Below are 57,671 nucleotides of genomic sequence, written 5' to 3'. Positions count from 1 at the left end.
CGGACGGCTCGTTCGTCTCGGTCACGAAGATCAGCGTCAGTGGAATGACGATCGACTCGAGCCTGACCGGACGGACCAAGAACGGGCTCCTCGCCGAATGCACGATCGAGGAATCGATAGGGAAGCAAAAGGGCAGGGCCGTCTGGAAAGACGGCAAGATCAACGGCTGGGTCGGGGACAAGCAAACGGCCAAGGACGTCCCTTATACGGAACAGCCGAAGGCCGTCTTCGCCAGCTACCATCCGCAGCTCTTCGGATCGATCCTCAAGGCCTATCAAGAGGCCAAGGACAAGAAGGCCCTCCAAGTCTTCAACATCGGATCGTTCACGTTCCTTAAGCCTGAGTTCTCCGACCGGTCACAGACGGTGTCCCTGAAGTCCGGTGCGGCGGTGGTGACGTTCCTCAAGGGGAGCTTCGCAGGCGTGGCGATCGAACTGGCCTTCGATGCATCCGGCAGGACACTCGGCATGAACATTCCGTCTCAGAACGCCCAGTTCGTCCTGTCCGGTTTTGAGGGCGTGTTCGTCGACCCTCTCAGCCTGTACCCCGAATTGAGCCGACCGGTCCATCTCACGGTGAGGGAGACGCGGGTCCGGCACAAGACCCGCGACGGCGTCCACCTGATGTCGGACATCGAACGCCCCGCCGGCGAAGGGAAGGTCCCGACCGTGCTGGTGCGGACGCCTTACGGGCGGGCGCAGTCCCTGGCGTCGTACGCGTGGTTGGCGACCCGGGGCTACGCGGTCGTCGTCGAAGACGTACGGGGCCGTGGGGGGAGCGATGGCGACTGGGACCCGTTCGTCCGCGAGAAGGAGGACGGATTCGATACGCTCGACTGGATCTCGAAGCAACCTTGGAGCGACGGGAAGGTCGGCATGATCGGGGGCTCGTACCTCGGCTCGGTCCAATGGGCCGCGGCCGCGAGCAAGCACCCGGCGCTCAAGTGCATCGTTCCTCAGGTCAGCCCTCCGGATCCGATGAGCAACATTCCGTGGGACAACGGGGCGTTCATGCTCCTCGGAAACGTGTGGTGGACGCGCGTCGTGATCGACCGCTCGGCCGGAGTCGCGGGCGCGTTCGAGCCCATGAAGAACGCCGACAGCCTGAAGGCCCTCCCGATCACGAAGGTCGACGACAAGTTCTTCGGACGAGACGTGCCGTTCTTCGATTCGTGGGTCCGGCGCGACGCACGGGACAAGTGGCCGGGGCCGTACACTCAGGAGGACGTTGCCGGCGTCAAGATCCCTGTGCTGCACGTCAGTGGGACGTGGGACGGGGACGGCGTCGGAACGATGGTCCATTGGCAGCTCCAAAGGGCCTCAGGAGGGGATCAGTGGATGGTCTTCGGGCCTTGGGAACACGGCTTCAACGCGAAGACCCAGTTCGGCGACGTGGACTACGGGCCGGGTTCGGTGCTGGAAATGGACTCGGTCTATCTGCGGTTTTTCGACACGTACCTGAAAGACCAGGCCGTGCACTTCGAACGGCAACCACGGGTCCGAATGTTCGTTTCCGGATCCAACACGTGGCTCACGACCAAGGACTGGCCCCCGGCCGGGGCCGTGAAGACGACGCTCGCCTTCGGCGGCGGCAAGGCCAACGGGACGAAGAGCGCGGGAACGCTCGTCCGCGTCCCGGAAAACCCGGGCAAGGACGCCTATGTCTACGATCCGAACAAGTCCGACGTCCCCGCGTCGGAACTGGCCGTCTCGTCGGACGGAGCTACGACCAGACTGCCGGTCGACAAATGGGGCGACGGCGTCCTGGTCTACAAGTCGTCGCCGTTCCCCTCTCCGACGAAGATCGGAGGTCCTGTGACGGTCGACGTGGAGTTCAAAACGACGGCGAAGGACGCGACGTTCCACGCTTGGGTCGTCGACTTTGCACCCAACGGCGAGTGCCGTTTCATCGAACTTCCGGGGACGATGCGGGCGACCTATCGGGACGGCAAGCTCGCTCCGATCAGACCCGGACAGACGTACCGGATCAGTGTCAAACCTTGGCTGTTCTGTCACGAGTTCGCTAAGGGGCACAGGCTCGGCGTACTCGTCTTCAGCGAGTTCTTCCCGAAGTTCGCGCGGAATCCGGGCACGGGCGAACCCGATTGGAAGGCGACCAAGCTCGTGAAGGCCGGTCATACCGTGTTCAAAGGTGCCGGACGGGCGAGCCGCGTGACGTTCTACGTGATCCCTTGAAACGGTGCCGGTTCGCGATCGCTCCCGCCGTGCTCGCGGCGGCTTTAGCCGGTTGCCGCGCCGATGGTCCCCGTACGACGTCGCGACTCCGGAATGCCGACGTCCGACGGCTGGTCGTCGTCCCGCTCGGCGACGTCCCCGACAATGCCGTGAAGGCGACCGTCAGTGCCCTGAGGGACAGCTTTAACCTTAAGGTGGAAACGGGTGCGGCGACCGGCCTCCCGAGGGCGGCTTACTATGAACCCCGCGAGAGGTTCCGGGCGGACAAACTGATCCCGTATCTTCAGACGCTGGGTTATCCGAAAGACGTCAAAGTGGTCGGGATCACGAACCAAGACATTTCGACGACCGCGCGAGGTCGTTACGACTGGGGCGTATTCGGTCTTGGCGCCTTAGACGGCGGGAGTTGCGTCGTGTCCACCTTCCGGTTGACTTCCCCAGGGCCGAAGTCTCCGGTCGACCGTCTTGCAGACGTCGTCGTCCATGAGGTCGGCCACACGTTCGGCCTGCCCCATTGCAAGACGCCACGGTGCCTGATGAGCGACGCGGGGGGATCGATCGAGACCGTGGACACGTCGACGGGCAAGTTCTGCCCTGAATGCCGCAAGAAACTGGGGCCGGTCGTCCGGTGAAGCGCATCGCCCGACGACCTTCCGCGTAGGAACGAGGAAGAGATGGCGCTACGGACCGATCAGAAAACGCTCCTTGCCGCAGGGGCCGCCTCGGTACTCCTTTGGGCCGTGCCCGCGTTCAGGTTCGTCGCCTTACCGCTGATCTACCTGAACACCCACGTCCACGAGTTGTGCCACGCGCTGATGGCTCTGGCGACGGGAGGACGGGTCGAGCACATTCTCGTGTTCTCGGGCGGGAACGGGGTCACGCCGGTATCAGGTGGTTCGATCCTGCTGACGGCTTCGGCCGGCTATGTCGGCGCGGCGGTCGTGGGCGGTGTGCTCGTGGGCGGGGCCCGGAGCGAAAAGGCGGCCAAGGGCGTCCTCTGGGCCGGGTGCGTGTTCATGGCCCTCAGCCTTCTCCTCTTCGTCCGAGGCGACATCGTCGGCCTTGTCAGCGGGGCGTTCTGGACGGCCGTCTTCGGCGTGGCCGCCGCGAAGTTGAAGCGGGAAGCCGCGATGTTCGCGGCAGGGTTCTTGGGCGTCCAAATGGCATTGACGAGCCTCGAAGCCCTTCTGGTCCTTCTGCGCCTGACGACCGTGCCGATGGTCGAGAACGACGCCCTGCTCCTTCAGAACGTGACAGGGGTCCCGAGCATCGTTTGGGCGGCGGGATGGTCCCTCTTCGGACTTGTTGCCGTTGTGTCGTCCCTGGCCGCCGCCTGGCGGCCCGCATCCCGAAAGGCACGTTCCACGTAATATGGGTGAAATGGCGAACGAAATCGTTCCCGGATTCACCGAGCAGCGGTCACTGACCGCCTATGTCAGGCCGAGTCCGCCGGCCAAAGGCTTCGCCAACGCCCTTCAACCGCTGATCTTCATCGGCGCGTCGTGTATCGGCTTTGGTGTCTTCGGTCCGCAGATCGCCACGGTCGGCGGCATCATCGGTTTTCTGAGTTCGGCCGTCGTGGGCGGACTTCTCGCCTACATGACCCGGATCGCTGCACAGTGGGAGAAGGCTCTCGTCTTCCGGCTGGGACGACTGGCCGCGGTGAAGGGTCCAGGGGTCTTCCTCGTCTTGCCGTTCGTCGACGCCGTCCGGACGGTCGACACCCGCATCCAGACGATCGACATTCCGCACCGCCAGGCGATCACCAAAGACAACGTTCCCGTGCGGATCGACGGCGTCATCTTCATGCGGGTCGACGACCCTTCCGCAGCGGTCGTCCGCGTCCAGAACTACACCCGCGCCGTCTTGGAGTACGCGCAGACCGCCCTGCGGGACGTGGTCGGCAGCATGACCTTGGACCAGATCCTTGCCGACCGCGAACTTCTCGGTCAGAAGGTCCAGACCATGGTCGAGACCGAAATCTCGGGCTGGGGGCTCGACGTGGCCGCGATCCGCATCCAGGACATCGAGTTACCGGAGGACCTCAAGCGCGTCATGGCCCGGCAAGCGTCGGCCGAACGTGAAAAGAGGGCGACGATCACGAAGGCAGAAGGAGACCGTGAGGCGGCCGAAAACTTGGCGGCCGCGGCACAGATGATGGCCCAGTCCCCCGGCGCTCTCCAATTGAGGACGCTCCAGTCGCTGGACAGCCTCGGCGTGTCTCCATCGAACACGATCGTCCTCGCCGTCCCGGTCGAGCTGACACAAGCGCTCGGAGCCATACCCCAGCTAGCGAAAGCTTTGAGCCCGAAGTCCGACCCTCCTGCCAAGGACGCTTGATTTGCGAAGGCTGTGGCAGGAGCGCCCCTGGCCGACACGCTCGGCGTTGACGGCGTTCGTCCTTTCGATGGTGGCGGTCGTGATCGCGACGTTTGTGGCCTGGAAAGACCCCGCAAGGGGCGGACGGCTGCCGGAACCCTATCGAAGCGATCTCCTCGCGAACGTCGTCGAAAACCTAGCCTTCTCTTGGTTCACTCTCGGTGCGCTTACGGCCGGGTTCGGCTGGATCGTAGGGCTGGCCATAGAGTCGTATCAGACCAATTGAGTCCGGGGAGGCCTGGTCCGCCCCGGTAAAATCAGGCCCGATGCTCGAAAAGCTCGCCGAAATCGAACGACGGTTCGAGGAGATCGAGGCGCAGCTTCAAGACCCTGGCGTCGTCTCGAACCCGAAAGAACTTCAACGCCTGGGCAAGGCCCGAGCCGAGATCCAAGACCTCGTCGGGGTCATCCGGGATTACCGCAAGACCCTGCAAGAACTTGAAGACGCCGAGACGCTTCTTTCCGACCCGGAAATGCGCGAACTCGCCCAAGCTGAGCTCGACCCGTTGAAAGCCAAGGTCGTCCGGCTGGAAGACGAGCTCAAGGTCATGCTCCTTCCGAAAGACCCGAACGACGAGAAGAGCGTCATCATCGAGATCCGACCGGCGGCAGGCGGCGATGAAGCCGGCCTCTTCGCGAACGAGCTCTTTAGGATGTACGCCCGTTACGCCGAGCGTCGCAAGTGGAAGTATGAGGTCATCGACCATGAAGAGAGCGGCATCGGCGGAGTGAGCAGGGTCGTCTTCGAGATCGACGCGGCGGGCGCTTACAGCCAACTGAAGCACGAGAGCGGCGTCCACCGGGTCCAGCGCGTCCCTGCGACGGAGAGCCAAGGCCGCACCCACACGTCCACCGTCACGGTCGCGGTCCTGCCTGAAGCCGAAGAGGCCGACATCGACGTGAACGAGAAAGACCTCGAGGTCAGCACGTTCCGCAGTTCGAGCGCGGGCGGGCAGCACATGCAGAAGAACGAGACAGCGATCAGGATCATCCACCGGCCGAGCGGGATCGTGGTGACCTGCCAGGACGAGCGGAGCCAGCAGCAGAACAAGTTGCGCGCGATGCAGGTCTTGCGTACGAAGCTCTACGAAGCCGAACAGGAACGGCTCGCGAAGGAGCGAGGCGAACTGCGCCGTGGCCAGATCGGTTCCGGCGACCGGAGCGAGAAGATCCGGACGTACCACTTCCCCCAGAGCCGCGTCACCGACCACCGGATCGGCAAAGACATGCACAACATCGCCGTGTTCATGGACGGCGACATCCAAGACATGATCGACGCTCTGAACCAGGAAGAGCGCGCTCGGAAGATTTCAGAGGAACTCGGTGCGGCGGCGGGCGCTTAACGACAAGAGGACGCCGAGTGGCTTATACTGAAGGGCATGTTGGCTTCCGTGGCCGCACTTTTCACGATCGCGAGCGCTCCGGTCTATAAGATCACCCCGCTTCCGTACATCGTTCTTCAAGCAAACGAAACAAGGTCGGTCCTTCTCCGACAAAGCCTCTCAGGACAAGACGCCTTTTGGGTTTACAGGAACGGAAAGACGTGGAAGCTCGCCATTCAGGACGGCGACGGTCCGAGCAAACTTCGTGAGAACGGCGAGGTGATCGGCACTTCGGACGAAACGGGAGAAATCCTCTCGTGGAGAGCGAGTCCATCGTCGGTCCACCACTATGCGCGGTATGTCGTCGGCAGGCCGAACGGACACGACGCAGGGTACGTCTATGGAAAGCTCCCCGATGGAAGCTACTATGGAATCGTAGAGGGCCTGTCCTTGATCTTTCCGGACTGGAGTTGGACGCGAATCGGCTACTACGATACTCAGGGTGGAGGCAGCGGAATTCGTCACGCGAACGATTTCGGCCAAGCCGCAGGACGGTCACAGTCGTACTTGAGCAGCTATCACGATTGGGCGGTGGTCTTTCTAGGGGGCACGGCCTTCGATCTCACGAAGGACATGAGGGTCGGAGGCGAGTCTCACTCCGGGATTTGGGTGAGTCCGGCAGGGAAGGTCGCCGTGCAAGTGGACTTCGGCGAGTTCAGTGACTCGCCTTGGAATTCCTATGTGTGGCGCAAACCAGGCGACTTCCAGAAATACCCGACTATCGCTGGAAACGACCAGATCTTCGTCGTATCGTTAAACGATTCAGAGCAAGCGGTGGGACGCATCAAGAAATACAACAATCCCGAGATACCTGCTGTGTGGGACGCATTCCAAGCGTACGACTTTCGTGACGTCAGCGATGCCGATGAACTCGGCCTGACTAGCATCAAGCTCCTTCAGATCATTAACGACAGCAGCATCTTCGGTTACGCTCAACAAGGCGGCGTGACCTACTCCTTCATGGCGACGCGCCAGTGATTGGCCGCTTTGACGCCTCCCGTAAGAAAACAGTATGAATTCGCCATAGGCATGACCTCGAAGGCTTCAGACGGCGAAGCTCGGGTTATCTTGATGGCACGACCGCACAGAGCTGGCGCGACCCCATGGTTCCGCCGATTGTCGGTGCGGTGCGACCGGTGAACTTCACGACACGGACACGCGGCTGGAACAGGACGATGGGCTCGGCACCGCCGTACAGCCACCTCGTCCTGTTTTGCGCTGCCTACGTCCTTGCGGGCGGCCTTGGTCAAGGCCTTGCGATCGTTCCCGGTGTCGCGATCACGTTTTGGCCGCCGGCCGGGATCTTCGTCGCGACGTTGCTCCGAAAGCCCCCGTCCGAGTGGGCGTGGTTCGTCGGTGCGGGATGCTTGGCCGAACTGACGTGCAACGCCGTTTGGTTCCACAACCCCGTCGGATTCGCGTTGGTGTACTTTGTCGCGAACACGCTCGAGGCCCTGACCGCAGCATGGCTCGTCCGAAAGGTCGTCCGACAGACTTTTCAACTCGCTTCGCTCGAAGAAGTCGCGGCGCTCGTCGTCCTGGGCGCGGGAGCGGCACCGATCGTCGGGGCGACGGTGATCGCGACGACGGACGCGCTGCGCGGCCGACACGCGTTCGGGACCGCTTGGCCGCTGGTCTGGCTCGGTGACGCGACAGGACTCTTGGTGTCCGCCCCCTTGACCGTCGTCCTGCTCCAGGTTTGGAGCCAACGGGGAAGGCTCAAAGCCTGGCGGGTTTTTGAAGCGGTCGCGACCTTTGCCCTGATCGTGTTCGCGACGGCCCTGGCCATCGGTGGCTCTTTACCGACCATGTACGCGGCGTTGCCGCCGGTCCTATGGGCTGCGGCCAGGTTCCGACTCAAAGGCGCGGCGATCGGCTTGTCGCTTGTGACGCTCGTGACGGCCGTGATGACGGCAAGCGGCCAAGGGCAGATCGTCGAAGGAGCCAACGTCCTCCAGAGCCACGTCGTGCTGCTGCAAGCGTTCCTCGGTATCTCCGCCGTGTCGGCGCTGATCGTCGCGTCGGTCTCGACCCAGCGTCAGCAGGCCCTGGACCGGGTCGCCGCTGCCAACCTCGACCTTGAAGCGCGTGTGGAGGAGCGTACGGCAGCGCTGCGCGAAAGCGAGAACCGATTGGCGTACTCGCTTCGGGCCGCAATGGCCGGAAGTTGGCATTGGGACGTCCCGACCGGCCGACTCTCTTGGTCGGAAGAGAACTACCGGCTCCTTGATATAGGCCCGGTCGGTCGAGACTTGGACTATTCGGACTGGACGTCGAGAGTCCATCCGGACGATCTCCCCAGGATGCAGGCAGCTGTCGACGATTTGGTCGAGGGGCGTTCGGACGAACTGCACGGCGAGTACCGCGTCGTCCGGAGTGACGGCACGTTCAGGTGGTTGCTAGGGTTGGGCAAGATCGAGCGAAGCGAAGACGGCGGTCCGCTTCAGGTCAGCGGATTGAACCTTGACATCACGGACCGGAAGCTCGCTGAAATGGCGCTCAAGGAAGCTGACCTCCGGAAGGACGAGTTCCTTGCGACGCTGGCCCACGAACTGCGTAACCCTCTCGCTCCGATCCGCAGCGGCCTCGACCTTCTCGAAATGACCCGCGATCCCGCGATCACGGACGAAGCGCGCCGCGTCATGGGCCGGCAACTCGGGCACCTGGTCCGGCTCGTCGACGACCTTCTCGACATCGCCCGCCTGCAGACCGGAAACATCACCCTCAGGGTGAAGCGGGTCGACCTCAGGACGGTCGTCCAGTCGGCTGTCGAAGCCGTGCGCCCTCTCGTGGAATCGCGCTCTCATACCGTCGTCGTCCACGTCCCCGGTGTGGCCGTCGACGTCGAAGGCGACGAGACCCGCCTCGTCCAAATCGTCGCCAACCTGCTCAACAATGCCGCCAAGTACACGGATCCAGGCGGCACACTCGAGGTCTCGGTCTTTGTGGCCGACGACCGTGCCGAGATCGTCGTGACCGATAACGGCATCGGAATCCGGCCGGACCAACTCGAGACGCTGTGGGACATGTACGCCCAGGTCCGGTCGAGCCGCGATCGGGCCGAGGGAGGATTGGGCATCGGACTGTCTCTCGTCCGCCGGCTCGTCGGGATGCACGGCGGATCGGTCTCGGCCCAAAGCGAAGGCCCCGGCAAAGGGAGCGCCTTCACCATCCGACTTCCATTGTCGGTATCCCTCCCCGTCCTGGAGCCCGATATCCTGACGGGGGTCGACGCTTCGCCGACCGGACCGGCCATGGAAAGGATCCTGATCATCGAGGACAACGCCGACGTCGCCCAGATGCTTTGCGCCTTGTTGCGGCACTCGGGACGGACGGCCGAGATCGCTCCGGACGGACGCACCGCGTTCGCGATCGGCCAGAAGTTCCGGCCGGATGCCGTTTTGTGCGACATCGGACTTCCTGACATGGACGGATTCGAAGTAGCGCGGCGGATAAGGGAACAGGACGGACTCCGGGACGTCCGCTTGATCGCCTTGACCGGCTGGGGTTCGGAAGACGATAAGCGTCGGGCCGTGGACGCGGGTTTCGACGGCCATCTCACGAAGCCCGTCGACTTGGACATGCTGGAACGGGTGCTTGGGCGCTCAACGTCCCAGACCGCTCAAGACGGACCAAGCGTCTTTTGACAGCGGTCGTCTCGACCCGGACGGACTTGCCTCGGCGGCCCGGGGATTCATCGGTGCAGGAGCGGCCAAGACTGGCACCTTCGTCCGTCATTCATCCCTCATCGCACCATTCTGGTCACGTCGACGGCCGCTCCACCGGCCTTGGCCGACCGCCATGCCGCTTCGGTGAGCCCGATGGTGTGAAGGCCGCACTCGAACGGTGCCAAGACCTCTGAACCACGGAGCACCGCGTCAACGAAGTTCGCCACAGGCGTGACGGGCGGGGGGAAACCGTCCACTTGCGTGACCTGTCCGGACGGGTCATGAAGCGTCACGCGGTCGGTCTCGATCACCACGGCAGCGTGTTCGAGCCAGACGTGGTGACGTTCGTGCCAGGCGCAAGAGTCGCCGATGACGGTCAAGGTCCCGAGCGCACCGCCCTCGAACTCGACGTTGACGACCGAGTCGATGTCGACTTCGGTGCCCCGGTGGTCCATGAAGGCAGAGACCCGTCGTGCCTGCAGGCCGGTGACCCAAAGCACCGCATCGATAAGGTGAGAGCCGCCGTCGTTGATTTGTCCTCCTCCGCTGACGTCGAGACGGTGGCGCCATGTGCCGGCACACAGCTGGTGCCACGGGCGGGCGAGGTGAGCGTTCACGCCGAGCACACGGCCGTATCGGCAAGACAGCACGGCTTCGCGCGCAAACTGGAAACGCCCCGTTCCGTGCCTCTGGTAGGCGACGGCGCCGACGACGCCGGCGCGGTCACGGGCGGCGATGGCGCTGCGGGCATCGGAGACGGAGAGGGCGAGCGGCTTTTCGACGAGGACGTGCTTGCCTGCCGCGATGGCGTCCAGCACTTGAGGCGCGTGGAAGCAGTGAGGGGAACAGACGATGACCGCGTCGACCGTCGGGTCGTCGAGGAGGGCGCCGTGGTCTTGGTAGACGGGAAGCCCTCCTAAGTGGGGGTATTCGGCGACCGTGTCGGCTATGGCCTGGTGGCGTGGGCTGCAAAGGGCGACGACTTCAGCGCCGGGAAGGTCGCGGACGAGCCCGATGTGGTGCCGCGAGTAGTCGCCGCAGCCGATGATCCCGATACGTAAGGCCATCGCCGGCTTAGAGCGACGCCACCGAAACGGGTGTCCCGCCTTGGGCCGCCGACTTCCAGGCTGCTTCAGTGAGTTCGATGGTCCGCAATCCGTACTCGAACGGAGCAAGAACCTCGACTCCACGAAGGACCGCATCGACGAAGTTCTGTTCGGGAGAGAGGTCGGCCGGCCAATGCGAAACACGCACGTGGCGGCCCTGCTCGTCGATGATCAGCAGATCCTGCTCTTCCAGGACAAAGGCCGATCTTTCGAGCCAAACATGATGGCGCTCGTGCCACAGGCAGGCGTCGCCGATCACCGTGAGCGTTCCGTACGCTCCGCCTTCGAACGCGATCGAGGTCACGGAATCGATGTCTACGGGGGTACCGCGGAAGTCCATCATCGACGACACCCGCGACGCTTTGAGCCCCGTGGCCCACAACAGGACGTCCACCATGTGCGAGCCGCTGTCCCCGATCATGCCGCCGCCCGAAAGCGCAGGGGCCTGGCGCCACGTACCGCCCGTGAACTGGAGCCATTGCTGGGTGAGGTGGGAGTTCAATCCGAGGATCCGACCGTGTCGTCCGGACGCGATCTCCTCTCGAAGGTAGCGGAACGTGGCCAGACCGTGCCGTTGATAGGAAACGGCGGCCACTTTGCCGTTCCGGTCCCGCGCTGCGATCAGGTCTCGGCAGTCGGCGGCCGTCGTCGCCAGAGGCTTGTCGACAAGGACATGGTATCCGGCATCCAGACAAGCCACAGCCTGGTCACGGTGAAGGGTGTGGGGGGTGCTGACGAGGACGGCGTCGAACCCGCCTGCCGCCAGCATTTGGCCCGTGTCGTCATAAGTGGGGACGCCACGCAGTTCTGGGAAGGCCTCCCGGGCCACATCGAACTGTGAACCGACGATGTCGCACAGGGCCGTGATTTCGGCCTCTTTGACGCTCTGGAACTGTCGAAAATGGTATCGGGCGAAGCTGCCGCAACCAATAACCCCGATTCTGACCTTATGGCTCACCGAAAGCGATTCTAGCCCAAGAAAATACGGGGGTCTGTTCGGCCGGTCGGCCTGTTAAGCGTGCTTGTGGAAAATTTGCCGTATAGTATTGCCTGTTCTTTTGCCGATCTCTTTTGATAGAGGGTGGTTGAATGACTGTCAAATCTCTTCCTTTGATTGCTGTCGTGATCTGCGTCGCCGGCTCCGCCACGGCCCGGGCCGACATCGGGCGGCTGTTGCCGTCGGTGAGCCGGCAGCTCGAACGTGCCGAAGCGTGCCTCGAGTCCGGGCGGCACGCCGAAGCCCAGGCTTACGCGGACTTAACGCTCCTGTCGCGCGACATCGGGGTGTCCGTGACGGGCGACGTCAACGGTATCGCCTGGTCGGCCCTTGAAGATTGGGAACAGGCGCTGGGCGGTCAAGTCCGGTTCGTCCCTGCGTCCCTGTCGCGGGCCGATCTGACGATCTCGTTCCGTCCGACCGTCGCGATGGCAGGTCGTGACGTCGTGGGAACGGCGACTTGCACCAGAGGCGTCCGCGAGTGGACGGGGGGCGTCTTCACCTATCGGGCGACCGGAAGCGTCGAAGTCGCGCTCTGCTCGCCGCTCGGGACGACGCTTTCTCCGGCGTCCCTCAAGCAAGCGACCATGCACGAGGTCGGACACTTCCTCGGCCTCGACGACACGTCCAAGGTCGGATCGCTGATGGGCCCGATCGACTTTGCGAAGACCGTTGCCGGGCCGACGTCGTCCGAGCTGACCGTGCTCGTGGACATGCGCGCCCAGGCCAATGTGATCCGGGATCGCGCCGTCATGGCCTTGACGCTGTCGTCCGGAGCCTTGCGCTAAGTCGCGTGTAGACTCGGGCCGCATGCGGCTCGACAGGATTCTTTGGTGCGCTGCCGCCATGGGGGCGGGAGCGCTCCTTTATGGAGCCCTCTTCGAAACGGACAAGCTCCGCGTCGAGCGGCGCAGGTTGATCGTCCCTCGCTGGCCTGCTCCGCTCGACGGCTATAAGGTCGCGGTCCTGGCCGACGCCCACGTCCGTGACCACCGTTCCGTCCTCTTGACCCAAAAGGCCGTCGAGTACGCGTTGATGGAGGAGCCGGACATGGTCGTGATCCCGGGAGACTCGATAGCTTACTGGAAGCGGGACGTGCTCGAACTCGTCGAGACCGCGTTCGCCGGGCTCAAAATGATGCACGGTCGGGCGGTGGCGGTGGCGGGCAACCATGATTACGCGGCCGGCGACGCCCGCTGGCTCGTGCCCGTCTTCGACCGATTGGGGGTCAAGATGCTGTTCAACGACGTGTTCCGGTTGGACGGGATCAACTGGGTCGGCGTCGACTCCGAGATCGCGGGGACGGCAGACCCCTACGACGCGATCCTTAAGAGCGACCCTGACGATCCGATCGTCGTCGTCTGGCACGAGCCCGACATGGTCGACGTCCTGCCCTTCGGTCCGGAACTCATGATCAGCGGGCACTCTCACGGAGGTCAGTTCACGACGCCTTGGGGTTGGGCCCCGGCCACGTCCCACCTGGGGCGAAAATACCTGCGCGGGTTCTATCCGCACGCGCCTGTTCCGCTTTACGTGTCGCGCGGGATAGGGACGACGGGCCCCCCCGCCCGGCTCTTCTGTACGCCGGAAGTATCGGTCCTGACCCTTCATGGCCGCCCCGTACGTCAGAATCCGTGAATGTCCACACGGGACAAACTGGTGCTGTTCGTGCTGTTCGGCGGCTTCGCGACCCTTGTCGTCGAAGTGCGGTACGAGCACCGTGAAGCCGTCCACGAAGCTTGGCAAGCGTGGATCCCGGTCTACTTTTCGGCCCTCGCCGCGTTGGCTTCGTTGGCGGCCATGGGAGCGAAGAGAGGTTTCCGCAAGTTCGTCAACGCCGTGTTCGCGTTAGGTTTGGCCGTCGGCGTGTTCGGACTCTACATGCACGTCCGCAAGGACGACGGCAACGTAGACGTCAGCAAGTTCGAGAAGTTCGTGTTCCCGGATAAGACCGTGTACTCGGATGAAAAGGACGTCCGCGGCAATCCGATCCCCACGTCGATCCGGCGGCCGCTCGCCGCTCCTATGGGGATCGCAGGCCTTTCCGCGATCGGTTTCTTGATGACTTCGGCGCTCTTTAAAGGTGGCCGTGGCGGCTCGAAGGACGCCTGAACCGCTCCCACCGGGCAACGGTACACTGCCTTCTTCCGCCCCGGTAGCTCAGTGGATAGAGCAGCGGCCTTCTAAGCCGTTTGTCGGAGGTTCGAGTCCTCTCCGGGGCGCCACTCCGGGCCTGGAACGATCAAAGCGTTCCAAGTGTGAAAACGCGACTGGTCGCGCCCGACCCACTAGGTAACCTCGATCGGATGAAACGGGCCGCACTGTCCGTCGCCGCTGGGGCGTGTGCCTTGGGACTGATCCTGGGAGGCTGTCAGTCAGGGCCGGCACCGGTCGCCGGGCGAAAGGTCGAGCCGGGCGCACCCTACGGGGTCTCGATCTGGAGTCGGACGTTCGAACCTTCATCGACGACCAGCGAACCGGGACACAGGTGGTGCACGGCCGGCGTCTCGATCGAAAACCAGTCGCGGGAAAGGTTGACGTCGATGACGGTCGTGATGAAGCTGACCGAGGGTCGGCAAGTGATCTTTCAACAGGACGTCGCCCTCGACTCGTTCGTCGATCAGGATACGGGCGAGATCTGGCACAGCAGCCAACCCCGCTCGTTCTTCAAGGCCACGGGCCGGGTCTCCGTTCCGGAAGAGGTTTTGCGCCGGAACACGGGTTATTGGTACGACGTCGCCTCGACAGAGCGGGCGGACACCCTTGATTTCTCTGATCCTGAGAACATCGTCGCGGCGCTGAGGGCCGAGCGGTACGAGGAGGCTTACCGAGCGGTCAAAGCCAAACCGGCACTTGCGACCTCGACGACCGAGTCGGGCCATCAAGCCGTGCATTATGCGGCGTTGTCGGGCGACGAGCGGTTTCTCGAATTCCTTTTGGCGAACGGTGCCGACGTCGACGCGAAGACGCAGTGGGGCTTGACGCCCGCCAGCGTCACCGCTGGGCGAAGCGAACTTGATCCGAACAAAGCTCTTAAGGCGGTCCAGATGCTGAAGGACCACGGCGCTGACCTCAAAATCCCGACTCGAGGCGGAAGAACGACGTTGGACTTCGCCGTGAAGTCGGGAGGGCTGCAACTTTGCCGCTACCTGCTGAGCGAAGGGTTGGACCCGAACAAGGTCACAACGAACTGGACGACCCTGTACCGGGCCGTTTCCGCGAACCGCCCCGACGTGGTCGGACTCCTCCTCGAGTCCGGTTCGAAGCCGAACTTGCCGAACAAGCAGGGGAACACGCCGATGCACATGGCCGCCGAGTTGGAGACTCCCGACTGCCTGGCCCTGATGTCCCGCTATGGCGGCGACGTGAACGTGACAGGAGCCGACAAGACGACTCCCTTGCATATGGCGGTGAACGCGGGAAAGCTCAAATGCGTGACGTGGCTCCTCAGCCATGGAGCGAAAAAGAACGCGCGGTGCCGATACGGAACGGCCCGCGACATCGCTGTCGGCCGGAACAACCGTGAGATCGTCCAGATGCTCGACCGGGCTAAGTAGCCGCCGGACGCCGGGTCGGGTCTGGGGGTAAACCCGCCAGATGCCTCCCGCCTACGATACGCCCCTTGGCTGGGCGGTCCTTGTCGTGGCGGGCTTTGTCGCATCGAGCGTCAACGCCTTCGCAGGGGGCGGCACGCTCGTGTCGTTTCCGGCGTTGATCGGACTGGGGGTCGCGGAGCAAGCCGCCAACGCGACGAACTCGATGGCCCTGTGGCCGGGGTCGCTGTCTAGCGCCGTCGGGTTCAAGGACAAGTTCGCCGCGACCAAGCACCACTATCCTGTCTTAGTCCCGGCGACCGTGATCGGTGCCACCGCGGGTGCTTGGCTGATGATCGTCACGCCGTCCTCGACCTTCCGCGTCCTGATCCCGGTCTTGATCCTGCTCGCCACACTGATCTTGGCGTTCCAACCGAAGGTCAAGGCGTGGTTGACCGGTCCGCACGGTCGGACGTCGCGCTGGACCGGGGCCGTCCTTCAGTTCCTGATCAGCGTCTACGGAGGCTACTTCGGGGCAGGGATGGGCATCATGATGCTCGCCGCCATGGCGCTGTTCGTCGAAGGAGACATCCATGACCTCAACGCCTTGAAAAACACCTTGGCGGTGGTCATCAATGTGGTCGCGATGGGTTGGTTCCTTGCTAAGGGGCTCGTCCTCCTTGGCCCGTGCCTCGCCCTTATGGCAGGTGCGGTCGCAGGCGGATATGTCGCCGCCCGTGTGTCCCAAAAGGTCGCATCGGACAAGCTCCGCACGGTCGTCGTCGTCTACGGGCTCGCCATGTCAGCCTACTTTTTCTACCGGCTCGTCGGTGCGCGCTGACGGCCCGCGCCTGCGTGCGGCAGTCAGCAAAAGCACAATCGGCACGAAAACCTGTCGTTTTTGCGGGGATTCGCGTTACAATACGGCGGTCCGTCCGAGTTGGGACGGCATCTTTCAGGAAAGCTCATGCGAAACATCTCTTTGGCCATGACGGCCTTAGCCTGTCTGACTTGTACCGTGGCGGCCCGCGCCGCAGACCCGTTCACCGTCGACCCCGGCGATCCGTCGGTCCTTTATCCGAACTTCACCGGTGTCGACGACACGTACAACATCCAACAGACCGTCAATTACGCGCTCACCCGGTCCGGCGTCTGGCAAGGGACGCGACAGAACAGTTGCACCATTCGGTTGACTTGGAAGGGGCGTCCGTGGGTCTTGACCGATACCGTCCAGATCAACGGGAGCGGTGCGGGCATGCCGAACTTCGACCAGGTCGACATCGCCCTCGTCGGTGACGCCAAGGCGAGCCTGATCGAATACCGACGGTCGCCGCTGGGGCCCTTCCGCGGGTCGCGGGCCGCTTTCCGGACCTGGGGCGTGAAACGGTGCCGGTTCGAGAACATCGGGATCCGCATCGCCGGTGACGCGATGTCCCAGGCGCAGGCTGCCAAGAACATGGTCGGCTTTATGGTCGACAGCCGTCCGAACGCGTTCTCTTCGTCCTGGAACTCGTTCGTGAAGTGCCGGGTCGAGTTCGCAGGGAACACGACGACCGGGACCGGCTTCCTGATCGGGGCCGAAGCGCCTGGAGCGGCGGGCGCGGACTTCTCCGTCAACAAGTTCGACCATTGCGAAGTCTCGAACAGCGCCGTCCAAGGGGCCGGGATGACCGCACGACAGAAGACGACCCTTGCCGTGTCCAGCGGGCACACGGGGTTCGCCCTTGTCGGGACGAACAACCTCGCCGAGACGTTTACAGACTGTAGCGTCAACGGCTTGGCCGTCGGTTTCAAGGCCTTTGGACACTCGACCACGGTGGACGGACGGGACGTCACGTTCCCGGCCGGCGGTTCGGGAAGCATGTTCCGAAGCTGCGGCGGCTCCTACGTCGGACTGGGTTACTGGTTCGACGGAGGTTTCAAGATGCACATCGACGGCGGTCGCTGGGAGCACGTCGGGAGCTTCCTGCTGGTGGGTACGCCGTTCCAGAACCAAGGCACAGGAGGGAGCCTCGTGCTTCGTAACGTGACCTGTCAGAACTCGCACCACTTGCGCGTCGACAACGGCTTGACCTACCGGGGCGAGCTGCTCGGCTTCCATAGCCCGAGCCGGATCATCGTCGAAGGCTGTCAGTTCAGCGACTACGGGCGAGACGGACGGCACGACGACGAATCCGGCGATCCGGTCACCTTCGCGACACAAGGCGGTTATGCCCCGCTCGTGCTCGACATGAACGTCGGTCAAGGGCAACCCAACGACTCGAGGCGGTGGCCGATCGTCCACTGGGACGGGAACGTCGTCTCGAACATCGGCGGACAAGAGCCGTTCGATCCTTACACGTCGGACGTCGGTTCGGTCTTCACATCGGTGCGTGGCCAGTGGCGACTGGTCAGCGACGGCATGACGAAGGTCGTCGCTCCTTAGGCGCCCGTGTGCGGCCCTCTTCCGGCCAGGTGGTAACGTCTGGCCGGAATGGGTTCCTGGAACGCACGCTGGATCAGCTGGTCGCAACATCCCGACGGCGACTTAGGGGCCTACCTGTTCCGGCGCGAATTCGAAGCGAAGCCGGGGCAGTCTCTGGCGGTCAAAGTGACCGCCGACCAGAGGTACCGCCTCCTCTTGAACGGCGAAGCCGTCGGAGAGGGGCCTCAGCGCGGCGACGGCATGCACTGGTTCTACGAGACGTACGATCTGGCCCCGCAGCTCAGGGCCGGCAAGAACGTGCTTGAGGCCGTCGTCTGGTCGTACGGCCGTTATGCCCCAATGGCGCAAATGGGGCACCGACTGGCGTTCCTGTTACAGGGCGACGGTGTTTCGACACCAGACGGATGGAAAGTCGCAAGGATCGCCGGACGCGCGTTCGAAATGCTCCATTCCGAAGTGGGCCCGTTCTACATCGACATCGGACCGGGCGAGACGATCGACCTTCGTGCGCTGGAAGCTCAAGACTGGAAGGATCCCAACGTCGTCGGACACGCCTTGGAGCGCGGGGAATGGGCCGGCGATTCGCCTTGGAACTTGATCCCGCGTTCGATCCCCGCGATGCGCTGCGAGCTCCGGACCAAGCCCCCGATGGTCGTCGACCGTTCGACCGACGACCGGAATCCCTTCGGCTCACTGATGCTCCATGGCGGCGAGAAAGTACTGTTGGACTTCGGCGAGTTGGTCTGCGGCTATCCCGAGCTCTCGTTCGAAGGACCAGAGGGGGCCAGCGTCCGTGTCACGTACGGAGAGGGGCTCTTCGACAAGGGCGGCAACAAAGGGGACCGCGACAAGGTCAAAGACAAACGGATCCTGGGTTATCAAGACAGGTTCGTCGTCGGACGTCCGCCCCGCGACGGTGGGCCGGCCGTCCAAGGCCTTCATGCGGCGGAAGCGGGAGCGGAGGCGAGCGTGTCCACCCTTTGGTGGAGAACTTGGCGGTACTTGCAGCTCGAATCCGACGCCCCGGTCCGGCTCGCCAAGTGTTCTGTCCGGGAGACGGGATATCCCTATCGCGTGGAATCCTCGTTCCGAGCGGACGACCCTTGGGTCGCGAAAATCTGGGACGTCGGTGTCCGGACCGCTATGAGGTGCGCCGGCGAGACGTATTTCGACTGTCCCTATTACGAACAGCTCCAGTACGCGGGCGACACGAGGATCCAGGCCCTGGTCCATTCTCTCTTGTCCCGTGACCGCGCGCTCCCAAGGAACGCCGTCGAACAGTTCGCTTGGTCGTTGCTGCCAGAGGGCCTGACACAAAGCCGGTATCCGAGCCGCGTGACGCAGGTGATCCCCCCGTTCACGCTCTTCTGGATCCAAATGGTCTGCGACCAACGCCTGTACGACACTGTCCAAGACCGCCGCTTGGCGGACGTCGCTTCTTCCGCATTGCTGGCCGTGGAGCGATGGATCAAGGACGGCCCTGAGTTCTGGCCGTTCTCCGATTGGGTCGACGACTGGCCGATGGGGATCGCTCCAGGCGGACGGCGCTCGAAACTGCTGGAAGCCCTCTTCCATTGGACGTCACTGACGGTGAAGAACATGCCGCCCGTCGACGGCCGACAAAACGTGACGAGTGGAGACTCCGGTTCGAAGTTGCGTCACATCGACGACGTGTTCGTGAAGGAGGGCGGTTTACGGAAGTCGACCAGCGGCGGCGAGTGGGGGCCGTCCGAGCATCTTGAAGCGATCGTCCGCCTCTGCCAGTCGGCCGAAGGGCGGAGACCTGACCCCTGGCCGACCGAAGCCCTGGCCCAGGCCAAGGCGTCTCAGACGACCCTGTACTTCTCCTATTACAAGCACCTCGCCATGGCGGCCGCCTCCGGACCGGACTTCGATTACATGTCTCGACTCGGGCCCTGGAAACGGATGATCGAAGACGGACTGACGACGTTCGCCGAAAAGGAAGACCCGGTCCGAAGCGATTGTCACGCGTGGTCGGCTCATCCCTTGCTCGGGTTCCTCCAGACGGTCGCCGGAGTCACAAGCTCGGCTGTGGGCTGGGTCGAGGCCCGGATCGAACCGAAACCGGGAAGGCTCAAATGGTTCGAGGCCGACATTGCTCACCCACAGGGTGATTTGCGCGTCGTCTACCGCGACGGCAGGCTCGATGTCGACTCGCCCGTCCCTTACACGCTCGTCTGGAAAGGGCGCACCGACCGACGGCCTGCAGGCAAGGGTCGTTTCTAGCCGCCGATCGTCTCGAACGTGTTCGGATAGAAGCGGAACTCGAGTCGGACGTCGCCCGTCGGGCGCCATCCGTCGCGCTTCCAGAACGCACCCTGGTCACCGATCTGCCAGCCGTCCTTGGGCGAAGTCGAGACGGTGTGGAAGACGAACCCCTTCGGATACTTGACCGAGAACTGGAACTGTTCGAGCGCCTCGTCCTGGTCGAACACGGTGAAGCGGACGAACCGCTCGACGAGGTCTTGCCCTCCTTTGGGCAACGGCCGGGTCAAAGTCGACTCGAACGCTTTCCATTCACCGGACTGGAACGAAACCGGAAAGTCCCACCACTGTGACCATCGCGACTCGACGTTCGGATCGGCGTAGAGGCCCCGTCGCGGGACCGAAATTCCACCCCACGTCGCGGTGATGCCTGTCTTGAAGAACTCGGTGTCTCCTCCGTCTCCGATCACCGGCACGATGATCCGCCCCTTGAGAGGTCGATCGCCCGTCGACTTGAACAAGGTTTTCACCCGGTACGTGACGTCCTTCCGGGACAGTGTGACGTCGACCTTGTGGAAGACCGTCCTGACACGGGCGGCGTGAACGTCGTCCGGAACCCACCTTGGAGTACCGGACCATGAAACAGGCGGGACGATCAGGCAGGAGACGGCAAGCAACGGTGTCATAGGAAGACCCTTCTAAAGGTATGACGGTTATCTGTGCCTGCCGCACGTGCCGGCTGAGGACTTCGGACAGCCAAACGGTAGGGTGATGGACGAGGAGCCGTTCTGTGCGACGAGTCCTCGGTCGAGGGCGAAGGGGACCGTTCCCGACCATAAGGTTGAGAACGGTCACTGCAGGGCGAATTCGTGCATCGCTTGTGGGACGGCGGTGTCGAACCCGACCACGTCCAACATGCCCGGATCGTGGGGGTCGGCGATCGTGAACCGGTTCGCGCACATTCCCACGACGATCAGTTTCGCGCCGATCCCGGTCTTCTGGCGGTAGTCCTCGAGCGCTTGAACCGGATGGACCTTGCCGAACCAGGTCTCGCTGTCCGTGTAAACGATGAAGACGTCGGCCTCGACCTTGTTCCTTTGAGCCCAGATCATGGGCAGCGCACAGTCGGTCCCACCGAAGTTCACGTTCCGCGTGTGCTTCAAGGCGTCGGCAAGACGCATCTTTGGCGACAGTGGCAACCTTTTGAAGCCGTTGGCGAACGCCATCGGATGGCACGACTGTTCGGCGGTCAAGGTCACCATGGCCATGGCCGTCGCCGCTTCACACGCGCTCAGGCTCGATCCCGCGACGGTCGCCGAAGACATCGAACCCGAAACGTCGATCCCGAGCACGTACCGCTTCTCCGTCGGCTCCACCGAACCGAAGGCGAGCACGAACGCCTCGTCGAGAGCGTCCACGATCCGAGGCACCGGCTCCCACTCGCCTGAACCGCGGAACCCCCGTCCCTGCGCATAGGTCGCATGGGCGACCAACAGGGCCAGAGGGTGCAAGCGCGCCCTTCGGATCAACGTCTCGTTGCCCAGTCGCTCGGTCACAGCCTTCGTCGCTCGGGATCCCGGCGACAGCAGACCGCAACGGGTCATGTTCGCCAAGTTCCGGACCATCGCTGTGACAGGCATGTCTTCGAGAAGAGCTTCCCAGACTTCCGGCTTTGTCAGGAGCGTCGTGGGCACGCACTCGCGAGTCAGTTTTGACTCCCGGACGATCGCTGCGGCCGCCTTGGGGTCGACCGTCGCCTTCAGTCGCTCGAACGCTTCGATCCGCCCGTTCTGACCGACGATTTCGTCGTCGACGATCCACTTGAACAAGACTCGGTGGGCTTCCGATGGCGGTTTCGGGTGCGAGAGACGGAGCAAGTCGCGGTGCGACCAACCGCCCCGCTGCTGGTACTTGAGGGCCTGGTAGGTCAGGTCCTCGGGATCGCTCTTGACGTACCAGTTTGCGATCGCTTTCCGCATCCCGCGCCCCCAACCCCGCAATTGCTCGGCCTCGGCGACGAACTGGAACAAATGCGTCCCCGTCCTGCAGACCGTCGGCAGGGCCGCGAAGGCCGCCTGCCGGGTTTCCGTCTCTCCGAACGCCGAGGCAAGGGCAAGGGCGAAGATCGCAGGATCGTTTTTGGGCGCCCGTCCGCTCTTGCTGACTTCGGCTGTGCGCTGGACGAGCCGGAGACCCTCGGTCTTCGCCAGGTCCAAGGCGTTCTGCGCTTGAGCCACGGTCAACGCCGGCTCGGAAGCGTAATACGTCCCTCCTTCCGTTCCCAAGATCAAGAAGCGGTCCAGCAGCTTCCAGGGATCGATCGCCCAGGAGTGCCCTCCTGCGCTGTTCGGGACCTGGCCGCTACCGGGGATCGGACGGATTTGCGCTGTCCGTCTCTTGCTGAAACGGGTCGTGAACTTCATGTTCGTTTCGTTCTCCTTGTGATCGTACCGATCCTCCGGACAAGTCACGGCTTGGGCGTGTGGTGCTCTACCCCTGAGCTACAGGCCCGAGGGACAGGACGCGCCCGCTGCACGGCGGTCGTGGACGCTCCATGTCCCAGGGGCCCGGCAGGATTCGAACCTGCGGCCTCCCCGGTCGTTAGCGGTAACCCAGGCACTTCGGCCCGGAGGATCGATGGCGTGTCCCAGATGTCCGGGAACAGTGACGACGGGCGGTCAGCCGCCCGAAAAATCGGTCGAAAAGGCCTTCAGGCCGATGGGCAAAAATCGAGACGGAGCCTAATAGGCGGGTGTCCGTACTCTGCGGCCCATCGACCGGTCCAGCGTCGGGCTCGTGCGGCCGGCCGGAACGATCGTTTCCGGAAAGCGCACGGCCAGGAATCGTGTCGTGTTCCCCTCGGTGGCGTGGCCGACGGCTACGTCGGCCGGCTCAGCGACGTGGACTCATCGTCGCTCGGCCCGCACGGATGCGCCGCGCGCACCAAGGGTGACTGGATTCGTCAAAGGGGAGGGTGGAACCCGCCCGCGCTCGTTCTTCGGTTTCTGAGCGCAGGCTTCGTCGGCGAAGGCCGGCTCAGAAGAGGACTGGTCTTGAGATGCTCGCCCAAAGGGCTGCGTCGCTGCTCTTCATGTCGTTGTTGGTCCGTGCCCGTAAAGACATCGGTCTTCGGGGAGACGAATCATAGCACCGGAAGGTCACTCGGTCTCGACAGTGGCAGGCCCATGGTCCCGAAAGCCGGCAGGTTCCGACGTCAAGGCTCGTTCCCCCAGAGCGGTCCTCCGCCCCGCTCTCGGCGCCACGCGTCGCGCCACTTATGGATCTCGACGACCCCGATCTCCGGACGCGGCAACCGTTCGCCGGCGGACGGCAAAGGCGGGAACGGACGGGAAGGCAACGTCTGGTACCAGTAGGCGACGGACGAGATTTCGAGCGCCAGCACGTTCGCGTGACCGTGCTCGATCGATGCGCGAAGCGACTTCTGGAACCTGACAGGGTCCTCGATGTGGAAGCGGTACAGGTGCGTCTTCCCGATCCATCCGAACCGGCCGGAGCCGTTGTCCCGTCCGGGAGCCCGGGCGCATCCGAAGTAAGGGTGAAGATAGACGGTGTCCGGGCACCAACTCATGTTGAAGTAGTCCTCGGTCCCCGTCCCGTGCGCCGAACCCGGCCACGGTTCGCCGTCCACCAAGAACATGTCGTCGCCTTCGCCGTACCAGACCGGCCCGGGCGAATGGACGTAGTAGTTCAGTCCGACGAAGTGCCCGCGGCCCTCGCATTCGCAGATCACGTAATTGCCCCGGTCGGAGGGGTTGACCGGCTCGGGCCCAAGGATGGACCACTCGTTCTCTGAGTCGCCTTCGGGCACTGTGAGCTCTTGGTTGTACCAAGAGTGGAACCTCGGGACGTCGAGCTCCACGGCGTCGTGCTCTTCATAGTCGACGTAGTAGTAGAAAGCGTCGATCGGCTCAGGGCCCTGGTTCTCGACCGTGATCCTGGCGCCCTGTCCAAAGGGCATCGGCCAATAGGAGACGAGGGCGTGGCCTTCTTTGGGGGCCGAAGCGAGAGGGAGCGACACGAAGTCGTATTTCATGCCCCACCCTTGGCCGAAGAAGTCGCCCAGAGGCGCTTCGACCGAAGGATGCTCCTGACCGTCCCAGTACATCCGCAGGACCAGGTTCTTCCTCGACATCAGGTCCTTACTGCTCAGCGTGATCCAGATGTGCCGCACGATTCCCGCGCCTGGGATGTCCGCCAGGACGAACGTTTCCCCGACGCCGAAGCTCCGTGAATCACGGTTGCCCCCGCTCGGGTCATAGCTGGACACACGCTTGGAGCGGGCCGTGGAAAGGGTCAAGAGGCCGTCGAGCGGGCTCGGCATCGGGCAAGAGTACTCAAAGCTGGGCGCGGTCTGGCGAACCAGGAGTCGTCCCGTCCCCAGTCGGCGGCGCCTGCGGCTGCCCGCCCTGGTCTGGTCGTCGGACCCCGTCCACGGGTGCGTCCGGGACGGTGCCGCCTTCCGTTGCTGACCGGTCTTTGTCCCCGGCCGGCTGATTGAGCTTGTTCGATGCCGGGATCTCGGAAGGCATCATCATCGTTTGGCCCCGCCCCATCCCGACGGGCGAGTACGACGGGTTGGAACAACCGGCCGCACCGGCGAGGACGGAGACGCCTATGACCCAGAGTCCCACGCGCATGCTGTCCTTTATTGTGGCCCAATACCCTCGGTTCTCGACCGAAGGTCTACTTTACGCTTCGTCCCCCCAACCAGGGGCGCCCGGCCTCCTCTGAAGCCATTCGTGCCTCCAACGGTGGACGGATTCGACGATCGTCGGCTTTCTCGGCGACCGGGCCGACGCGGGCGGAAGTTCGGGAAAAGGACGTGACGGGTGCGACTGGTACCAATACGCGACGCTCGCAAGATCAAGGACCAGGCCGTTCGCGTGTCCGTGCTCGATCGAGGCCCTGAGGCTCGACCTGAACCGGATCGGGTCTTCTAGGTGGAAGCGGTAGTAGTGCATCCGGCCGAGCCAACCGAACCGCGGATCGTCGTTGTTCCTCCCAGGGGCATAGGCGATGCCGAAATAAGGGTGCAGGTAGTGCTCGTCCGGCCCCCAAGCCGTGTTGAAATAGTCTTCGGTCCCGGTACCGTGGAGGCCTGGCCAGGGCTCGCCGTCGACGAAGAACATGTCGTCCCCTTCGCCCGGCCAAGGGGGGCTCGGGGAGTGGACGAAGAAGTTGACACCGACGAAATGGCCCGTGCCTTCGACGTCACAGAAGACGTAGTTGTCCCGGCCCGTCGTGTTCTTCGGATCGGTCGAACCGTCGATCCACGCGTTCTCACGTCCGTCACCGGACTCGTTAAGGGTCAACTCCTGGTTGTACCAAGCGTGGAACCGGCCCTCGTCCTCCCCGATGTCTCCGTGCTCGGTGTCGACGTAGTAGTAAAAATGGTCGCAGTCGTGGGGTCCTTGGTTCTCGACCGTGATGCGGGCATGGCTCCCGAACGGCATAGGCCAGTACGACACGAGCGACAAGCCGTCTCTCGGCGCAGCGGCTAAAGGAAGGGACGTAAAGTTGTAGTTGAGAGCCCAACCTTGACCGAAAAAGTCGCCGATCGGGGCTTCGACGCTCGGATGGTCTTGCCCGTCCCAATACGCCCGGATCACCATGTTCCTCCGGATTTCAGGATCGTCCTTCGCGAGCATCGTCACCCAGAGGTGTGTCACCCGGCCGGGGCCCGACGTGTCCAAAAGAGTGTGGGTGGCGCCTGCTGGGACGGCCACCCAATCATCGTTGCCGCCGGAACGGTCGTAGCTGCTCGAACGGTGGCACGTCGCAGATCGGATTCGGGAAACGGTCGAGAGCGGTCCAGACACGTATGGATTATGTTGCGTCCCTGGGCTCTGAGGTGTCCGTCGGTAGACTCAAGACATGGCTGTCAGAGTCGGCATCAACGGTTTCGGACGCATCGGACGCCTTTCGCTCCGCACGATCATCGAGCGGCATAAGGGGAACATCGAGGTGGTCGGTCTCAACGACCTGACGGACGTGGCCACGAACGCCCACCTCTTCCGGTGGGACACGGTCTACGGCCCTTACTCTGGCGACGTCAAGCACGATGACGATTCGATCCAAGTCGCGGGTTACGACATCAAGGTCTTCAAGGAAACCGACCCGGGCAACATCCCGTGGGACAGCGTCGGCGCCGACATCGTCGTGGAGTCGACGGGCCGGTTCACGGATGCGAACCTCGCCAAGGCGCACCTGGGCGGTAGCGTCAAAAAAGTCCTCATCAGCGCTCCGGCCAAGAACGAGGACGTGACGGTCGTTTTGGGCGTGAACGACGAGATGTACGATCCGGCGTCGCACCACATCGTCAGCAATGCGAGCTGCACGACCAATGGCCTTGCCCCCGTCGCGAAAGTCCTTCACGATAAATTCGGCATCGTCAAGGGCCTCTTGACGACGGTCCACGCCTACACGAACAGCCAGAGCACCGTCGACACCGCCAAAAAAGACCTTCGGGACAGCCGTGCTGCCGCCGAGAACGTCATCCCGTCGTCGACGGGCGCGGCCAAAGCGGTCGGGCTCGTCATCCCCGAACTGAAAGGCAAGTTCACGGGAATGGCGTTCCGCGTACCCGTCCCCGCCGTCAGCGTCGTCGACTTCACCGCTCAGCTCAAATCGGCGGTCAGCGCGGAGCAGATCAACGCCGCGATGAAGGAGTACGCCGCAGGCCCGATGAAAGGGATCCTGCAAGTCACCGACGAAGAACTCGTGAGCACCGACATGCGCGGGAACGAGCACAGTTCGATCTTCAGTGCCGTCGACACGATCGTCATCGAAGACATGTGCAAAGTCGTCGCGTGGTACGACAACGAGTGGGGCTACGCCTGTCGTATCGCCGATATGCTCGACTTCATGGCGAAGAAAGGCCTTTAAACCTGGATACGTTCTGGCCCGGACGGAACGTCCGTCCGGGCTAGACTAGGCCATGCCGTTCGATCCGATCCTGACGGACGAACCCTTAAGCGAGCCCGCCAAGCAAAAGCGCAAAGACTTCGAGGCGCAGTTGATGGCCGGTTGCATGTCGATCGGCGTCATCAGCATCATCACCTATGGGCTCGTGATCTGGCCGTTCGCGGTCTTCCAAGAATATTCGCTGAACGGCCTGCTCACGATCCTGGCAGCCGGGCCTTTGGCCGCCTGTGTCTTCGGAGCCGTCGCCGGGCGGAGGCTGGCCTTAGCCGGGGCGACAGGGTTCTTCGGGGGCGCCATGGCCGGAGCGGTCTTCATGCATCTCAGGCTCCAACAAACGATGCTGGGCCGCTACACCAAGGATCTTCCCGCACCGGAGTATCCCGACCTTGTCGCCTACGCCGTGCCCGTGGGCTGGTTCCTCCTTTCGGGCTTGGTCGCACTCGTTTTTTGCCGCAGAGAGCCCTCCCAGGGATAAGACACGTCCGGGTTTCGACCGACAATGTGCCATAGAGCCTGCGCGCTCGCCTTGTGGCCGTGACAGCACCGAACTCAAAGATCGACCAATACCGGAAGAGCGCGGTGGCGAGTGCCTCCCCGCTCCAGTTGGTCGTCATGCTCTACGATGGCGCCTTGAAGAACATCGCTGCCGGCAAAGCCGCGATGGAGCGAAAGGACACGTTCAAACAGAACGAAGCCCTGTTGAAGGCTCAGAAGATCATCGCAGAACTGATCTCGTGCCTGGACATGGACAAAGGGGGCGAAATCGCCCAAAACCTCCTCGCCTTGTACAGCTTCTGCTACAACAAGCTTGTCGAGGCCAACATCGGGGACGCGACCGACGGGCTCGACCAAGCGTCTGAAGTCCTCAAAGACCTCCGTTCAGGCTGGGTCGAGCTCGAACGCAACCTCAGGGTCCAGAGCGCCGATGTCGCAGCCTGACACTCCGGCGGGCCTAGCCAGACGGCTTCATGTCTTGACGAGCCTTCTGGCCGAATCCGAACCCGACGCCGAGGAAACCGGGGCGACCCTGGTCGAGAGGCAACAAGTCCTGGACCGATTGGCTTCCCTGGAACTGGATCCCGAAGCCCGACGGTGGATCGAAGATTCGAAAGAACTGGAAGAGTCCCTTGTCCAGCGTTGGGAACTCGGACTGAAATCCATGCAAGGCCAAATGCACGCCTCCCGGCAGACGAAACGGGCGATCTCCGCGTATAAGCGGCACGAAGCCGCCCGCTAAGATGCGACAGGGGCCCTGCCGTGTCGGCAAGGCCCCTGTACCGCTTCCGACGAAGGGCTTCTAACCCTTCGGAAGGATGTAGACCAAGGCACCGTCGGACTTCGCGCGGAAGGTGGTCGGCGCCTGCCCGTTGTTCCGGATCGGATCCAGGATACGGGTCATCGTCTTGACCTGCCGCGTCGTGCTGACGTAGTTCCCGGCGTTCACGTCGACCTTGGCCACGTAGACCTTGTTCGTGTTCGAGAACGTGTAGGTCTTGATGTTGTCCCACCTGTTCGTCGAGTAGTTCCACAGGAACAGGAAGCACGTCGGAGCCTTGTTCTGCGCGACGTAGCCCTTGTAATTGAGCTCGATGCCCGCCACGTTGTTCTTGGCCGTTCCGACCGTGAACGTCGTCTGGACGGCGGTCGCGTAGCTTCCGTCTGGTTTCTTGACCGCGTCCGTGTCGTACGTCGAGTTGTCGAACGCCTTGACGGAGTTCAAGTTCCCGGACACGAACGTGCCTTCAAGGGTGCTGACCCCGTCCGGACTGTATTTCGTCCCGCCGTTGCCGCCGCTGCCCGTGCTGACCTTCCAGCTCGCGATCTCGGCCGTCCAGGTCCCGTTGTTGTTCCCGACCATGTTGGTCCCCCAGAACGTCGCGTTATCCGTCGGATCGATGCACACGGCGCCGTAATCGCCCCAGCGACCGCCGAGGCGGTAGGTCGTCGACGAGGTCGCGACCTGGACGGGCGCACCCATCGAGCCGGCCGGGTCGGACTGCTTCCTCGAGGCGATCATGACGTCGGAGACGATGCTCGAGCCGCTGCGCGTGAACATCACCGAGATATCGCCCAACGAGTTCTTGTTGATGCCGGCGAGAAAGGCCCAGGCGTCCGTCGAGAAAGCGACGTTCCCGGTCTGGGCCAACGTCGGGTTCCCGGAGGTCGGCCAGTTGCCCGGTTTGATGTCGTACCACGTGACTTGGCTCTTCTGGTTACCCTTGGCCGCGGTCGTGTGGGTCGTCAGAAGGCTTCCGCTCTGGTGGACGGCGTCGATGAGACGTCCACTGAGGCTGTCCAGGAAGACGCCGCCTTTGCTCGGAGGCGAACCGATGAAGTTGAACGACGGCACGGCAAGGGTCGTGTACACCATTTCCGGAGTCGTCGTCAGGTTCCGCCAGGCGTAGACATGGAGGCTGGAGGTCGAGTCGAGGCTACAGCCGTAAACGAGGGACGTCGTTTTGTCCGTGCTCTTCGCCACTTGGATCGTGAACGTGGACGTGTCTTTGAACGCCGTCACGACAGGCTGGCCGCCCGTGAGGAGCTCGGCCTTCTTGATGACGAACGCTTGCACGAAGCTGTTGCCCGCCGCGAACGGGAACATGTTGCCCGTGGCCACGATGGCGTCCTTGTTGAAGCCCCAGCCCGGATAGTCCAGCCAGAACTCGTTGGAGCCGTCCACACCATGGTTGTCGATGCGGTACTTGAACCAGTTGCCGTTCGGGTTCGCGTCGTCCGAGACCGCGATCAAGAAGTGGCTGGTCGAATTGTCCGCTTCGAGGCAGACCACGAAGAACCGGTTCGTCGACGTGTCGAAGAAGACCTTCGGGTCGAAGCAGAACGAGGTCGCGTTCAGACCTGAGAAGAAACCGTTCGCGCCGATATCGATCTGGTACGTCTTGCTGCCCGCTTTCGTGAAGAACGCGATCGTCGTGTTGACGACCTGAACGATGTGGCTCGTGCTGACCGCGATCTGAGGGTCGGCCGGGTACGAGTTCCCGAACGAGATCCCCGGAAACTTCGGACCGAGGTCGTTGCCCGTGGTCAACGTCGCCGATCCGGCCGTCAACGAGTTCGATCCCCCCTGCTTCGGGCGCGTCATGAAGCTGGGGTTGTTCGGCGACTTCCACGGGGTGGATACCGTTTCACTGATCTGGGGGAAGTCCTTGGTCGTGTCGTGTTTGATCCCGACGGGACCCTTGAAGGACTTGACCTTAGGGACGACGTGGGTGTCCGCGGCGAATCCAGCGCTCGTCAATGCAAAGGCCGCGGACCAAACCGCCAGCCCTCGGAGCGCGTCCGAGTATCCGATCATGAAGTTGTTCACCTGTCCTGACGGCCATTCCTCCGCGGGACGCGTGGGGCCTGTCTGTACTTTAGCAGAACAACGGGGCCGGAACAAAACCTCTGGCCCCGGAACGAGGTCTTTTCTTTAGAAAGTCCTTACGGGACCATCCAGTTCGTGATCCTCGTCCCCCACTTTCCATTGGTTTCGAGGACTTCTCCGCACGCCCAGAAACGCTTGGCGTCGGACGGGTCCATGACGATCGATTGATAGTCTCCCCAGCGGCTGTTGAAGCCGGGGTTGTGGCCGCTCGACGCGATGAAACTCAATGGCCCCATCGTGTTCAACGCGTCGGTCGAACGGTGGGAGACCCCATAGAGGTCCGCAGGGCGCGTCGGGTTGCACCGCGTCAGAATGATCGAGATCCCGCCGACGCCGTTACGACAAATGGCGGGCATGAAGAGGTTGTTCGGCGCGGCCAAGGCGATGTTCCCGCTTTGACGGCGGGTCACGGAACCGGACGTCGGCCATGAACCCACCGAGAATTCGTACCAACGGACCATCGCGCGGTTGTCGTTGCTCGCGACCTTGACCGTGTGGGCAGCCAAGAGGTAGCCGCTCCGGAACGTGCAGTCCATCATCCGGTCGGAAAGGGCGTCCAAGGTCCCACCGCCGCTGCTCGTACAGTAGCCGAAGAAGTTCAAGTACGATGGAACGGTGACCGTCGTCTCGACGTAAGACGGCGTCCCCGTCAGGTTGCGCCACGCCGAGACCGCGACCGAGGACGTGGTCTTGAGCGAAATGCCATAAGCCGTGGCCGTCACGCCTTCCAGACACTTGCCCGGCTGGATCGTGAACAGGTTGTCGTGGAACCAATAGTTGTACGACGCGGTGCCGCCCGAGAGCAGGCCCGCTTTCTTGATCGAATAGGACGTCACGAACCCGTAGGCGTTGCCGCCGAACGAAAACATGTTGCCCGTCACGATGAGGGCGTCTTTGTTGTAACCCAGCCCAGGATAGTCGAACCAATAGGTCTTCGAATTGCGGGAGATCTTAGCGTTGATCCGGTACTTTGTCCAGTTCCCGTTCGGATTGCTCGTGGCCGAAACGGCGAGTAGGATCCCGCTGTTCTGGGTGGCGTCGTCCTGCTCGATCGCCAGGACGATGAACCGGCCGCTCGTTTGGTCGAAAATGACCCGCGGGTCGAAGATGAAGTCGGTCTGGGCGACCCCGCTGAAAAAGCCGTTCCCGTCGAGGTGCTGCTGAAAAAGTTTCGTTCCCGATTTGTTGAAGAACGCGACGTCCGAATTGACGACTTGGACGATATAGGAGTAACCGACCGCGATACACGGGTCGGGCGGGTTGTAAACGGTCGCCCCCATGCCGGGGAACTTTGCTCCCGTGTCCGGTCCGATCTTGGACGGTGCGCTCGAAATCGGAAGGGCGTTCGGCACGTCGCCCGGGACTGCGGGGCTCCGCTTGGGGTTTCTCGGCGTCACCGGCCAGAGCCGCACGGACGTGTCGATCTGAGGGAAAAACCGTGTCGTCGTGTCGACGAACGGGCCGGTCAGGTATCCGTCCCCCTCGGGAGCGACAGCTTTTTCTTGAACTTGGGCGAACGACGGCACGGCCGTGAACGCGGTGCAAACGAGAAAGGCCGATAGGCGGCCGAAAAGAGTCATGGCTTTCCTGTCCTAGACGTCCGGCCCGCGCCATGCGGCTCATACCGGACGCCAGCGGCTGGTATACCTCGCCGCATGTTGACCCCAGAGCAGCATGAAGCGCTGTCCGGTGCTCGCGAGAGACTGGACGCTATCAGGGGGCATCTTTGACGTCCCCGGCTTACAGCGCACGATAGCGAAGCTCGAAGAAGAGTCGTCTTCACCCGAGTTTTGGAACGATCCGAAATCCGCACAAGCGGCCCTACGCCAGCTGTCGCGGCTGCGGGGTCGCGCCAACCCGATGCTCGAACTCGAGAAGCGCCGATCGGACATCGTCGAGTTCTACGAGATGCTGGCGGAAGACCCGGACGTCGACCTCGAGAAGGAAGCCGACCGGAACACGGTCCAGTTTCTCAAGGATCTGGATAAGTACGAGCTAGAGACCTTACTCAGTGGAGAGCACGACGACCGCAACGCGCTCGTCGAGATCAGCGCGGGCGCAGGGGGAAGCGAGGCCTGTGACTGGGCTTCGATGCTTTTCCGGATGTACACCCGTTGGGGCGAGGAGCGAGGCTACAAAGTCGAAATGCTGAGCGAGACTCCGGGCGACGTCACCGGGTTCCGGAACGTCAGCTTCGAAGTCTCCGGGCCTAACGCTTACGGCTACCTCAAGAGCGAGCACGGCGTCCACCGACTCGTCCGGATCTCGCCGTTCGACGCCGCGAACCGTCGTCACACGTCGTTCTGCAAGGTCGAGGCCTTGCCTGAAATCGAGGATTCGGAAGTCGACATCGACCCCGACGACCTGAAGGTCGAGACCCTCCGGGCCGGGGGTGCGGGCGGTCAGCATGTCAACAAGACCGAAAGCGCCGTCCGGATCACGCACGTGCCGACAGGCCTCGTGGCCTTCTGCCAGAACGAGCGGAGCCAGCACAAGAACCGCGCGAGCGCCATGAAGATCCTGGCCGCCCGCTTGGCCGAGATCCAACGTGACGCCGACTCGGCCAAGATGGCCGCGATCCGCGGGGACACAGGTCCTGCCGAATGGGGCAGGCAGATCCGGAGTTACGTCCTTCAACCTTATACTATGGTGAAGGACCATCGGACAGGTCATGAAACCGGGAACACCACGGCCGTGTTGGACGGTGATCTGACGGGTTTCATGGACGCCTTCCTGAGACGACCGCCCTCAGGCGACACCTTTATCGAGTAATCGGGGCCCCGTCGGCCCGTCTAATCCAGGACCACATATGAGCACTCTCTTCCTTGCAGGACTCTTGATCGCCCGAACGGGGGCGCAAGACGCCGCTCCCGGTCTGCCCCTTGGGAGTTCGGGCGAGTTCCAGGCGACCGCTTATAAGGTCGAGACCTTGCTCGAACAGGGCAAGTTCGCCGAAGCCGCGAAGCTCGCCGACCGTCTGCCGAAGCGACAGTTCACGTTGCACTGGGACTCGAACGCGATCCCGGCCCGGATGAAGTCGGTGTACCTGACGGCCTGCAACGAAGCCATTCAGGACTGGGGCAAGTTCGTCAAAGGCCTTCAAGTCCGGATCTCGGACAAGGGCGAGGTCAAGGTCGGGTTCAAAGAGACGCTCCCGCCCCCGCCTGACGGGGTCTTTCCCGCCGGAGCCGCCTTTTTCACCTCCGATTCGGAGAGCGAGCCCCGCATCGAAGCCGTGATCGCCCTGAAACGCGACACGCCGCCTGTGGCGATCGGGCCACGTCAGGTGCAGAACGAGGTCGGCTACGCGATCGGCGCCTACCTGGGCCTGGCTCGGAACCCTCGGGTCGCAGGCTATATGGGCCGGATCGACACTCTGGCCGACGCCCGTCTTCACGGCAACCTGAACGACGGCAGACTGGCCGAAGAGCTTCTCGCCTTTGCCGACACCCTTCGGGACGCGGCCAAGAACAAAGTCAAGTTAAAGGCCACGAAGCCGACGGCCATGATCAGCCCGACGGTCTTGAAGCACGCCGACATGAACGCCGGAGACCCGCTCCAGTTCACGGTCGAGGTGTCGAACCGGGGCAACAGCCCGTTGCTTCTGAAGGCCGTCCCTGAGTGCGGGTGCATCCACTTGACGTGCCCGCCCAAGGTCATGCCGGGCCAAGTGGGCGTGATCTACGTCGACGTCGACACGTCGCTGTTCCCCGGTGCGTTCAACAAGGCCTTTGAAGTGTTCACGAACGATCCCGATACGCCCAACCGTCGGATTCCGATCGTGTCCCGGTTCGTCCCGGCGTACCAGTTCATCTCGCCGGCCGGCGGCAACTTCATCGTGATGGACGACGTCGGGTCCAAGCAAGACGTCTTCCTCGCGATCAACCCGTCCAAACCGTTCAAGGTCAAGTCGGTCAAAGTGACCGGCATCCCGGGCGCCGCCGAGTTCGCCCCGTGGGAAGGCGTCATGGCCGACCCGATGAAGGGCGAGGACGCCCTGCCTCGAAAGGGGTACAAGATTTCGTTCCTCCTGAGCCCGACCCAACAGAAAGGCAGGATCCCGGCCGGCGTCGTCGTCGAGACCGATTCGCCGGAGAACCCGTCTCTCATCGCGACCTTCTCCGTCCAATGGGGCATCCTTGTCGAGCCCGAGCGGATCTACTTCGGTGAGATCCCGAAGAAGGACTATGCGGCTTACTTCGTGGTGAACAGGCCGGGCAAGCCGTTCAAGATCACGTCGGTTTCGTCCGACAACGAGTTCATTTCGGCGTCCTACGACATCGGACGGGGCGGCGGCTACAAGGTGACCGTCCTGCTGTCCGAGAAGGCGCCGTTCGGAGAGTTGACCGGGAACGTGACCCTTAAGACCGACGATCCCAAACAACCTGTGCTCGTCGTACCGGTCCGGGCCGTCTTCAAATGAAGCTGCTCGTCCTGGCCGCAGGCGTCTGCAGCCTGGCTTTCGGGATGTTCGCGAAGTCCCCGGAGAGTCAGGGGACGACCTTGGTCGTCGCCGGAGACCTTTTCGGATATCTGGCCCCTTGTGGCTGTACAAAACCGATGGCCGGAGGGGTCGCCCGTTGGGCGTCCGCCGTCAAGGCCCTAAGGGAGCAGGGCGAGACCGTCGTCGTCGTCAACGGCGGGCTGGTCGACGCCGTCGAACGCCAAGACGAACTGAAGGCCGAAACCTTGGCCGAAACCTTTAAGCTGGCCGGGGCCGACGCTGTCCACCTGACAGGTCGGGAAGCCCGCCTTGGTCTCGGACAGCTCGGTTCGATCGACAGGCTCTCGGGAAACGCACTGGTCACGTCGTCGATCGCCGAATCCCCGACGTTCGAATACCGGCGGTTCATAGAGTCGGGACCCTTTCTGATCGGTGCCGTCGAGACGAATCCGGACGCCCTGGCTGCGAAGCTCGGCGAATCGAAGGTCGATCCGGACAAGGCGGTCTCCGAGCTGCTTTCCGAAGCTCAGGCCAAGGGGCTTGCCCCTGTCTTGCTTTTCGCCGGGGACGAAGACATGGCGAGGGCTGTCGCCAAGTCGCGGCCCGGCTTGGCCGCCATCGTCTACCAAGGGTCGTCGCCGCCGAGCGCTAAAGCTGAAACCGAAGGCTCGACGGTCTTGTTGACGCCGGGGGAAAAGGGGCGGGTGCTCGTGTCCGTGTCCTGGGACGGCCGATCGTTCCGCGACTACAGAGTCTTGTTGCTAGGCCCCGAGTTCAAAGACGATGACGACGCGGCACGGGCCAACCTTCGATACCTTGACCGCGTGACCGAGGAGAAGCTGCTCGAGCGGATCCCCCGTGCCGACGGTCCAGACTTTGCCGGCAGCGAAGCGTGCGGCGACTGCCACAGCGACGCGATGAAGGTTTGGAAGGCGTCCGGACATGCGAAGGCCCTGAAAACCCTCGAAGACGTCCATCACGACCGGGATCCGGACTGCGTGCACTGTCACGTCGTGGGGCTGGGATCGACAAAGGGTTTCATGGACCGCGCGACGACGCCGCGCCTGGCGGACGTCGGTTGCGAGTCGTGTCATGGACCAGGGGCGGCCCACGCCAAGGATCCTGGCGGCGCGAAGATGGGGACGGTCGGGCCAAAGTCCTGCCAAGGCTGCCATGTCGGCGACCATAGCCCTAAGTTCGAATTCGACACCTACTGGCCCCAGATCAGGCACTAGTGTGGAAAACTTGCGGAAAGCCGCTGAAAGTCCAGTCCTTTAACGCGAAGTTCATCATTATCAGCGAATTCACGGGGATATGTACAAGGCTTGAGCACCAACTCTCCACTGCGGCGGGACTCTCTGGGCCTTGACCGCGGGCTCCGACTCCTAGGAGAATGCTAACGGCAGGAGCCGGCGGCGCGGGGGGCCGACCGGACTTCGAGCGATAGCCATGCTGCAATCTTTGCTGGAGCATTCACGACCGGTCGACAAGCGTCCTCGTTTGTCGGAAGCCGTCTCAGGGCGGACGGCGGCCAGTCTGCACTCCCTGACGACCCTCTCCTCGAACATCGAATCGATCGAGGCCGGCATGCGTTTTGCCGGCGGGACCGAACCGTTCGTCGCCGTATACGGCCCGTCCGGTTGGGGCAAGTCCCACCTTTTGATCGCCGTGAGCGAGACCATGGGCGTCCCCGTCCAGTCCGCCTTCGCTTGGCTGAAACAGGCCAAGCGCGGCCCCGACCAAGGCCCGATCATCTTGGACGACATCCAAGACGTCTTGTCCCATCCGCGTTCTAGGCACCACTTTAAGCAGCTCGTCGAGTTCCGGCTCCGCACGGGCAAGCCCACGTTGCTCGCTTGTAGCATGGTGGGCGGGTCCAGCCAGTTGAGCGCGATGCTGCCGTGTCCGGGAGCCTGGGTCATGTCCCAACTCCGTGAACCCGGCGTCGGAGACCGGGCACAGGTCGTCATCCAGATCGCCCAGAGGGTCGGCCTGCAACTGTCTTGGACGACGGTCAAGCTCATCGCGAGGCACCTCCACGGTAACGGTCGGTCGATCGCAGGCGCTCTTCAACGCCTCAGGCTCGACCGCTCTGACTGGAGCCGGCCTGAGGACGTCATCCCTGCTTGTGGCGTCCTGAGTCCATACTTGATGGGGCACGAAGGATGGGACCCTCGTGACCATGTTTTTGAAGCGGTCGTTCGGACGATAGGCCCGGTGACGACCGTCTTCAATGCAAGCGAAGTCGCTTGCTTCTTGATGTTGGACGATATGGGTTTGAGCGAAGGAGAGGTCGCGGCGTTCATGGGAGTGTCGCCGAGCACGGTCTACGGCCAGGCCCTGATGGTCAGACGGCGGCTCTCCGAGCCTGAGGCGGCACGCCTCGTCGACGCCTGTAGAAGTGCGGTACTTCTGGGCTTTGAGGAGGACTAAGGCCGTACTTGGCGAGGTAGTTGCAGAAGATCGTTCGTCAGAGGCCCAAGGGGCAAGGAGCTCGTGGCGGCCCCTGACGACGATCATCATGAGGACTATCGGCGATCTCGCGCTGATCAAGGAATCCGTCTCCTCGCTGGCGACGGTCTCCTTGGCCGTCCGCTTGATGAACGAGCACGGCGTCCGGGTCATGCCCGTGATCGACGACGGCGCTTTCCGAGGAGTCGTCACGAGGGAGAGGGCCCTCCTGTCCGCACCGGACGCTCCCGTGCGGGACATCATCGCCACCCTCGTCCTCGACATGCCCGAATCGAGCCCGGTGCGGTACGCAGCGCGGCTTTTCGTGGAAAACGGCCTTGACTTCGTCCCGGTCATGAGGGGCGACGATTTCGTCGGTCTCCTGACCGCGACACAACTGCTCGTCGAACTCGGACGTTCGTGGGACCCCATGACGGGCCTTTCCTGGAGCGACCGCTTACGCGATTGGGGCTCGGACGCGCTCGATGCCGGGAAAGAGATCACGCTCGTGTTCTTCGACCTTGACGGGTTCGGCGCCTACAACAAGCGGCACGGGCACATCGTGGGCGACCGCATCATCAAGGCGATGGCCCAGTCGCTCACACGCATCGCCGACTCGGACCGTGACATCCTCGTCCGGTACGGTGGTGACGAGTTCGTCCTGGGGTCCGTACGGCCCCGGATCGAGGTCGAGGCCAGCGTGACCCACGATCTGACGGGTTCCTTGCGGGTCGAAGGGGTGGCCGAAGACGTGACCTACAGCGTCGGCGTCTCCGGTGGAAAGCGGACGCGGGAAAGAGAGCGGATCCATTACGCGTCGACCGTCGACAACCTGATCAACCTGGCCAGCCGGGACTGCATGGCGAACAAGCCCCTCCGTTCCTCGCCTTCAGGACGTCCCGAGACGGGGCAACCCGTCGAACGGACGTGCATCGTCGAGGTCGAACGGGACAACGGCACGTGCACCGCGATGGCTTCGGTCTCTCTGAGCGGGACGAGCGCGATGGCGGCCGTCACGGGAGATAGCGACGACCTGTTGGGGCTAGCGGCCCGTGCCGTGTCCCGGGCGCTGAACAAGATCCGGCCTGAGATCCAGGCCGAGTTGGAAGACGCCGTGGTCTACCGTCGGTGGGACGGGCGGCCGGTCGCCATCGTCGACGCCGTGGTCTCGATGAGGCAAGGCTCCGTCAAGGTCCGGTCCAGCGCGTCGTCTCCGGACGGCGTCTACTCGGCCCTGGGCGACGCGTTGACCGACTGCCTCCTCAAAGGTGCTCAGGACCTTGTCCGCTCGGGTCTGATGTAAGTCCATCGTTCTCGGTCGTTTCGCCGTAGAATGAATCTATGACTCCAGCATCGGCGGCCCTTGAACTTCTCGGACGCCTGGAAACATCAGTTCCCAAGGAGGAGGCGAAGGCCCATGCCTACTTAGCCGAGCTTCGTCGCACCTTAGAGACCGACGCCCACGCTCATGCGGAAGCAGAAGAAGCCCTAAAAGCTTTTGAAGAGGCCTACGAAAAGTTGACGGCGCCCGCCAACAAGATCGGCGTGTTCCTGAAGACCGTCGACGACGCCTTCGCGCTCGTCGTCTTGGGAGACACCGAGTACGTCGCCAACGTCGATCCTAAGATCGACCGCAGAGAACTCCAGACCGGGGTGCGGGTGCGCCTGAACGACGCCTATGCCGTGACGGGAGTCCTGCCCGCTGGCGAGACGGGCCATGTCACGAAGGTCGCCGAGGCCTTGGACGACGGTCGCATCCGGGTCGGAACCGATCCTCAAAACCAGCAAGGGCGGCTGCTGTTCCGCAGCGAAGGCCTGAAGGAAGCGAAGATCAAGCCAGGCGACGAGGTCCGGACCGACAGTTCGGGTCGCGTCGCCGTCGAGCATTTCGCCCACCAAGAGACCCGCGAGTACTTCATGGAGGAGGTGCCTCCGATCGCGTGGGACCAAGTCGGCGGGCAGGACGAAGCCATCGCGCTGATCCGCGAAACGATCGAACATCCGTTGCTCTATCCCGACCTGTACAGGAAGTTCGACAAGAAGCCGATCAAAGGCATCCTTCTCTACGGGCCTCCGGGTTGCGGCAAGACGTTGCTCGGGAAGGCCGTCGCCCACAACTTGGCCAAGGAGTACTCCGAACGGTCGGGACAAGAGGTCAAGGAGTGTTTCCTCCATATCAGCGGCCCTAAAGTCCTCAACATGTGGCTGGGCGAGACAGAACGGATGGTCCGCGAGATCTTTGCGTCAGCCCGTGAGCAGGCGAAAGACGGCCGGCTCGTCGTGCTCTTCATCGACGAGGCGGAATCGATCCTGCGCACGCGGTCCAGCGGCCGGTGGCTGAACATCAGCAACACCGTCGTGCCACAGTTCTGCGCCGAGATGGACGGCATGGTCGGGGCCGACAACGTCGTCTTGATCCTGACGTCGAACCGCCCGGACTACATCGACCCGGCGATCCTGAGGCCTGAGAGGATCGACCGTAAGGTGAAGGTCAATCGGCCCGACAAAGAGGCGTCGCGCGACATCCTGGGCATCTACCTGCACGACAGGCTCCCCCTCGAACCTGCACTCGTCAAAGAGCACGTCGAACCGGAATGCGCCCGTCTGGCCCTGATCGAGTCGACCCTTGCTTTCCTATGGCGTTCGGACAGAGACACCGAGTTCATGCGCGTTCAAATGAGGAACGGGACGACGAAGACGCTCCATTGGCGTGACATGGTCAGCGGAGCCCTGTTAAAGTCCATCGTCGACCGGGCTAAAGACGCCGCGATCCGAAGGGCGGTTTCCGCCGAGGGTGCGGACGACCAGACCGGTCTCCGAGAAGAGGACCTGCACGAAGCCGTGGCCGCTGAATACCGGGAGAACGAGATTTTCCCGAAGTCGGACGCGGTCGAAGATTGGCTCAAACTGCTCGACTTCGAACCGGAGACCGTCGTCAACGTGAAGACCGTCCGCACGGAATCCGGTGACACGTTCGTCCGCAAGACCGTCGTCTGACGACGAAGAAGGCCCGACCGGAGATCCGGTCGGGCCTTCCCTTTCTCTGGGATCTCAAGTCTCAGTGGACAGTGTGCTTGTTGGCGTACGCCGCGCTCTTCTGCACCCAGTCACAGAATCCGTCGTAATCGTCAAGGACCGCTTTGGGCATCCGCACGTACTCGCGCATCGGCTCGGACTGGGGGTCGGCCCGGAGCGGTTCCGCTCCCTTGATCTGGAGCGCTTCCTCGTAGTCTTCAGGGCTGAGCTTGAGTCCGATGTCTTCGTCGACGAGGTAGGCGAACATCTTTTCCCCGGAGTAGATCGCCATTCCGTTGAACATCCGCCGTGCCCGGACATCCAGTCCTTCGGCGGCCTTCATCATCTGCTCGTAGCGAATCGGCCGGTAAACCATGTTTCTGCCCCCGTAATTGTACGTTTCGGATCGAAAAGAACGGCCTTTCCTTGAGATCGACCGTCGGTTCCTTCTCCACGTGCAAGAGACGAGACACTCTGATGATACCTTGTCGTCAACTTCAGGAGCCCGGCCTTGGCCCTTACCGCGGGCCGTGATCCCGTCGAGCCGGCCGCAGGCCAGGCGGCGGGTACCCTCGAGCCCATGCCGAAGCGGCTCGTGGTCATCGACGGGTACAGCCTTTTGTTCCGGGCTTTTTATGGCACCCGCTTCCTGAGTACGAGCGACGGCCGACCGACGAACGCCCTCTTCGGCTTCGTGAACACCCTTCTCCAACTGTTCGGAGAACTGAAACCCGACGCGGTCGTCGTCGCTCTGGACGCGCCGGGCAAGACCTTTCGCCATGCCGAGTTTCCAGAGTACAAGGGCACCCGCCGCGAGACGCCGCCAGAACTGATCAGCCAGTTGGAGACCAGCCGCGAGATGATCTCCGCCCTCAACATCCCGGTCATGGAGATCGTGGGATACGAGGCCGACGACATCGTCGGAACCGTCAGCCGACTTGCCGAGGAGAACGGTTACGACACGACGATCGTCACGGGCGACCGCGACAACCTTCAACTCGTCGACCATTGCGTCACCGTCATGATGCCGGGCATCAGAGGGGCCGAAGCCACGTTCTACACTCCGGAAGCGGTGAAGGAAAAGTACGGGTTCGAGCCCGTACGCCTCATCGATTATAAGGCCCTCGCCGGCGACAGTAGCGACAACATCCCTGGGGTCGCCGGAATCGGCGACAAGACCGCGACGCTCCTCGTCCAACGCTTCGGACCGGTCGAAGAGCTCCGCGACCGACTGTCGGAAGTCGAAGAGAAGTACAGGAAGAAGATCGAACCGTCGGTCGACCAGATGATGCTGTGCAAGATGCTGGCGACGATCGACCGGAACGTCCCCGTCGAATGGGATTTCGCTCCCTTCCACATTGATGTCGAGCACGTCCACCAGGTCCGTGCGATGGTCGAATCGCTCGAGTTCAAGTCGCAGGCGAAGAGGCTCGAAGCGGCCCTCCAGCCGTACATGACGGACGGAGCCAAGGATCTGGTCGTGATGGGGCCCGATACCATCGAGGCGACCCTCCTCGGCGAAGCCGGCTTCACCGTCCTCAATGCCTGGGTGGGGTCGCAACCGTTCGCCCTGACGTTCGCAGACGGGAATGACCAGCCCTCGATGTTCGAAGAGGCCGCAGGCCGCGAGGCTTACGTGGCTGTCGGCGGGGAGGTCAGGAAGGCGAAGTTCGAGGACGCCGTCCGGCTCCTCCTTCGGGCGCCGGGCCAGGCACGGGGCCACGACCTCAAGCCGCTCTACAAAACGGCTGCAGGACGGCCCGAAGCCGCTCCCGGTTTCGATTCGATGCTTGCGGGATACGTCCTTCAGTCCGGGCGGACGCACTACGATCTGGACGACCTGTGCGGCGGATATCTGGACACCCGCCCAAGGACGCCTGAACAACGGGCGGTCGGCCTTCTTCACTTGGAAAGGGCGATGCGGCAGAAGATCGCTGCAGAGGGGCAGACCGAAGTCCTTGATGGTATCGAGCTACCCTTGATCCCGATCCTGGCCGACATGGAGCTGGCAGGGATCACCGTCAACCGGACGTATCTCGAGGACTTCAGTAAATCCCTCGACGTCTCGATCGACCAGTCCCGACGAACGGTGTACGAGCTGGCGGGAACGGAGTTCAACATCGGATCGCCGAAGCAACTCGGCGAAGTCCTCTTCGAAAAAATGGGGATCCAAGGCGGGAAGAAGACGAAGACGGGTTGGGCGACAGGGGCCGAGATTTTGGTCGAGATCGACCATCCGATCGCCCAGGAGGTCGTCAACTACCGTGAGCTCACGAAACTGAAAAGCACCTATGCCGACGCGCTTCCCAGGATGATCGGAGCTGACGGCCGGGTGCACACGACGTTCAACCAAACGGTCGCTGCGACCGGACGCCTCTCGAGCATCGACCCGAACCTCCAGAACATCCCTGTCCGGACCGAACTAGGGCGCCAGATCCGGCGCGCCTTCGAATCCGCTCCAGGAACGCGGCTCGCTTCGTTCGACTACAGCCAGATCGAACTGCGCGTCCTCGCCCACATGTCTCTTGACCCGAACCTCGTCGAAGCCTTCCAAAAGCGCGTCGACGTCCACACGGTCACAGCCGCCTTGATGTTCAAGGTGGACGAAAAGGACGTGACCAAGGACCATCGCCGATTAGCGAAACTGCTCAACTACGCCGTCCTTTACGGTGTGACCGACTTCGGACTCGCCAATCAGCTCGGCGAGGGGTTCTCTCGGACCGAAGCTGCGGAGTTGATCAAGCAGTACTACGACCGGTTCCCCGCCGTCCGCGCGTTCACGCAAGGAGTCATCGAGGACGCGCGTGCCAAAGGGTTCACTTCGACACTGTGCGGACGCAGAAGGCTTTTCCCGGACATCCATTCGGCCAACAGGGGCGTCCGTCTGTACGCCGAACGGCAAGCGATGAACGCCCCGCTCCAAGGGACCGCCGCCGACATGATCAAGCTCGCGATGATCCAGGTCCATCGAGACCTCGCCGGATCGCCCCACCGCATGCTGCTCCAAGTCCACGACGAACTCGTCTTCGAAGTCGCGGAGCCGATCGGTGCGGGCGACCCGTTGCTCGGTCGGCTCAAGAGCCATATGGAAGAGGCGCTTCCGTTGCAGGTCCCGGTCGAAGTCGACGGCAAGCTTGGACCGAACTGGCTGGAAATGACAGGACTCTGACAGGCCCGGTACGATCGTCCTCATGCCCGTCGACTTCCTCCGCCTGCAAGTCCACTTGGAAGCCCAAGTCCCTCCGCGGCCCGCTGAACTCGTCTCGATGGAGTCTTACGCCAAGGACCGGGGATTTCCGATCCTTGGCCCGGCCTCGTGCCAGTGTTGCTACGTCCTTGCGAAGGCGATCGGGGCAAGGTCGGTGTTCGAACTGGGGTCTGGTTTCGGCTATTCGACGGCCTGGTTCGCACGGGCCGTGGACGAAAACGGGGGAGGCACCGTACGTCACACGGTATGGGACGAAGACCTGTCGGCAAGGGCGCAACGGCACTTGACCTCCCTCGGCTACCTGCCAAAAGGGAGCGGGGCCCGGACGGAGATCGAGTACAGCGTGGCCGAGGCTGTCGGAGTGCTCCGAGCGGACGAAGGGACGTACGACATCGTGTTCAACGATATCGACAAGACCGCCTATCCGGAGACGATCGAAGTCGTCTATCCCCGGCTGAGGCCGGGAGGGTTCTTCATCACCGACAACGTGGTCTGGGGAGGCCGGGTGTACGACGCAGGGTCTCAGGAAGAGTCGACGGTCGCCATCCGGGACTTCTGCGACCGGATGACCAAGGATCCTCGCTGGGCCTGCACGACGGTGCCGATCCGTGACGGACTTTTCGTCGCTTTGAAACTCTAGACCGAACGATCGGTCCGTTGTTCGAAGAACTCTTCGTCGGCCGCCGACACTTCTTTGAGCTCTCGGAGCGCGTCCCGAAGGCCTTCCGCGCCTCCGGACGGTCGACCCGTCGCCAAGGCGTGGCGCTTCGCAGCTTTCGCGACTTCGTCCGACATTTCTTCCAAGTCCTGAAGGATCGCTTCCGATTCCGGGTTCGGGCCGCTGGACGTCACGACGATCAGCAACCGGGCCATCGCGGAGTCCAGCCCTCGGAGCGACTTCTCACGGAGTTCGCTCCACAGGCTTCCTCCTGCGGCGCGCCAAGCCGGTGCGTTCAGGCTCGCCTTACATTGGAGGACGAGGCTTGCGGCGCGGTCGAGGGTCCGAAGGCCCTCGTCACCGAGCAGGCCTCGGAGATCGCCGTGCCATCTGGCGACCAAGAGGCGCTTCATTTGGTTTCTGGCCTCCCGTCCCCACGTCTCGCTCTGTTCACGGTCCTTTTTGACGACCCAGACCGTCACGCCTGCCGACGCGACGAAGAACAGGGTCAGAGGAAGATAGAAGAGCGGACGGTCAGGCCCGATGCCTGCGACGCTGCCGAGCACCCCCATCGCACCGCCCGTGAGCCCTCCGAGGCCGCCGATCAGGCCGCCCCAGAGTCCCCAACGCGGGTTCGTGGCCCGCTGTTGCTCGCTGTCGATCCAAGCGACCAACGATTCGGCGCCCTCCTGCTTTCTTCCCCAATAGAGACCTGAGTGCATCCTGGACCGATAAGGATACGACGTCGTAGCGCTGCTGTCCGCGCTCAAAGCTTCAACGTGACCGGAACGATCGCCTTGATGATCAAGGAGCGTCGGAACTCCGGCGCATTAGGGTCGCCGAGGATCACGAAGAACTCGCTCCCTCGCCGACCGCTCAAACGGTAGCTGAGGTACCAGTTCCAGTCGTCGCCTTGACGCACCAACCGCCCTCCGAAAGCCTCGTATCGCCCAATATCGTAGTTCGCGCTCAGGACCCATTGCCGGTCGAACCCCCTGTAATCGACCCACTGCATCCGCGACCCGACCTGCATGCGGGCCGTCGGCTTATAGTTGACGCGGAGCGCGTACGATCGGTAAGGGTCGCCGTCGAACCGACCGACCGTGACGCCGACGGCCGCGTTCCGATAGGGGTTGTTGGATGGGCTGACCGCCTCGAAAGTGACGACATGGTCGTGTGAGCCTTCGAACTCGGAAACAGAACCCGATAGGCCCATGGCCAACTTTTGCCCGATCTTACCGACGAACTCGCCCCCGACCTCGTTGCGGTACCGGCGGCCGTCCATTCGCGTGACGTAGTTTCCATTGAGTTCGAACGAGTACTCGCTGAGGAAACCTAGGGGACGTTGGACCTCTTGTCCGTAGTTTCCATAGACGCCGCGCAAGTCCTGTTCCGGCGAGAACCCGAGCCGGGGATGGAAGTCGGGGCTGACCTCGAAGTACTCGAATGACGCGGACACCCCGCCGTTTTGACGAAAGACGCCGGTGTTGAACCGTGTTCCGGATTTGAAAACGGCGTCGTCCGTTCCTTGGAGCGACGCATAAAAGTCGTAGTCCCCAGACCTCTGGTCGTAAAAGAGGTTCACAGAATCGTTCCGGGCGCCTGGCTGTTCGTTGCGTACGTAGCCGAAGTTAAAGGTCTTCGTGGCGTCGAACCGGTGACCGATACTGGTGGCAAAGGCCAATTGGTTACCGAAGTCGAGGGTCGAAAGGACGGCGAGCTGCGTCGCGGGCGACAGCTTCCCATAGAGGTTCACGCCGGTGTCGAAGTCCCGGATCCGCTGGCTGGCGAAGATCCGCTGGTCGAACCCGAACGAACGGAAGCCGCTCCCTTCTTGGAAGAAGGGCCGAGCGTCGTCCGCGAGGCGTTCGAAGTAGCTGTGATCGAGCGAAAGGACGTTGTTCTCGATGTTGCGGAAGTCCGGGTTCACCGTCCCGACGAGGGTCAGGTCGTCGTTCAGCTCGGTCTTGAGGTCGACACCCGCGTTCCCGACGACCGTTCGGTCGTGGTCGATTCCCCCGTAAAAATACGGTAGCACTTGAACGGCCCGGTCGTTCTTCACGGTCGGGACGTCGATCCCCGTCCACAATGGAAAGTTCTTGAAGTCGGATTTGGTGTACGTCCATTCGTACGTGTTGCTTTTGTTCGTACGGAACCACAGGACGTTGAAGACGAGGTCGTGACGGCCCGCCGGCGGAATCCGGATCAGGCTCCAAGGGATCCTGGCTTCGACCTGCCATCCTGTCTCCGTCCTCTTTCCGACGGCTTCGAACTCGCCGAGCCACTCGGTCTTGGCGGCCCGTCCTCCGGAAAGATCGAGGCTGGTCGCTCCCTGCGCGTTCATCGAGAACCGGTCCGAGTCCTGGCCGCTCCGTTGGCCGTCGACCATTAAGATGAAGGCGTCGTTGCCCTCGAGACTGACGTTCTGCCGATATTCGTCTGCCACGACCTTTTTCGGGTCGGTGGTCGCCCGGGCCGCGAAATAGACGAACTTCTCGTCGTAGGCGAGCCAGAACTCGCCCTTTTCATCACTGACGAGGCCCGTGTCCTTGTCCGTAAACCCCTCGCCAAGGGCCGTCCGGTCCCATTCGGCGGCATCGAGGACGCCGTCGAGGACAGGAGGCCGGACCACTTTGACCCCGGGCAAGGTGGGTACCAGGCCCCCTGGAACCGGGCTAGGGTCCGGGACGTTGGAAGGAGTCAAGAGAGCCGCGAAGACAAGACTCGCCGGGGTGAAGGACGGCACCATCGGAATACGCCATTCTGAACGGAACAGTTTCGTCCCTACCGAGGCGCGGCCGTCAGTCCCATAATCCACTGGACAGTGCTGAACCTGATCCCGGCATTGATACTGCTATTGGTCAACGGGCCCGTCGCCCCGCTGTCCGATAACGGGTTGCTCGGGACGTCGGTATCCGTCCAAAGGCAGGCCGGCCCTGACGCTCAGACCGCCCTGCTCAGGTTGGCTTTCAGCCGACTGGCCTCCCGCGACGAGTCGGAGCGGCCCCCTATCGCTCCGGATTCGGGTCAGGACGACCGTGACGCTTCCAAACCGTCCCGTTCCGTGTCCCAGACCGCAAAGGGCTTCTTGAGCCCCGGCCGCACTCGCGACGGCCCCCTTTGACCTGCCTCTGATCCGTGACGGCACCGACCGTCGCGCTTTGTCCTCCGGGTTTGTCAGCGCTCCCTGATACGCGCCACGCCCGTACGACCGTTCCGAGGAACCCCATGCTCCAGCTTTTAAGAAAACTCTTTGACACGTCCGAGAAGGACGTGCAGAACATCATGCCCACCGTCGAGCAGATCTCGGCGTTGGAGCCCGAAATCCAATCATTGTCCGATGAAGCCCTCCGGGCCAAAACCGACGAGTTCAAGCAACGGCTGTCCCAGGGCCAGTCCCTGGACCAGGTCCTGCCTGAAGCCTACGCCGTCGTCCGGGAAGTCAGTCGCCGGACGCTCGGAATGCGCCAGTTCGACGTCCAACTGATCGGCGGCGTCGTCCTGCACAACGGCCGCATCAGCGAAATGAAGACGGGTGAAGGAAAGACCCTCGTCGCGGTCGCCCCCATGTACTTGAACGCCCTGAGCGGCAAGGGCGCCCACCTCGTCACCGTCAACGACTATCTGGCCCGTCGCGACGCCGTCTGGATGGGGCCGATCTACCACTTCCTTGGCCTTTCGCTCGGCATCATTCAAGGTCAAGGCGAGGACACCGAGGAACTCGGCGGCAGCTACGTGTTCGACCCCGACTATCAGCACGAAGACCCCCGGTACCTCCACTGCCGGCCGTGCACCCGCCGAGAAGCCTATCTCTGTGACATCACCTATGGGACGAACCACGAGTTCGGGTTCGACTATCTCCGGGACAACATGGCCTTCGCCCTTGAAGACCTTTCGATGCGCGAGCTGAACTATGCGATCGTGGACGAAGTCGACTCGATCTTGATCGACGAGGCCCGCACCCCGCACATCATCAGCGGACCGAGCATGGAAGACACGAGCGTGTACCGGATCGTCGACGCGATCGTGAAGAAGATGGAGCCGGAGGCGCACTACACGTCGGACAAGAAGAACCATAGCGCGAGCCTGACCGAGGACGGCATGGACTTCGTGGAAGAACAGATGGGTATCGACAATATGGCGAGCGACCCACGTTTGATGCACCACGTGAACGCCGCCGTCAAGGCGTACGCCATCTTCGAAAAGAACGTGGACTACGTCGTCCGAGGACAAGAAGTCGTCATCATCGACGAGAACACGGGCCGACCCATGTTCGGTCGGCGCTACTCCGATGGCCTCCATCAGGCGATCGAAGCGAAAGAAGGCGTGCCCGTCCAGCGGGAGAGCCAGACGATCGCCGTCATCACGTTCCAGAACCTCTTCCGCATGTACAACAAGCTCGGCGGAATGACGGGCACGGCGAAGACGGAAGAGGACGAGTTCCGAAAGATCTACGGCCTCGACGTCGTCAGCATCCCCACCAACCGGCCGATGGTCCGGACGGACCAAGAAGACGTGGTCTACAAGACGATGGACGCGAAGTTCCGCGGCATCGCCCGGGAGATCCTCCGCCTCTTCACGAAGCAGCAGCCCGTGCTCGTCGGCACACGGTCGATCGAAATGTCCGAACAGGTGTCCGCCCGGTTGACACCGGACATGCTCCAGAAGCTGATCCTGACCGACATGCTCTTCGAGAAGATCCAGTCCAAGCAGGCGAACAAGTCGGCGAAGAAAGAGGCGGACCCGCTCTACGAGACCACGCTCGACGAACTGTCGATGCAAATGATCCAGAGCGTCATGCAGGTCGCCGAGATGCCGCAGAACGCTCTGAACGACGAAGTCCTCGAGTGGTTCCTCAAGACCCACAACCTTCCGTCGGACAATCGCGAGTACCTGGAAGAGGCCCTGAAACACGGCATCCCCCACAACGTCCTCAACGCGAAATACCACGAAAAGGAGGCCGCCATCATCAGCGAGGCCGGTCGGAAAGGCGCGATCACGATCGCGACGAACATGGCCGGACGCGGCGTCGACATCCTTCTTGGCGGGCGCGTCGCCGACGAGACCGTCAAGCTCGCCCGGCAACAGGAGGTCGAGGACGGCGGCGTCGCTTCGGAATACGCCGACACGTTCCTGAGCTTCCGCCGAGGCGGCAAGGAAAGGGCCGCCCCTCCGTTGCCTTTGGACGACACCGAACGCCGCGAGCTCGCCGAAGACGTCCGGGCCCTAGGCGGCCTTTACATCCTCGGCACGGAACGCCATGAAAGCCGCCGCATCGACAACCAGCTCAGAGGGCGCGCGGGCCGTCAAGGCGATCCGGGTGAGAGCCGGTTCTTCGTAAGCCTCGAAGACCATCTGTGGAAGATCTTCAATGCGAAGATGATGGAGAACCCCGTTCTCAAGGCCTGGCCGCCCATGGAGGAGGTTCGGGCCAAATTCATCACGGGCATGATCCTGAAGACACAGGAGCGGATCGAGAACCACTTCTTCGAGGCCCGAAAGCACGTCCTCGAATACGACGACGTCCTCAATGCCCAACGCGAGACCGTCTATGGCATGCGGCGCGAAATCCTGCTCGGTCGGGACTGTGACGGCGACATCCGCGGCGCGATCCAAAGCGTCGTCACGGCCATTTGTCAGACCGGGCACACGATCGACCTGGAAACGGGCAACCCGATCTACGACCACGCCAAGGTGTACGAAAGCCTGAACGAGATGTTCCCGCTGATCGACCACATGTCGTTGGCCCATTTCGAAGCGGTCGAACCAGGGCCCGAACTGACCGACGAGATGGTCGGCCTCGCCATGGACGTCTTCGAACAGAAAACGTCCGGCATGGGCAGCGACATCATGTCCGAGATCGAACGCCACGTCATGCTCCGGGCGGTCAATGACAAGTGGATGGACCACTTGCAGATGATCGACTACATCCGCGAAGGCATCGGGCTTCGCGGCTACGGCCAGACGGATCCGCTCGTCGCCTACAAGCGCGAGACGTTCGACCTCTTCAAGCACACTCAGGCCGCGATCCGCGAACAGGCCGTGCGCATGATCTACATGGCGCAGGTCCAGGTGGAACCGCAACAGGTCGAGCCCGTCCCGCAGATGATGAGGCTCGAAGACCTGCCCGAGGGCTTTGCTACGGAACCGGAGGCGGCCCCGAGTCCGTCGAGCGTGGCCCTGATGGAGCCGATGGACACAGGAGAGATCGACTGGAGCCGGGTCGGTCGGAACGACGTCTGCCCTTGCGGCAGCGGCAAGAAGTTCAAGTCCTGCCACTATCCGGAGCTTCGGGCCAAGGGCGTCATCTGAGGAGGCGGTGACTCGACGGTCGGCGGGGCGTCCGTCCCGCCGACTGCTAACATCTGGGACATGACCCGGGAAGATGCCTGGCACCTCGTCTGCGAGCACACGCCGAGCGACTCGTTGCGGCGACATATGCTCGCGGTAGAAACGTGCATGCGGTGGTACGCGGAACGTCTAGGCGAGGATCCCGACGCGTGGGGCCTGGCTGGACTCTTGCACGATTTCGACTATGAGCAACATCCCGACGAACATCCGCTCTGGGGCCTGAGGCTCTTAGAGGATAGGGGCGTCGACGAGCGGATCCTCAAGGCGATCGCCAGCCACTATGAGGCGAAGACCGGGGTCGCTCCGCAAACCCCTATGGAGCGCCATTTGTTCGCCTGCGACGAATTGGCGGGTTTGATCACGGCCGTGACGTACGTCCGACCGAGCAAAGACATCGCCGACGTCGAAGTCAAAAGCGTCAGGAAGAAGCTCAAGGAACCGTCGTTCGCTGCAGGCGTCGACCGTGACGACGTGGTGAACGGGGCCGAGAGGATCGGTGTCGAGCTCGACATCCATATCGGCAACATGCTCGAAGCCATGAAGGCGAACGCCGGGCCGTTGGGCCTCGGTGGTGGAAACGTCGCTTAACCCCTCTTCTTGATCGGGCCGAAAATGTTCGGCTTGCCGCCACCGGTGCCTCCGCCCGTGGACTTTCCGCCGCCCGTGTTCCGGTCGACGCCTTCGGACCCCTCATCGATGGCCATGTCCAACGTCAGGCCGACCGTGTCCATCATGTTCTCGCCTTCTTTCGTCGAGACCAGGATCGAAACCGCGTGCCCGTCGTCGCCGAGAGAGTTGAGCATCCGGACGTCTTGCTGATCGCCCGCGCTCTTGAGGTCCAACGTCTCGGCCTCACCGTCATAGACGGCGCTCGTCGCCCAGACCATCCGCCATGCTCCGGCGGAGAGTTCCTGCCGGGCTTGAGGATTGCCTGTGATCAAGGCGCGGCGCTGCCCCTTTTTGTACCAATATTCGATCTTAGCGGCCGTGATCGCGATCGGATAGTCGCGGAGGTTGTCCCCGTTCCGCAACTGCTTTTCCTGGTCGGATCGGGCGTCGTCGTTCGGCGGCGCCTCAGGTCTCGTCTTCTTGATGTCGTCGGGAACGACGGGCTCGAACGGCGGGATTTTGACCTCTTCGGGCTTGCCGCCGTTTTTCGGCTTGACGAGCAGGTCGACGTTCCCGGTCAAGACGGCGCGGCCTTCCTTTCGGTAGACCACGATCTGGTCGCACGTCGAATTGGCGTCCGATCCGAAATATTGGACGTGGCCCTTGGCCGTCATGACCTCGGTCTTCTGGTTGTAGACACAGGAGTCGGCGATCACGATGATCTCACCGTCGGTCGCTTTCATCTTGGGATACGTCCACTCGTCGCCGCGCAGGGTCGCCTTGCCCTTCGGATCCACGGACACGATGTTCCACCGCTTGCGCTGTCCGTCCTGCTCGACCGCGCCGGACCACTTGAACGGGCCGATCTCGAAGGACTTATCGGCCACTTTATAGGCGATCCACTCGGCTTTCACGTCTCCGCCGTTGAGTTTTCCAACGACGTTCTTCGGGACTTTGAGCGTCTTCGTTCCCGGATCGTATTTGAACTCCAGGGACATGAGGTCCATGCGGTCGTTGAACACGCGGGTCTTGCCGTTGCCGCTCAAACTGCCACGGTCGCTCCAATAGACCGCGTTTTCGGCTTGAAACCGGAACACGGGCTTCTTGGCGTCGAAATAGACGCCGTCCGAGACCGTCGCTAAATGGACGCTGTCCCGGTCTCTGCCGATCTTGGCTTCAGCGACGTGTGCCGTCGCGACGAGGGCGTCGCCTTTATAGACCTTCCAATCGAAGTCCCGCATTTCCACGCCCGCGTCGTCTGGTTTTCGCGTGGCGTCCCGATAAGGCCGCAACGGGTCGGACTTCACGGTCTGAACGAACGAGGGAAGGACGGCGTACAGGGCCGCTCCTCCGGCTGCGACCGCCGCGCCGCGCCAGGCCCACTTGCGGCTAGAGGGTGACATTGACGTTCTTTATGACGCTCGTGTCGGTCACTGTGACGCTCGCTTGACCTGTGTCCGCACCTTGTGTGGCCCTGATCGTAAACGTCCCTTGAGGCAGCCAGAACGTGAACTTACCCTGACTGTCCGCGACGACCCGCCTCAAGACGACGGCCCCTTGAAGGGCTTCGACGACCGAACCGGGCCCCTTGTCGGACGGGAGCACCGTCCCTTGGACGTCATAGGGCGGAGGAGGAGGCGTGTCCGATCCGAGCGGGGTCAATGAGATCGTCCCGACTTGGACGACGCCTCCCGTCGCAAGCGACTCGGGGTTGAAGTGTCGCTCGAAATAGGCGCTTGCGGAAACGGTGCCGTCAAGTCCAAGGAAGACGGTCGTATTGGCGCTCGAGTAGGCGACGTTCAGAACCGAAAACGTGCCGTTGGCCGCGGTCGTCGCTTGCCGGCCACCGATCGCGACTTTCGCAGCGCTGACGGGCGACCCTGACGAAGCGTCCGTCACTCGACCTTGGACCGTGACCTGTTCGGGACCGATATAGAGGTCGCCGACATCGACGGTGTCCGTGCCCGTCACGAACGAGAACGTACGGACGATGCTCTGATAGGTCACGGTCAACGAGGACGTGCCCGCCGGGACTTCGAGGCTGAAGTAACCCTGGTCGTCGGTCGGGGTCGTCTGCGAACCCACCTGCACGGTGGAGGCCGGACTTGTCGCAGACCCGGTCTCGATCCAGATGATGCGGCCCTGGAGGGTGAAGGTGGTCGAACCGCCTCCGCCACCGCCACCGCCACCGCCTCCACACCCGAAGACTGCGAGCGTCAAGAGCAGACCGAGGAGGAGCCGCTTCACCAACCGCCTCCTGTGTCCAAGGTGATGCGCTTGGACTTGGCGTCAGCCGTAAAGAGGTAGTCCTGGTTGCTTGAGACGAGCATCGTACGGTAGCCGTCCGTCAGCCTGAGGTTCGGAGACTGCGTCGAAGGGCGGAACCGGAGGACATATTTGCGACCCGGTACAAGTCCGCTCACGAGAAGACTGTACCGTTCCGTCGTTCCGGTCGGCCTCATGTCCCGGTCGAGGTACATCCCGTTGACGACGGCGAGTTGATAGCCGCCGACCAACGGCGGCAAGTCCGAATCGAGCGCACGGTCGAAGATCCTTCGGGCGCCTGCGGCCTGTCCGATCGCGATCCGGCAGGTCTTCTGCCGTTCGTCGATGAGCTTGATCTCTGTCTCCCAGGCGATCCGGTACTGCGGCCTGTCGCCGGACCGGTGTTGCCCGTCCCGGGTGCTGCCCGACGGCGCGAACACGAGGACGGCCCCTTCGGGCCGGTTGGCCCGGACAAAGTACGCCTTGCCCGGTGTGAACGTCGTCGCCGGGATCATCGAACCCGCGTCTTTGTCGACCGTGTCCGGCTCGAACCGGTAGATCGTCGTCCCGAGCGTGCCGTCAGCGACAGCATCGTCGTACGTCCCTACCGCTTCGTCGGCGACCGTGACGAGCACGTTCGACGTCGACATCGCGGTCGTAAACGGAACCGAGACCTGGTTCCAACCGGGGCTTAACGAGACGGCGACGGGCACCCCCGGGATCGACCGTCCGAACACGACCTGGTTGGCCGCCGAAGGCGGGCGGACCCAATAGCCCAAACCTTGTCGGAACTCGCCTTCCGCCGGGTACATCGCGTACTTCGCGACGTTCGAGTTCCATCTGCCGAACAGGGTTTGCCCGTCGGCCAAGCCCAAGATGTCGGCGGCGTTGAGGCGGAACGGTTCGATGGGGAGCGAGACCATGTCGAGACGGCCGGGACGGACCAACGTGTAGTTCTGGTCCGAAGACGCAGGAACGAGTTCGAGCGCCAACGGGCCTTCGCTCTTCACGACCTCACGGCGGAGCACCTCCGTCGCGCCTTGCTGGACGCGGACGGTGACCGGGCCCGACTTGAGGAACCCGTCGTCTTGGATGTTCACGCCGAACGCGTTGTTGGAGACGGCGATCGCGTTCTTGGACCCGCCCGTCCACGCGACGTTCACCGTATACGTGTTCGCCGCGAACCCCGCTAAGGTCCCGTAGAAGGTGTTGGGTTCGGTCTGGGTGCCCGTCGAATAGGCGCCAGCAGGCAGGAAACTTCGAGCCGTCTTGCCGAAGAACGGGACGTCCACGACGACCCTGTACACGGCCCCTTGAAACGTCTCTTTCGAGAAGTTCGGCGTGACGGACCCGTAGGCGCCCGCGATCCGGATCGTGTCGTCCTGCACCGAGCCGAAGAACCGGGAGAAGTCCGGCCTCCAATAGACAGGATAAGCCGTTCCTGCGAGCAGGATCTCGTCGCCGCTCGCCTTCGTCTCGAACACGTTGACGACGATGTCGAACACGCCGAAGTCGGGGCTACCGGCTTCGGCAGGGATCGGGATCGGGCTGGGTTGGACTTTAAGACCTGGACTGATCCGCGTGTCCAAAATCGCTTGCTTGGCCGCCCACTTCGCAAAGGTCAGGCCTTCGATCGTCGTCCCGGAGGTGCCCGTCAGGAAGTCCAAGACCGTCTGCCCGAGCGTTTCCAAAGCCAGGGTCGTCTGATACGCCGCAGGATTCGCATAGAAGCGTTTGTTGAACTCGGCGATGAAACCCGGGTACCGGATCGCCACCTTCGACCACGCGGTCCCTGCCATGAGGTACCTCAGGAGGAAGACTCCGCCCGTGCTTCCGCCGATCGGCAGGTCTTCGTCGAGAAGGTTGCCGGCGATGAACTTCGGGCCCCCGAGGGACGGGCGGTTGTACCAGTCGTAAAGCGGGCCCACGTCGTAGAGGGCGCTCAACGAATCCTCGATCTGAGCCTTATCGGGGTTGCCGGGGATGCTTCCCGGCGTCCGGCAGACCGCGATCGTAGCGGCTCGGACAAGGCCTTCGTTGTAAGCGTCCCACGGGTACTGCTTGTCGGCCATATAGGCGAGCAAGAGCGTGTGGATGTAATTGATCGCGGTCGAGACGCGGTTGTTGTAGACCGGGAAGCGGACTTCGGGGCCGTTCGGGCCGTTCCAGATGTAGTATCCGCCGCCGACGGCGTACCGGTCTTGGATGTCGGCGTCGTAGTTCCGGACACGGACGGTGCCTCCGACCGCTGGCAGGCCGAACACGGCGTTCATCGCCGGTTTCGCAGCCGTGAAGACGTCCTGAAGGTACGTCTTGTAATCCGTAGGGAACGCGCGGCTTCCCGACGCGTCGAACGTCGGGACGATGTCGCCGCCCCCGCGCCCTTTGAATGGGAGGTTCGAGCCGTGGTCCTGCAACGACAAACGGACGGGCATCGTGTACTTCGACTTGAAGCGCCCGGCCCGGATCAACCGCGTCCGCAGGCCCGTACTCAGGGCGGTCGTGCGCTTGACGAAGAAACGGGCTCCGGAGTCGGCTTTCGGCTCCCAGGACTGGGGTGCCCGAGACGATCCGATTTCGACTTTGACGTCGGTCGCGGACGACGCGACGGCCCAAACGCCGAGGAAAACCAGGGCCGTCGCACGGACGGCCGAAGACGGTGAAGCGTATCGTGTTTTCAGTTCGTTCCCTTCCGAGTTGAGTGCTGACCGCGCATTACGGCGCTTTGAACGAGTCGATCTGACTGATCGTGCGGCTCGCGTCTCCGTTGGCGAATCCGACGACGAGATAGTAATAGGTCAGGCCCGAAGCGAGCGGGCCGCCCGTATAGGGGACGGACGTCGCGCTCGTTCTGTTCGAAGACCACAGGACCGGAACGCCGACACCAGGGAATTCTTCGAAAACGAACACCGCATAGTTCTGCGCCCCGGATCCGGCTTGCCAGCGGAACGTCAACGGGCTGAACGTGACCGGGTTCGTCTTCAACACGCCGAGAGTCTTCGCGACGACACGGGTACTGAGCGTGCTCTCGGTCTGCTCCGGATCCTCGGGGAACAAGGACGAGATCGTCGTCAAGGCGTACGAATAGGTCGAGGACGTGTTGAGGTCGAGGTCGACGTAGAACGCCGCCAACGGGTCAGGAATAAAATCGACGCCGCTTAACGTCCCCGTGCCTGAATTCGCTTTGTAGACGCCATAGCCGAGGAGGTCGACGAACTGCTGACCGGTCCATTCCAGGTCGACTTCGGCCAGGACGCCGTTCGGCGCCTTGGACCGGTGCGTGCGGGCACCGGACTTGCGCTTCGGGTCCAAGAGCGACTTGACGGCTTCGTAGGGATCTCCGCCTTTGCCTTTCGTCGCGTCGTTCGGAGACACCCATGTGACGGCCGTCAAGTCTTGCGGCGGGTCAAGGTCGGGCTCGGCTGGGTCGTCGAGCACGAAGTCGAGGCTCCGGGAGTCCGAGGTGCCGAGGTTGACCTGAGTACTGTCGGAACTGTAGCCTTGACCACCGGCCAAGACCGCGTACGTCACGCCTCCGACCAGGTCGCGGAACTCGTACCGGCCGTTCGCGTCGCTGAAGACCCTGGTGCTCGATCCCGCCCCGTTGTAAGCGAAGACAGAAGCGCCGTCTAAAGGAAAGCCGTTCCTGTCCCGTACGGTCCCGTAGATCGAACCGAGCTCGTTTTCCGGCCCGACGATGATGTTGACGTTCTGCGTCCGTTCGTTATCGTAGTTGAAACACGTCGACGATCCACGGTAACGGACGCCGTTCCGAACAATTTCGGCGGTGATCTCGACGGCGCCGGCAGGCTGCTTCGGCAACGTATAGGCGCCGGTCGCAGACGTCCGTGCGCTTCCCGCACCCGTCGAGACGACGGCGTCCCGCACCGGGTTGTTGTCGATGTCGAGGACCGTCCCGTTGATCACGGACGTTCGAGACCCCTTGTCGCCGCCACAACCAGAGGCGAGCAACGCGAGAACGGTCAGGGCGGGAAGGAATCGCTTCATGGTGATGGGAAAACGTCTCATCGGCGGTACCGGTTACGGCCGTCCCGGTCCTGCAGCCGGCCCGAATCCGTCCTTTGACGATACCTAACCCTCAGTAACGCCCGAAATTGAACTGAAGTTCGATGTCCAGGCCCCGGGAACTGTAGGCGCCGCTCGTGGCGCTGGAATCCCGGTTCGTCACGTCGATGATGCGGTAGCCGACGTTCAGCGCGAGGGAGCGCCAGATCTGGTACTGGTACGTCAAAGCGATCGTACGGGTGTCCTGGGGCTGGTATCCGGAGAAACGGCCGTTATCGGTGCTGAAGACGAGCGCGTGCCGTGCCGCGAGCTTATAAGCGAGGCTCGCTTCGTAGTTGACAGAGTCCTGGTTGAACTGTCCGTTGCCGCCCGAGAGCAGGACGTTGAGACCACCCCGGGCGCT

At 62.8% G+C, this 57,671-nt stretch carries 47 protein-coding genes and 1 tRNA gene (2 of these 48 cut by a window edge); 31 read left to right on the top strand and 17 right to left on the bottom strand.

What is annotated here, in order from left to right:
• The 8 genes from JST30_15380 to JST30_15345 form a co-directional block, all read left to right on the top strand.
• Positions 1 to 2,195: the 3' portion of a CocE/NonD family hydrolase gene (locus JST30_15380; protein MBS1715709.1), read on the top strand. Its footprint begins 124 nt before the window's first position; 2,195 of the gene's 2,319 nt are visible here — the last part of the coding sequence; its start codon lies off the left edge, out of view; it ends in the stop codon at positions 2,193 to 2,195.
• A 149-nt stretch (positions 2,196 to 2,344) separates the two neighbouring features.
• A complete protein-coding gene (locus JST30_15375) occupies positions 2,345 to 2,827 on the top strand; it encodes a hypothetical protein (GenBank protein MBS1715708.1) in 483 nt (160 codons plus the stop codon).
• Positions 2,828 to 2,869: 42 nt separating this feature from the next.
• Entirely contained in the window at positions 2,870 to 3,565 is a 696-nt protein-coding gene (locus JST30_15370; GenBank protein MBS1715707.1) for a M50 family metallopeptidase, read from the top strand.
• 1 nt (position 3,566) lies between these two features.
• Positions 3,567 to 4,535, top strand: a complete 969-nt coding sequence (locus JST30_15365) for an SPFH domain-containing protein (GenBank protein MBS1715706.1) — start codon at positions 3,567 to 3,569, stop codon at positions 4,533 to 4,535.
• A gap of 1 nt (position 4,536) precedes the next feature.
• The gene (locus JST30_15360; protein ID MBS1715705.1) at positions 4,537 to 4,800 is read left to right on the top strand and encodes a hypothetical protein; all 264 of its coding nucleotides are present in this window, start codon (positions 4,537 to 4,539) and stop codon (positions 4,798 to 4,800) included.
• 40 nt (positions 4,801 to 4,840) lie between these two features.
• Complete coding sequence (prfA, locus tag JST30_15355) at positions 4,841 to 5,917, top strand: peptide chain release factor 1 (protein ID MBS1715704.1); 1,077 nt, start codon at positions 4,841 to 4,843, stop codon at positions 5,915 to 5,917.
• 36 nt (positions 5,918 to 5,953) lie between these two features.
• Entirely contained in the window at positions 5,954 to 6,934 is a 981-nt protein-coding gene (locus JST30_15350; protein ID MBS1715703.1) for a hypothetical protein, read from the top strand.
• Between the two features lie 125 nt (positions 6,935 to 7,059).
• Positions 7,060 to 9,603, top strand: a complete 2,544-nt coding sequence (locus JST30_15345) for an MASE1 domain-containing protein (GenBank protein ID MBS1715702.1) — start codon at positions 7,060 to 7,062, stop codon at positions 9,601 to 9,603.
• A gap of 98 nt (positions 9,604 to 9,701) precedes the next feature.
• On the opposite strand, the gene JST30_15340 is transcribed toward JST30_15345, so the two are convergent.
• Both JST30_15340 and JST30_15335 read right to left on the bottom strand, forming a co-directional pair.
• Positions 9,702 to 10,691 (bottom strand): Gfo/Idh/MocA family oxidoreductase, encoded by a 990-nt coding sequence (locus tag JST30_15340; GenBank protein ID MBS1715701.1) that lies wholly within the window; start codon positions 10,689 to 10,691, stop codon positions 9,702 to 9,704.
• A gap of 7 nt (positions 10,692 to 10,698) precedes the next feature.
• Positions 10,699 to 11,688, bottom strand: coding sequence for a Gfo/Idh/MocA family oxidoreductase (locus JST30_15335; protein ID MBS1715700.1), 990 nt, complete (start codon positions 11,686 to 11,688; stop codon positions 10,699 to 10,701).
• A 164-nt stretch (positions 11,689 to 11,852) separates the two neighbouring features.
• On the opposite strand from JST30_15335, the gene JST30_15330 reads away from it, so the two are divergent.
• The 8 genes from JST30_15330 to JST30_15295 all read left to right on the top strand — a co-directional run bounded on the left by JST30_15330 (position 11,853) and on the right by JST30_15295 (position 19,932).
• Complete coding sequence (locus tag JST30_15330; GenBank protein MBS1715699.1) at positions 11,853 to 12,515, top strand: hypothetical protein; 663 nt, start codon at positions 11,853 to 11,855, stop codon at positions 12,513 to 12,515.
• A gap of 22 nt (positions 12,516 to 12,537) precedes the next feature.
• Entirely contained in the window at positions 12,538 to 13,365 is an 828-nt protein-coding gene (locus JST30_15325) for a metallophosphoesterase (protein ID MBS1715698.1), read from the top strand.
• The gene (locus tag JST30_15320) at positions 13,366 to 13,839 is read left to right on the top strand and encodes a hypothetical protein (protein ID MBS1715697.1); all 474 of its coding nucleotides are present in this window, start codon (positions 13,366 to 13,368) and stop codon (positions 13,837 to 13,839) included.
• A 37-nt stretch (positions 13,840 to 13,876) separates the two neighbouring features.
• A tRNA-Arg gene (locus JST30_15315) sits at positions 13,877 to 13,952 on the top strand.
• 81 nt (positions 13,953 to 14,033) lie between these two features.
• Positions 14,034 to 15,284: an ankyrin repeat domain-containing protein gene (locus JST30_15310; protein ID MBS1715696.1), complete on the top strand. Its 1,251-nt coding sequence runs from the start codon at positions 14,034 to 14,036 to the stop codon at positions 15,282 to 15,284.
• A 40-nt stretch (positions 15,285 to 15,324) separates the two neighbouring features.
• Positions 15,325 to 16,101: a sulfite exporter TauE/SafE family protein gene (locus JST30_15305; protein MBS1715695.1), complete on the top strand. Its 777-nt coding sequence runs from the start codon at positions 15,325 to 15,327 to the stop codon at positions 16,099 to 16,101.
• A gap of 126 nt (positions 16,102 to 16,227) precedes the next feature.
• Positions 16,228 to 17,685, top strand: coding sequence for a hypothetical protein (locus tag JST30_15300; protein MBS1715694.1), 1,458 nt, complete (start codon positions 16,228 to 16,230; stop codon positions 17,683 to 17,685).
• Positions 17,686 to 17,733: 48 nt separating this feature from the next.
• The gene (locus JST30_15295) at positions 17,734 to 19,932 is read left to right on the top strand and encodes a family 78 glycoside hydrolase catalytic domain (GenBank protein MBS1715693.1); all 2,199 of its coding nucleotides are present in this window, start codon (positions 17,734 to 17,736) and stop codon (positions 19,930 to 19,932) included.
• On the opposite strand, the gene JST30_15290 is transcribed toward JST30_15295, so the two are convergent.
• The 5 genes from JST30_15290 to JST30_15270 all read right to left on the bottom strand — a co-directional run bounded on the left by JST30_15290 (position 19,929) and on the right by JST30_15270 (position 25,751).
• A complete protein-coding gene (locus JST30_15290) occupies positions 19,929 to 20,597 on the bottom strand; it encodes a hypothetical protein (protein ID MBS1715692.1) in 669 nt (222 codons plus the stop codon). The two genes, JST30_15295 and JST30_15290, sit on opposite strands and share 4 nt — an antisense overlap.
• Positions 20,598 to 20,762: 165 nt before the next feature.
• On the bottom strand, positions 20,763 to 22,334 hold the full coding sequence (locus JST30_15285) for a TROVE domain-containing protein (GenBank protein ID MBS1715691.1): 1,572 nt from the start codon (positions 22,332 to 22,334) through the stop codon (positions 20,763 to 20,765).
• A 791-nt stretch (positions 22,335 to 23,125) separates the two neighbouring features.
• Positions 23,126 to 24,253, bottom strand: a complete 1,128-nt coding sequence (locus tag JST30_15280; GenBank protein MBS1715690.1) for a DUF2961 domain-containing protein — start codon at positions 24,251 to 24,253, stop codon at positions 23,126 to 23,128.
• A gap of 13 nt (positions 24,254 to 24,266) precedes the next feature.
• Positions 24,267 to 24,569: a hypothetical protein gene (locus JST30_15275; protein ID MBS1715689.1), complete on the bottom strand. Its 303-nt coding sequence runs from the start codon at positions 24,567 to 24,569 to the stop codon at positions 24,267 to 24,269.
• A gap of 51 nt (positions 24,570 to 24,620) precedes the next feature.
• Complete coding sequence (locus JST30_15270; GenBank protein ID MBS1715688.1) at positions 24,621 to 25,751, bottom strand: DUF2961 domain-containing protein; 1,131 nt, start codon at positions 25,749 to 25,751, stop codon at positions 24,621 to 24,623.
• Between the two features lie 55 nt (positions 25,752 to 25,806).
• Here JST30_15270 and gap point away from each other — a divergent pair, with 55 nt between their 5' ends.
• The 4 genes from gap to JST30_15250 are packed head-to-tail and all read left to right on the top strand — an operon-like array spanning position 25,807 to position 28,093.
• Entirely contained in the window at positions 25,807 to 26,817 is a 1,011-nt protein-coding gene (gap, locus tag JST30_15265; GenBank protein ID MBS1715687.1) for a type I glyceraldehyde-3-phosphate dehydrogenase, read from the top strand.
• A gap of 52 nt (positions 26,818 to 26,869) precedes the next feature.
• A complete protein-coding gene (locus tag JST30_15260; protein MBS1715686.1) occupies positions 26,870 to 27,331 on the top strand; it encodes a hypothetical protein in 462 nt (153 codons plus the stop codon).
• Between the two features lie 53 nt (positions 27,332 to 27,384).
• Positions 27,385 to 27,795 (top strand): flagellar export chaperone FliS, encoded by a 411-nt coding sequence (fliS, locus tag JST30_15255; GenBank protein ID MBS1715685.1) that lies wholly within the window; start codon positions 27,385 to 27,387, stop codon positions 27,793 to 27,795.
• Positions 27,782 to 28,093: a hypothetical protein gene (locus JST30_15250; GenBank protein ID MBS1715684.1), complete on the top strand. Its 312-nt coding sequence runs from the start codon at positions 27,782 to 27,784 to the stop codon at positions 28,091 to 28,093. The genes fliS and JST30_15250 overlap by 14 nt, the downstream gene beginning before the upstream one ends.
• A gap of 60 nt (positions 28,094 to 28,153) precedes the next feature.
• Here the strand turns inward: JST30_15250 and JST30_15245 are convergent, their stop codons facing one another.
• Positions 28,154 to 30,181, bottom strand: coding sequence for a hypothetical protein (locus JST30_15245; protein MBS1715683.1), 2,028 nt, complete (start codon positions 30,179 to 30,181; stop codon positions 28,154 to 28,156).
• Positions 30,182 to 30,297: 116 nt separating this feature from the next.
• Complete coding sequence (locus JST30_15240) at positions 30,298 to 31,821, bottom strand: hypothetical protein (GenBank protein ID MBS1715682.1); 1,524 nt, start codon at positions 31,819 to 31,821, stop codon at positions 30,298 to 30,300.
• Between the two features lie 75 nt (positions 31,822 to 31,896).
• On the opposite strand from JST30_15240, the gene prfB reads away from it, so the two are divergent.
• The 6 genes from prfB to JST30_15210 all read left to right on the top strand — a co-directional run bounded on the left by prfB (position 31,897) and on the right by JST30_15210 (position 40,133).
• Positions 31,897 to 33,013, top strand: a protein-coding gene (prfB, locus tag JST30_15235) for a peptide chain release factor 2 (GenBank protein MBS1715681.1) whose coding sequence is annotated in 2 segments (ribosomal slippage) — positions 31,897 to 31,968 and positions 31,970 to 33,013 — 1,116 coding nt in all. Because the reading frame shifts where the segments join, the coding sequence is not laid out codon by codon here.
• Between the two features lie 37 nt (positions 33,014 to 33,050).
• A complete protein-coding gene (locus JST30_15230; GenBank protein ID MBS1715680.1) occupies positions 33,051 to 34,664 on the top strand; it encodes a DUF1573 domain-containing protein in 1,614 nt (537 codons plus the stop codon).
• Positions 34,661 to 35,920: a cytochrome c family protein gene (locus JST30_15225; protein MBS1715679.1), complete on the top strand. Its 1,260-nt coding sequence runs from the start codon at positions 34,661 to 34,663 to the stop codon at positions 35,918 to 35,920. The genes JST30_15230 and JST30_15225 overlap by 4 nt, the downstream gene beginning before the upstream one ends.
• Positions 35,921 to 36,134: 214 nt before the next feature.
• Positions 36,135 to 37,118 carry a hypothetical protein gene (locus JST30_15220; GenBank protein ID MBS1715678.1) on the top strand — a complete coding sequence of 328 codons (984 nt, stop codon included), beginning with the start codon at positions 36,135 to 36,137 and terminating at the stop codon, positions 37,116 to 37,118.
• Between the two features lie 88 nt (positions 37,119 to 37,206).
• Positions 37,207 to 38,439 (top strand): diguanylate cyclase, encoded by a 1,233-nt coding sequence (locus tag JST30_15215; protein ID MBS1715677.1) that lies wholly within the window; start codon positions 37,207 to 37,209, stop codon positions 38,437 to 38,439.
• Positions 38,440 to 38,477: 38 nt separating this feature from the next.
• The gene (locus JST30_15210) at positions 38,478 to 40,133 is read left to right on the top strand and encodes an AAA family ATPase (protein ID MBS1715676.1); all 1,656 of its coding nucleotides are present in this window, start codon (positions 38,478 to 38,480) and stop codon (positions 40,131 to 40,133) included.
• A 61-nt stretch (positions 40,134 to 40,194) separates the two neighbouring features.
• On the opposite strand, the gene JST30_15205 is transcribed toward JST30_15210, so the two are convergent.
• Positions 40,195 to 40,527 (bottom strand): TfoX/Sxy family protein, encoded by a 333-nt coding sequence (locus JST30_15205; protein ID MBS1715675.1) that lies wholly within the window; start codon positions 40,525 to 40,527, stop codon positions 40,195 to 40,197.
• A gap of 204 nt (positions 40,528 to 40,731) precedes the next feature.
• Here JST30_15205 and polA point away from each other — a divergent pair, with 204 nt between their 5' ends.
• Both polA and JST30_15195 read left to right on the top strand, forming a co-directional pair.
• Positions 40,732 to 43,320, top strand: coding sequence for a DNA polymerase I (gene polA, locus JST30_15200; protein MBS1715674.1), 2,589 nt, complete (start codon positions 40,732 to 40,734; stop codon positions 43,318 to 43,320).
• A 22-nt stretch (positions 43,321 to 43,342) separates the two neighbouring features.
• On the top strand, positions 43,343 to 43,999 hold the full coding sequence (locus JST30_15195; GenBank protein ID MBS1715673.1) for an O-methyltransferase: 657 nt from the start codon (positions 43,343 to 43,345) through the stop codon (positions 43,997 to 43,999).
• Here the strand turns inward: JST30_15195 and JST30_15190 are convergent.
• Together JST30_15190 and JST30_15185 are read right to left on the bottom strand one after the other, a co-directional pair.
• On the bottom strand, positions 43,996 to 44,739 hold the full coding sequence (locus JST30_15190; GenBank protein ID MBS1715672.1) for a hypothetical protein: 744 nt from the start codon (positions 44,737 to 44,739) through the stop codon (positions 43,996 to 43,998). The two genes, JST30_15195 and JST30_15190, sit on opposite strands and share 4 nt — an antisense overlap.
• Before the next feature lie 44 nt (positions 44,740 to 44,783).
• Positions 44,784 to 46,649, bottom strand: coding sequence for a hypothetical protein (locus JST30_15185; protein ID MBS1715671.1), 1,866 nt, complete (start codon positions 46,647 to 46,649; stop codon positions 44,784 to 44,786).
• Between the two features lie 192 nt (positions 46,650 to 46,841).
• On the opposite strand from JST30_15185, the gene JST30_15180 reads away from it, so the two are divergent.
• The 3 genes from JST30_15180 (at position 46,842) to JST30_15170 (ending at position 50,956) form a co-directional block, all read left to right on the top strand.
• A complete protein-coding gene (locus tag JST30_15180; GenBank protein ID MBS1715670.1) occupies positions 46,842 to 47,141 on the top strand; it encodes a hypothetical protein in 300 nt (99 codons plus the stop codon).
• 104 nt (positions 47,142 to 47,245) lie between these two features.
• Complete coding sequence (locus tag JST30_15175; GenBank protein MBS1715669.1) at positions 47,246 to 50,329, top strand: SEC-C domain-containing protein; 3,084 nt, start codon at positions 47,246 to 47,248, stop codon at positions 50,327 to 50,329.
• A 60-nt stretch (positions 50,330 to 50,389) separates the two neighbouring features.
• A complete protein-coding gene (locus tag JST30_15170) occupies positions 50,390 to 50,956 on the top strand; it encodes an HD domain-containing protein (protein MBS1715668.1) in 567 nt (188 codons plus the stop codon).
• Here JST30_15170 and JST30_15165 read toward each other — a convergent pair.
• The 5 genes from JST30_15165 to JST30_15145 form a co-directional block, all read right to left on the bottom strand.
• Entirely contained in the window at positions 50,953 to 52,380 is a 1,428-nt protein-coding gene (locus tag JST30_15165; protein ID MBS1715667.1) for a hypothetical protein, read from the bottom strand. The two genes, JST30_15170 and JST30_15165, sit on opposite strands and share 4 nt — an antisense overlap.
• The gene (locus JST30_15160) at positions 52,367 to 53,224 is read right to left on the bottom strand and encodes a hypothetical protein (protein MBS1715666.1); all 858 of its coding nucleotides are present in this window, start codon (positions 53,222 to 53,224) and stop codon (positions 52,367 to 52,369) included. The genes JST30_15165 and JST30_15160 overlap by 14 nt, the downstream gene beginning before the upstream one ends.
• Positions 53,221 to 55,677 carry a hypothetical protein gene (locus tag JST30_15155; protein ID MBS1715665.1) on the bottom strand — a complete coding sequence of 819 codons (2,457 nt, stop codon included), beginning with the start codon at positions 55,675 to 55,677 and terminating at the stop codon, positions 53,221 to 53,223. The genes JST30_15160 and JST30_15155 overlap by 4 nt, the downstream gene beginning before the upstream one ends.
• Before the next feature lie 280 nt (positions 55,678 to 55,957).
• Positions 55,958 to 57,250, bottom strand: coding sequence for a carboxypeptidase regulatory-like domain-containing protein (locus JST30_15150; protein MBS1715664.1), 1,293 nt, complete (start codon positions 57,248 to 57,250; stop codon positions 55,958 to 55,960).
• Positions 57,251 to 57,341: 91 nt separating this feature from the next.
• Positions 57,342 to 57,671: the 3' portion of a hypothetical protein gene (locus tag JST30_15145; protein ID MBS1715663.1), read on the bottom strand. The gene runs 2,226 nt beyond the window's last position; the window shows 330 of its 2,556 coding nt (coding positions 2,227-2,556); its start codon lies beyond the right edge, outside the window; the stop codon is at positions 57,342 to 57,344.

Source organism: Armatimonadota bacterium, from assembly GCA_018268395.1.
In the GTDB taxonomy this organism is placed as follows: domain Bacteria; phylum Armatimonadota; class Fimbriimonadia; order Fimbriimonadales; family Fimbriimonadaceae; genus JAEURO01.
The sequence above is the reverse complement of the archived record's forward strand: the minus strand, read 5'-3'. Positions and strand labels throughout refer to the sequence as shown.

Excerpts from the sequence above, each read along its gene's own strand:
- JST30_15370 (MBS1715707.1), top strand. The coding sequence starts at position 2,870 with ATGGCGCTACGGACCGATCAGAAAACGCTCCTTGCCGCAGGGGCCGCC.
- JST30_15365 (MBS1715706.1), top strand. The coding sequence starts at position 3,567 with ATGGGTGAAATGGCGAACGAAATCGTTCCCGGATTCACCGAGCAGCGG.
- prfA (MBS1715704.1), top strand. The coding sequence starts at position 4,841 with ATGCTCGAAAAGCTCGCCGAAATCGAACGACGGTTCGAGGAGATCGAG.
- JST30_15350 (MBS1715703.1), top strand. The coding sequence starts at position 5,954 with ATGTTGGCTTCCGTGGCCGCACTTTTCACGATCGCGAGCGCTCCGGTC.
- JST30_15345 (MBS1715702.1), top strand. The coding sequence starts at position 7,060 with ATGGTTCCGCCGATTGTCGGTGCGGTGCGACCGGTGAACTTCACGACA.
- JST30_15340 (MBS1715701.1), bottom strand. The coding sequence starts at position 10,691 with ATGGCCTTACGTATCGGGATCATCGGCTGCGGCGACTACTCGCGGCAC.
- JST30_15325 (MBS1715698.1), top strand. The coding sequence starts at position 12,538 with ATGCGGCTCGACAGGATTCTTTGGTGCGCTGCCGCCATGGGGGCGGGA.
- JST30_15320 (MBS1715697.1), top strand. The coding sequence starts at position 13,366 with ATGTCCACACGGGACAAACTGGTGCTGTTCGTGCTGTTCGGCGGCTTC.
- JST30_15310 (MBS1715696.1), top strand. The coding sequence starts at position 14,034 with ATGAAACGGGCCGCACTGTCCGTCGCCGCTGGGGCGTGTGCCTTGGGA.
- JST30_15305 (MBS1715695.1), top strand. The coding sequence starts at position 15,325 with ATGCCTCCCGCCTACGATACGCCCCTTGGCTGGGCGGTCCTTGTCGTG.
- JST30_15300 (MBS1715694.1), top strand. The coding sequence starts at position 16,228 with ATGCGAAACATCTCTTTGGCCATGACGGCCTTAGCCTGTCTGACTTGT.
- JST30_15295 (MBS1715693.1), top strand. The coding sequence starts at position 17,734 with ATGGGTTCCTGGAACGCACGCTGGATCAGCTGGTCGCAACATCCCGAC.
- JST30_15290 (MBS1715692.1), bottom strand. The coding sequence starts at position 20,597 with ATGACACCGTTGCTTGCCGTCTCCTGCCTGATCGTCCCGCCTGTTTCA.
- JST30_15285 (MBS1715691.1), bottom strand. The coding sequence starts at position 22,334 with ATGAAGTTCACGACCCGTTTCAGCAAGAGACGGACAGCGCAAATCCGT.
- JST30_15280 (MBS1715690.1), bottom strand. The coding sequence starts at position 24,253 with ATGCCGAGCCCGCTCGACGGCCTCTTGACCCTTTCCACGGCCCGCTCC.
- JST30_15275 (MBS1715689.1), bottom strand. The coding sequence starts at position 24,569 with ATGCGCGTGGGACTCTGGGTCATAGGCGTCTCCGTCCTCGCCGGTGCG.
- gap (MBS1715687.1), top strand. The coding sequence starts at position 25,807 with ATGGCTGTCAGAGTCGGCATCAACGGTTTCGGACGCATCGGACGCCTT.
- JST30_15260 (MBS1715686.1), top strand. The coding sequence starts at position 26,870 with ATGCCGTTCGATCCGATCCTGACGGACGAACCCTTAAGCGAGCCCGCC.
- JST30_15250 (MBS1715684.1), top strand. The coding sequence starts at position 27,782 with ATGTCGCAGCCTGACACTCCGGCGGGCCTAGCCAGACGGCTTCATGTC.
- JST30_15240 (MBS1715682.1), bottom strand. The coding sequence starts at position 31,821 with ATGACTCTTTTCGGCCGCCTATCGGCCTTTCTCGTTTGCACCGCGTTC.
- JST30_15230 (MBS1715680.1), top strand. The coding sequence starts at position 33,051 with ATGAGCACTCTCTTCCTTGCAGGACTCTTGATCGCCCGAACGGGGGCG.
- JST30_15225 (MBS1715679.1), top strand. The coding sequence starts at position 34,661 with ATGAAGCTGCTCGTCCTGGCCGCAGGCGTCTGCAGCCTGGCTTTCGGG.
- JST30_15220 (MBS1715678.1), top strand. The coding sequence starts at position 36,135 with ATGCTGCAATCTTTGCTGGAGCATTCACGACCGGTCGACAAGCGTCCT.
- JST30_15215 (MBS1715677.1), top strand. The coding sequence starts at position 37,207 with ATGAGGACTATCGGCGATCTCGCGCTGATCAAGGAATCCGTCTCCTCG.
- JST30_15210 (MBS1715676.1), top strand. The coding sequence starts at position 38,478 with ATGACTCCAGCATCGGCGGCCCTTGAACTTCTCGGACGCCTGGAAACA.
- JST30_15205 (MBS1715675.1), bottom strand. The coding sequence starts at position 40,527 with ATGGTTTACCGGCCGATTCGCTACGAGCAGATGATGAAGGCCGCCGAA.
- polA (MBS1715674.1), top strand. The coding sequence starts at position 40,732 with ATGCCGAAGCGGCTCGTGGTCATCGACGGGTACAGCCTTTTGTTCCGG.
- JST30_15195 (MBS1715673.1), top strand. The coding sequence starts at position 43,343 with ATGCCCGTCGACTTCCTCCGCCTGCAAGTCCACTTGGAAGCCCAAGTC.
- JST30_15190 (MBS1715672.1), bottom strand. The coding sequence starts at position 44,739 with ATGCACTCAGGTCTCTATTGGGGAAGAAAGCAGGAGGGCGCCGAATCG.
- JST30_15175 (MBS1715669.1), top strand. The coding sequence starts at position 47,246 with ATGCTCCAGCTTTTAAGAAAACTCTTTGACACGTCCGAGAAGGACGTG.
- JST30_15170 (MBS1715668.1), top strand. The coding sequence starts at position 50,390 with ATGACCCGGGAAGATGCCTGGCACCTCGTCTGCGAGCACACGCCGAGC.
- JST30_15165 (MBS1715667.1), bottom strand. The coding sequence starts at position 52,380 with ATGTCACCCTCTAGCCGCAAGTGGGCCTGGCGCGGCGCGGCGGTCGCA.
- JST30_15155 (MBS1715665.1), bottom strand. The coding sequence starts at position 55,677 with ATGCCCGTCCGTTTGTCGTTGCAGGACCACGGCTCGAACCTCCCATTC.
- JST30_15150 (MBS1715664.1), bottom strand. The coding sequence starts at position 57,250 with ATGAAGCGATTCCTTCCCGCCCTGACCGTTCTCGCGTTGCTCGCCTCT.